The following is a 50,948-nucleotide window of genomic DNA, read 5'->3' on the forward strand; positions in this document are numbered from 1 at the left end:
GAAACTTCGCCGAAAGCGGCAGGCTTGCCGCGCCCAAAGCACGGGCGAGCGGCCCTGCCGTGCCCGCCAAAATCTTCGGCGGGGTCATGCCAGAGAGGTCGATCTTTTCAAGCTCTTCCTCAATCGCGGCAATCAAACGGGAACGCAGCGCTTCCGGTAGCCAGCCGTCAATCACCATCGCCTGCAGATCACACAAGCCCCCCGCAGAGGCTGCCACATGCGCCAGCGCCTTGGCGGCTTGGGCAATCCACGGGCCGACGATCTCTTCTTCCAATTCCCATTCAGGGGCAGATTCCCACAAGAACGCCCCGTCGCGACCACGCTCGACCAGCGCTTGCTCCAACGCACAAAGCGAGGCGAGTTCGACCAATTGCCGGGAACCGCCCGCACCATCTGGCACCGGCATCGATGCCAAGGCACCAGCATTGCCGCTGTGCCCCGCGAACATCGAGCCGCCAAGGACCAACCCGCCGCCCACGAAAAAGCCCAAGAAGGCATAAACAAAATCGCGCGGCAGTTTGTCTTTGCCAAAGATCAGTTCGGCATTGCAGGCCGCGGAAGCGTCATTTTCCAAAAGCACCGGCCAAGGCAGGTTTGCGCCCAGTTCCGCTCCAATATCGCGGTGACGCCAATCATCCATCGCCCCTGCGGGCAGGCCAAGCCGCTCGGCCCAATCCCAAAGCTGAAACGGCAGCCCAATCCCCAAACCTTGAATGCGGCTTTTCAGCGATGCGGGAAGCGGTTCTGTCAGTTCCGCAATCGACTCGCGCGCAAACAGCAACACACCGTCCGGGCTTGGGTAGTCGTGGCGCATCACAGTGGAGGCACGCACCTCTCCCAAAAAGTCGATGAGCACCATTTCTGTGCGCCGCCGCCCCACTTTGAGCCCCAAAAACAAAGCCCCATCGGGGGCAAGAGACATCGGCACCGTGGGTTGGCCCACCTTACCTCGCACCGGGGATTCGCGTTTCAGAAAACCGCCCGCTTCCAAGGCGCGCATGATCACGGAAACCGTCTGCGCCGAAAGCCCGGTGAGCCGTGCAATTTCAGATTTTGCGAGCGCGCCATGACGGCGAATCAAAGACAAAACAAGGCGTTCATTGCGGGCACGCATCGCCGAGTGATCGGTGCCGATCTTGTTGGCGGGAGCCACGCTCTCGCGCCCCGTTTCTTCTTTTGCCGAACCTTGCAAAATGGCCTCCTCCGCGCGACGCGGACAGAATGCTCCTGCGGCGTGATGCGGTCAAGAAATAAATAAATAACGCTGATTTATGCGCGATTCTACTAAATGCATGCCATAAAAGCAAAAACCCGCGCCTACAAGGCGCGGGTTAGAGCCAAAGACCAGGCGATTACGCCTTGGGGCCAGCCTCCAGCGCATCTTCAAAGGTACGCAGCCCCGTCGTGGGCGCTTGCACCAAAACCGCCATATTGCCGGGTTTGTGCTTGTTGCGCAGCATCTTGGTATGCGCTTGCGGGATCTCCGCCCACGGGAACACTTCGGACATGCAGGGGTCGATCCGGCGTTCCAGCATCATCCGGTTCGCCGCCGCCGCTTGCTTGAGGTGCGCGAAGTGCGAACCTTGCAGGCGCTTTTGGTGCATCCACATGTAGCGCACGTCAAAGGTGCAGTTAAAGCCCGAGGTGCCGGCGCAAATCACCACCATGCCGCCCTTTTTCACCACAAGGGTGGAAACGGGGAAGGTCGCTTCGCCGGGGTGCTCAAACACCATATCGACGTTGACGCCTTTGCCGGTGATCTCCCAGATCGCCTTGCCGAATTTGCGCGCCTCGCCGAGCCATTCTTTATATTCGGGGCTGTTCACCGTGGGCAGTTGCCCCCAGCATTTAAAGTCTTTCCGGTTGATCACGCCTTTGGCGCCAAGGCCCATAACGAAATCACGCTTGTCTTCATCCGAGATGACGCCAATAGCATTGGCACCCGCCGCGTTGATCAACTGAATGGCGAAGCTGCCAAGACCGCCCGAGGCCCCCCAAACGAGCACATTTTGCCCCGGTTGCAGGTCATGCGGCGCGTGGCCAAACAGCATCCGGTAGGCGGTGGCGAGCGTCAGGGTGTAGCAGGCGCTTTCTTCCCAAGTCAGGTGCTGCGGACGGCGCAGAAGTTGCTGCGCCTGCACACGGGTGAATTGCGAGAACGAGCCGTCATGCGTCTCATAGCCCCAAATCCGCTGGCTCGGCGAGAACATCGGGTCGCCGCCGTTGCACTCTTCATCGTCGCCATCGTCTTGGTTGCAGTGGATCACGACCTCGTCGCCCACTTTCCAGTTCTTCACCTTGTCGCCGACCTTCCAGACGATCCCAGACGCATCCGAACCAGCGATATGATAGGGCTGTTTGTGGCCATCGAACGGGCTCACCGGCACGCCAAGACCGGCCCAAATCCCGTTGTAGTTCACGCCTGCGGCCATCACCAGAACCAGCACTTCGTGGCTGTCGATCTCCCAAGTGGGGACGACCTCAACTTGGAAGCTTTGCTCCGGCTCGCCGTGGCGGTCACGACGGATCGCCCATGCGTACATGTTCTTCGGAACATACCCGAGCGGCGGCATCTCGCCGATCTCGTAGAGGTCTTTCTCGGGGGCTTCGTAAGGCGCAATGCCGGTATTCTGATCGAGGGCCATCAGCGTCTCCTGGGTTTCGCCGCGCCGCAGAATCGAGGCGCTGTCCGGAAGGAGTTAACTGCGCATGCGCAACAATGCAATGCCTGACGTTATGTTTTTGTAATTTTATGACCGCGCGACCGCAGCATTTCCGAGACAGGCGGCCACTTCGGGCGAAGTTGGCCGCCTATTTGAGCTATCGATAGGTGAAAGTGCCAATTTCGCAGACGTTTACACCTTCCTTGATCAGCTCATCGCCATCCTCGAAAACGGCCTTAAAGTCGAACTTACAATAGCCCGATGCATCATCGAAATTGATGACCACAGAGTCACCCGAGGGCAGGACGTCCCGGCCAAGGATATCTTCTTCCCAACTATCTGACCCGGTATTCGAGCCATAAAACCGGACCATCGTGTAGCCCGTGACGTTGACAATCTTTACGCGCCGATCCAGCGCCGCAGCCGGTACCGCGATAGAAGCAAGCATGCCCGCAAGAGCGGCCATCGTCACAAATCGTCTGGACACCATGTTTTCCCCCTCTGGGATAGACCCATGCTGACTCGGCGTAATTGCCGATGCGCTAGCGTTACACAGCCACGTGATCAGTCAATTGATTGCAGCCAATAACTTTAAAGAATTTCGCTGTTTCAAACTTTGCCGCGCCGCAGCGAATTGACAGCGACACATTGTTACGCGTATCAGCTTCATTGAATAACAATCTTGCGAACAAAGAATCGCCCGCGCCGGAGGCCGCCATGACCGACACGACGACACCCGCACCGCCCGCCAAGGACAAGCCTTGGCTGTTTCGCACCTATGCTGGGCATTCCACAGCAGAAAAATCGAATGCGCTTTATCGGATGAACCTTGCCAAGGGGCAGACGGGGCTTTCGGTTGCGTTCGATCTGCCGACGCAGACGGGCTATGACAGCGATCACGTGCTGAGCCGGGGCGAAGTGGGCAAGGTCGGTGTGCCAGTGTGCCATTTGGGCGATATGCGCGCGCTCTTTGACCAAATCCCGCTTGAGCAGATGAACACCTCGATGACGATCAACGCCACCGCGCCGTGGCTGTTGTCGCTTTATATCGCGGTGGCCGAAGAGCAAGGGGCCGATGTCTCCAAGCTGCAAGGCACTGTGCAAAATGATCTGGTGAAAGAGTACCTTTCGCGCGGCACCTATATTTGCCCGCCCAAGCCCAGCCTTGCGATGATCACCGATGTCGCGGCCTATACCCGCGAAAATCTGCCCAAATGGAACCCGATGAACGTCTGTTCCTACCATTTGCAAGAAGCAGGTGCGACGCCGGAACAGGAACTGGCCTTCGCGCTTGCCACGGGCATTGCGGTGCTCGATGATCTTAAGACCAAAGTCCCGGCGGAAGGCTTCCCGGCGATGGTCGGACGGATTTCCTTCTTTGTGAATGCGGGCATCCGGTTCGTGACCGAGATGTGCAAGATGCGCGCCTTCACGGAGCTGTGGGATGAGATTTGCCGCGAGCGTTACAGGATTGAAGAAGAGAAATACCGCCGCTTCCGCTATGGCGTGCAGGTGAACAGCCTTGGGCTGACCGAGCAGCAGCCGGAAAACAACGTCTACCGGATCTTGATCGAGATGCTGGCGGTGACACTTTCCAAGAACGCCCGCGCGCGTGCGGTGCAATTGCCCGCATGGAACGAGGCTTTGGGCCTGCCGCGCCCGTGGGATCAGCAATGGTCGCTGCGGATGCAGCAGATCATGGCCTATGAGACAGATTTGCTTGAATATGGCGATCTGTTCGATGGCAACCCGGCGGTGACTGCGAAGGTCGAAGAGCTGAAAGCCGGGGCGCGGCAAGAGCTTGAAACGCTCGACGCGATGGGCGGGGCGATTGCCGCCATCGAATATATGAAAGGCCGCTTGGTCGAAAGTAACGCCGCGCGCCTTGGCCGGATTGAGGCGAATGAAACCGTGGTTGTGGGCGTGAACCGCTGGACCGAGGGCGAGCCCTCGCCGCTTACGGCGGGCGATGGTGGCATCATGGTCGTCGCCCCGGCGGTAGAAGCCGACCAAATCTCCCGGTTGGAAGCATGGCGCGCGGCCCGAGATACAGCCGCTGTCGAGGCAGCCCTTGCGCAACTGCGCGCGGATGCGGCGGCGGGCAAAAACGTCATGCCCGCCTCAATTGCCGCCGCGAAAGCGGGTGTAACCACGGGCGAATGGGCGGGCGTCATGCGCGCAGTCCATGGCGAATACCGTGGGCCGACGGGCGTCTCGCGCAGCCCCTCGAACCGCACGGAAGGGCTGGAAGATATTCGCGCCGCCGTCGATGCCGTTTCCACGCAACTGGGCCGGCGGCTCAAGTTCTTGGTCGGCAAGCCGGGGCTTGATGGGCACTCCAACGGGGCCGAGCAAATTGCCTTCCGCGCGCGCGATTGCGGGATGGACATTTCCTATGAAGGCATCCGCCTGACACCCGAACAAATCGTGGCGCAAGCGCTGGACGAAGGCGCGCATGTGGTCGGCCTGTCGATCTTGTCGGGCTCTCACCTGCCGCTGATTGAGGAGTTGATGGATCGGATGCGTGCCGCTGGCCTGACCCATGTTCCGGTGGTTGTGGGCGGCATCATCCCCGATGAGGATGCGGTGAAACTTAAAGCCTTCGGCGTCGCGCGGATCTACACGCCCAAGGATTTTGAGCTGAACCGGATCATGATGGATATCGTCGCACTCGCCACCCCCAGCGAAGCGGCAGCCTAAAAACCAAATCCCTTTGAGATCGAAAGGCCGCGCCCGGGCGAACCGGACGCGGCCTTTTTCGTCGGCAAAACCTACATCCCCAAAAGGCCGGGTAGCGTCAGCGTGATCGCCGGCACATAGGTGATCAGAACGAGGAAGATCAGCATCGTCAGCAGCCACGGCCACGCTGGTTTTCCTTGTGGCGCAAGCAGATGCCACTCGCGCGCGGGCAAAACTTGCAACCGATGCGCTGTGGGTAGAACAGACACTCAGCTTTCAAATGTCGGTCGACGAAGATCAGCTAGTCCGGCTGGCCTTGGATGCGGCAGGCGGCACGGCGCAAAACCTCCTGAATGCGCGGGCGCGACTTCATATCACCTCGAACCCAGAAACTTTGGGTATTCGCTGGTATGGCGTTGATGGGCGGCTTGTGGCCGCGCAGCCCGAAAGCCCTGATCACGGTGAGGGGGCGCTAGCCGCGCAACTTTTGGCCTCTGGCGCGGTTACGGCGCGTCCGGTTTATAGCTCTGTGCGCAATGGGGTCGTGTCGCTTGCGCAGCGCATCTCGGCCAATGGCGGGGTGGTGGTCGCCTCCGTCTCTTTGCCGATGATGCTGGAGCGCCATATCCCTTGGTGGATTGCCGAACAATATGGCGTCCGGGTGACGGATGCCTCTGGCACTTTGGCGGAGCGCGCGCGCCGCCCTGTGGCTGAGGGCGCGCCGTATCATGGGATCAGTTTCGATCCGCCGCTTGCAGGCACCACGCTGGAGATCATGGCTTATGATGCGCCACCAGTGATTGGCCCCTCGGCGCTGATTGCCGCGATTGGGGCGCTTTCCGTCTTTGCCATTTTAGCGCTGGCTGCCCTCCATCGCAGCGCCACCCGCCGTCGCAGTGCGGAAGAACGGCTGCATGCCGAAATGGCCTTTCGTCGGGCAATGGAAGAAAGCCTGACGGTCGGCATGCGTGCCAAGGATTTGCAGGGCCGCATTCTTTATGTGAACGCCGCTTTTTGCAAATTGGTGGGCTACACGGCCGAGGAGTTGGTGGGCCGCGCCTCTCCGATGCCCTATTGGGCCTTTGACACAATGGAAGAAACGCTCGCCCGGCAGCGGCAGTTGACCGAAGGGCCGGCCGTGCCGCAAGCCTTTGAAACGCGTTTTCGGCGTGCCGACGGGGTTGAGATAGAGGTGCAGGTCTATGAAGCCCCGCTGATTGACGCGGGAGGTAAACATCGCGGGTGGATGGGCTCGATCATCGACATTACCGAGGCAAAGGGCGCCGCGCGGCGCGCCCGCGCCCAAGATGAAAGCCTGGCCCGCACCGGGCGCTTGGTAACGTTGGGCGAGATGGCCTCGACCCTGGCGCATGAGTTGAACCAGCCGCTTGCGGCCATTGCCTCTTATGCGGCGGGAGGGCTGAACCTTTTTGAACAGCCCGAGCCCGATATGGGGATGCTGCGCCAAGCGTTTGAAAAGATGGCGACCCAAGCGCGCCGCGCGGGGGAGATTATTCGCAGGGTGCAAGATTTTGTGCGCAAGCGCGCGCCGCAACTTGGCCCGCTTGATTTACCCGAGGTGGTGGCCGATGCCATCGCGATGATGGCGCCTTTGGCGCGCGAAAACCGGGTGAAGCTATCAAGCGTGATTGCGGGGCAGATCCCGCCCGTCAGCGCGGATCGGATCTTGATCGAACAGGTGTTGGTGAACCTAATCCGCAACGGCATTGAGGCAATGGCGGAGGGGCCACGCACCGGCCCAGAACTTGAGGTGCGGCTCACCCATGGCGAGGGCATGGTGTTCTTGGAGGTGGTGGACGCTGGGCCGGGGATTTCTGATACTGTGGCCGCCAGCCTGTTTGACCCCTTCACCTCCACCAAATCGGAAGGCATGGGGATGGGGCTGAACATCTGCCGGTCGATTGTGGAATTGCACCACGGGCGGCTCGTCTATCACCCCCGCCCCGAAGGCGGCACAAGCTTCACCTTCACCTTGCCGGTGCACAGCGAAGGAGGCCCCGCATGAGCGACACCGTCCATATCGTCGATGACGAGGAAGGTCTGCGCGACAGCCTGAGCTTTCTTTTCGCCTCGCGCGGGATTGCGGCGCAGGGCTGGCCCTCAGGGGAGGCGGTGCTGGCGGCATGGCCCTTGCCCGATTGTGGCTGCCTCATTCTTGATGTGCGGATGGAGGGGATCTCTGGTCCGCAACTGCTTGATGCGCTGCAAGCGCTGCCCGGCCAGCCGCTCATTCCGCCGGTGATCTTTTTAACCGGCCATGCTGATGTGCCGCTGGCGGTCGAGGCGCTGAAATCGGGTGCTTTTGACTTTGTCGAAAAGCCGTTCAACGACAACCACATCGTCGATATCGCGCTGTCTGCGATGGCAGCCCATGCCGGGCGCTTAGCTGAAGCGCAGGCCCGCGAAGCCGTCGAGGCGCGGCGGGCGAGCCTTTCCGCGCGGGAGGCAGAGGTGATGGAATTGATGCTGGAAGGGCTGATGAACAAGCAAATCGCCGACAGCCTTGGCATTGCCATGCGCACCGTTGAAGTGCACCGCTCGCGCGTGCTCGCCAAGATGGGTGCCCGCAACATTGCTGACCTTGCCCGAATGATTTCTTAATTTCGGAAAGTTGCAAAGCGGCTGTTAACGCTCATTTCTTCCCCGCTGAAAGCCAGCTCAGCTCTGCCGCAGTCGTCAGTTTCGGCACATAATCGGCGCTGATCCAGCCTTTAAATTTGTCTTTCGCCACCTGCTTGAAAAGCGCCTTAAGGTCCAGCCCATCGCTGCCGGGCATTGCCCGGTCTGGGGCCGCGGCAAGGCGGATCAGTTTTACCTGCGGCGCAAAGCGCTCCCAAAGCGCCATCGGCTCGGTTCCCAAGGCCACCGCTTCGCAAGTGTCGAGCACAAGGCCAAGATTGGGCTGCGCGACGGCGTCAAGCACCTCGGCCAGCTGATCATAACCCGTCAGAAAGTCGCCGCTCGCATAGGGGGCCATCGCGAACACGCGTTTGGGCGCGGCATCGCAGGCCCAGCGCAGGTTTTCGACCAAGGTTGCGAAATCCCCTTTCGGCCCCGCGCGCAACTCGACCGCGGCCGGTTTTAGCACATCGGCGTAGCGCGCCATGCGTTTGAAGTCGCGCTGAAACCGCTCCTGCCCTCCGGGAGCGGCGGCAAAGCCGGGCGGCACGCCGGTGTAGTTTGGCGGCGGTGCCTGCATAGAGGCAAAAACGAGCCCGTTCATCACCAGACGGTCGCGCAAATCCTGCACTGGCCCATCATAGGGGGCGGACAAGCTTATGCCACTAAACCCCGCCGCCTGCGCCGCGCCAAAGCGCGCGGGTTCGGGCAATTCCAAAAACAGCGTGGACAAATCCGCCGCCAAGCGCAGCCGCATTTACAAATCCGCCATCCGGGTGATCGGGAAGAACACACCGCCCGAGGTGAGGCCGAGCCAATCTTCGCCCTCATGCGGCACGGGCTGGGCGATATCCACCAGCCGATAGAAGGTTTTGCGGTCAATCCGCGCCTCAAGCCCGCGGCGCACATGCACATAGGGGCGCGGCTCGCCATCGCTTGCAAATCGGACCCGGATCGGGTTTTCCGGCCCCGCGGTGACCGTATCGCCCACATTGGTGGTAAAGGTCAGATCGCTGCCCTCGGCCACGCAATCCACCGCGATAAAGGGCGCATCCTCGACCCGGATACCCACCTTTTCCACTGGGGTGACAAGGAAATACCTGCCATCTTCCAGCTTCAAGATCGAAGCGAAAAGCTTCACCAAAGCCTCGCGCCCCATCGGCGTGCCTTGGTAAAACCACGTCCCATCTGTGCGGATTTCCATATCCAGATCACCGCAAAAGGGCGGGTTCCACAAATGCACGGGCGGCGGACCTTTTTTGCTAGCGGCACGGGCGGCTGCGGCCAGCCCATCGGCATTTGGTGCGGGCTTCACGGTGTTTTGTGTCTCAGATCTATCCGTCATCGGCTCTTTGCGGTTGGGGAAAGGGCAGTTACATGTTTTCCTGATCCTATCGCGCAATCGGAGCCCTGTCATGAGTGAGACCGAAACCCTCGTCGCCGACATTGACCACCTCGGCACGAAGCTGGCCATGGCCCGTGCCTCGGTCAACCGCCGTTTTATCGGGCAGGAACGGGTGGTGGAGCTGACGCTCGCCGCGATGCTGTCGGGCGGGCATGCGCTGCTGGTGGGCCTGCCGGGGCTGGGCAAAACCATGCTTGTGGATACGTTGGCCACCGTTATGGGCCTTGCGCCAAGCCGCATCCAATTCACGCCCGACCTGATGCCCGCCGATATTTTGGGCTCTGAAGTGCTTGAAACCGCCGCCGATGGCAGCCGGGCCTTTCGCTTTTTGGAAGGGCCGATCTTTTGCCAGCTTTTGATGGCGGATGAGATCAACCGTGCCAGCCCCCGCACGCAATCAGCCCTTTTGCAGGCGATGCAGGAACGCGAGGTGACGGTGGCCGGGGTGCATCGCCCACTGGGCCCGCCCTTCCACGTGCTCGCCACGCAAAACCCGATTGAACAAGAAGGCACCTATCCGCTGCCCGAGGCGCAGCTGGACCGGTTCTTGGTGCAGGTGGATGTCGAATATCCGACCCGCGCCACCGAGCGTGATATTTTGCTCGCCACCACAGGGGTGGAAAGCGCCGAAGCGGTGCAAGTCTTCACTGCCGAGGAGTTGATCGCCGCACAGGCTTTGGTGCGGCGGATGCCGGTGGGCGATACCGTCGTGGAAGCGATCCTTGATCTGGTGCGCGCTTGCCGCCCCGGGGAGCCAGAGGCCCGCACCATCGCCCGCGATGCCTTGGCTTGGGGGCCGGGGCCGCGCGCGGCACAGGCTCTGATGCTCACCGTGCGGGCGCGCGCGCTCCTGAATGGCCGTTTGGCTCCTTCGGTTGCCGATGTGGCGGCGCTGGCGCGGCCCGTGCTCAGCCACCGCATGGCGCTGACCTTTGCCGCCCGCGCGCGCGGCGAAACGCTGTCTGCCATCATCGCACGGATCGTCACCGAAGTGCTGGGCGATGCCGCCGAGGATGCTGCGTGAGCGACCCGGTGCAGGACGCGGCGGCGCGCGATCTGCGCCGTGCCGCCGAGACAGAGGCAGCCGCCCTGCCCGCCTTGCTGATTGCGGCAGAGCATTTGGCCAATACGGTGCAGATGGGCGGGCATGGCCGCCGCCGCGCGGGCGCGGGCGAGGAATTCTGGCAATATCGCCCCGCCCATTCGGGCGACGCCGCGCGGTTTGTGGATTGGCGTCGCTCGGCCCGGTCAGACACGCAATTCATCCGCGAGCGCGAAATGCAAAACGCGCAATCGCTGCATCTTTGGGTCGATCCGGCCAATTCGATGCGCTTCACCGGTGCAGCCACGGGCCGCGCTGCCCGGCCCGAAAAACGCGACCGGGCGCAGGTGTTGGCACTGGCACTCGGCATCTCGGCCTTGCGGGCTGGCGAACGCGTGGGGCTTGCGAGCCCCCTCGCCCCGCCGCGCCCCGGCAAGGCGCATTTGCTGACCTTGGCGCAAGCACTCACCGCACAGTCGAGTGAGGCGGATTACGGCACGCCTGATCTAAGTGCCGTCGCGCCGCAGTCTGAGGTGGTGCTGATTTCCGATTTTCTAGGTGATCCTTCCGCGGTTGAAGCGGCACTCACCGGTGTGGCCGAGCATGGGGTAAAAGGCGCGCTCTTGCAGGTTTTGGACCCGGCAGAGGAAGATTTCCCCTTTGACGGGCGCACGATCTTTACCTCTATGGTCGGCGCAGTGCGGTTTGAAACCCGCGAGGCGGCGGGGCTGCGCGCGCGCTACCGAGAACGCTTGGCCGAACGGCGCGACAGGTTGGAAACGCTTGCCGCCCGCGCGGGCTGGGCCTTTTCCACCCATCACACCGGCGCACCTGCGCAATCGGCGCTTTTGTGGCTGCATGGCGCGCTTGGGGGGGCTTGGCGATGATGGCGCTTGGCCCCTTAGGCTTCACCACCCCTTGGTTGCTTTTGGGCTTGGCCGCGCTGCCCGCGCTGTGGTGGCTGTTGCGCGCGGTGCCACCTGCGCCAATCAAGCGCCGCTTTCCCGGCGTGGTGCTGCTTTTGGGCCTGCCCGATGAAGAGACGCAGGCAGAGCGCACGCCGTGGTGGCTTTTGGCCTTGCGGATGCTTGCCTTAGCGGCGGCAATCATTGGCTTTGCGGGGCCAGTGCTCAACCCCGAGCCGGTGCAATCCGCCCGCGGCCCGCTTTTGATCTTAGTCGATGGCAGTTGGGCCTCTGCCCGCGATTGGCCGCGCCGGGTGGAGCGGATGACGCGCGCTTTGGATGAGGCGGCCGCTGCCGGGCGTCCGGTGGCTTTGGTGAACCTTTCCGACCCGCCGCCCGCGCCGCCCCCCTTTGCTGAGGCAGCGGATCTGCGCCGCAGCTTGGCCGGGGTGAAGCCGCAGCCTTGGGAACCCGCGATTGAAACCGCGCCGGAAAGCTTTTTGCCGGAGGGGGACTTTGACACGCTGTGGCTTTCTGACGGGCTGAACCGCATGGGCCGGGGGGCTTTGTTGCGCGCGGTTACGCAGCGCGGCATGGTCAAGGTCTGGCAACCCGGCACGCCGGTTTTGGCACTGGGCGCGGCGGCGGTGGAGGGCACGCAATTGCGCGTGCCGCTTTTGGCCAGCACGCCAATCACCCAACCGCTGGAAGTGGTGGCCTATGGCACCGACCCATCGGGGGCAGAGCGCGAGCTGGCGCGGGTTGACGTGGGTGTTCAGGCCGATGGCACAGGCGATGCGCTCTTTGATTTGCCGCCAGAATTGCGCAACCGCATCAGCCGGTTTGAGATTGCGGGCCAACGCAGCGCCGGGGCGGTGAGCCTCACCGACGATGCGCAAAAGCGCCGCAAGGTCGCGCTGATTTCCGGCTCTACCGCACGCGAGGGGCTCGAACTGCTCGCCCCCACCCATTACCTGCGCCAAGCCTTGGCCCCGAGCGCGGATCTGATCGAGGCGACGCTGTCAGACGCGCTTTTGACGAAACCCGATGTGATCATTTTCGCCGATATTGGCGATGTGGCCGAAGCGGATCGTGTCGCCGAGTGGTTGGAAGAGGGGGGGCTCTTGATCCGCTTTGCCGGGCCGCGCCTCGCAGCCTCGGATATCGCCAATAACCCGCTCTTGCCTGTCTCTCTGCGCCAGGGCGGGCGCTCCATCGGCGGCACCATGAGTTGGGGTGAGCCGCGCCGAATTGCCCCTTTTGCCGAGGGCTCCCCCTTTTCGGGGTTGGTTGTCCCCGAAGAGGTCACGGTGCGCGAACAGGTAATGGCAGAGCCCGGCCCCGACCTTGGCGCGCATACGATTGCCGCGCTCGCCGATGGCACGCCGCTGGTGACGCGTTCGGCCTTTGGGCAGGGCGAGATTGTTTTGTTCCACGTCACGGCCAATGCCGAATGGTCGAACCTCCCGCTTTCGGGCCTTTTTCCGCAAATGCTGGAGCGGCTTTCGGTGTTGGCGCGTCCGGTCGCCCCATCGGCAGAAGATTTGGCCGGGCAGATCTTTACGCCGCTCAAACGGCTTGATGGGTTTGGGGCGCTCTCCACCACCGAGGCGGCGGCGGGCGTGAAGGGCGAAGATTTGGCCGAGGGGCCACCCGGCCCTGACCTGCCGCCGGGGCTTTATGGGGCCGAGGGGCGGGTTTTGGCGCTAAACGCTTTGCCGCCGGGGCGCCAGCTTGCGCCCGCCACTTGGCCCGCAAATGTGGCGCTAGAGGCCGAGGGCACCGCACGCCAAACCGCGCTGCAAGCACCGCTTCTTCTGGCCGCGCTGCTCGCTTTGCTTCTTGATGTGATCGCCACGCTCTCCCTGTCTGGGCGGTTGCGCGGCGCGCGGGTGGCGGTGCTGGTTGCGCTGGCGCTTGGCTTTGCGCCGATAGACACCCACGCGCAGGAAGCGATGGACGAGGCCCGCGCGATTGCTGCCGCTGATAATGTTGTGCTGGCCTATATGCCCTCGGGCGATGCGCAGATGGATGACATCTCAAACGCTGGGCTGCGGGGCTTGAGCCAAATTCTGACCCGGCGCACTACGGTGGAACCCTCCGCCCCGATGGCGGTGGATTTGGAAAGTGATGATCTGGCGCTTTTCACGCTGATTTATTGGCCGATCAGCGCCACCTCGCCCAGCCCGTCGCCTGCGGGTTATGCCAAGCTGAACCGGTTCCTGCGCGGCGGCGGGATGATTTTGTTTGATACCCGCGACGCCGATCTTTCGGGCTTTGGCACGGCGACCGAAGCGGGGCAACGGTTGCAGGCTTTGGCCGCGCCGCTCGATATTCCGCCGCTTGCACCCTTGCCCTCCGATCATGTGCTGACGCGGGCGTTTTATCTGCTGCAAACCATGCCGGGGCGTTACGATGGGCCGATCTGGGTGGAGGCCGCACCGCTTGATGCCGAACAAGCCGAGGGCATGCCATTTCGAAACCTCAATGACGGGGTGACGCCTGTGGTGATTGGCGGAAATGACTGGGCGGCGGCTTGGGCCGTTGGCGAAACCGGGCAGCCGACCTTCCCGGTGGGGCGTGGCTCAGCGGGCGAGCGGCAGCGCGAGATAGCCTATCGTTTCGGGGTGAATTTGGTGATGCATGTGCTGACCGGCAATTACAAATCCGATCAGGTGCATGTGCCTGCGCTGCTAGAAAGGCTGGGGCAATGATGGGCGGCACACTCACCTTTGCGCCGCTGTTGCCTTGGCCCGTTTTGGCGGCGGTCGCCACGTGTTCAGCATTCCTACTGCTTTTTGCGCTGTGGCGGGGCTTGAATGGCTGGGCCTTGCGTGGGTTGGCGGTCTTGGCGCTTTTGGGCGCACTGGCACAACCCTCGATCCAGAGCGAGGAAAAGACGCCACTGTCCGATATTGTGCTTTTGGTCGATGATCGGTCAGCCTCACAAACGCTGCCGGGGCGTGAAGATCAAACCGATGCAGCCCTGCGCCGGATCGCGGCGGAAATTGCCGCGCTCCCCAATACTGAACTGCGCCGCGCCACCGTGCCCGATGATCTGGGCAATGCAGGCACGCTATTGGGCGCGACGCTGACGGAAGCGCTCGCCGCAGAGCCGCGCGGGCGCGTGGCGGGGGTGGTCGTGGTCTCGGATGGGCGGCTGCATGACCCCGAAGCGCTCCCCGATGTGCCTGCACCGCTGCATTTGCTGCGCACCGGGCGCGCGCGGGATTGGGACCGGCGGTTGGTCATTCAAACTGCGCCCGCCTTTGGCATCATTGGTGAGGAAACCACAATCCGGTTGCGGATCGAAGATAGTGGCGCGGTGCCTGCCTCGGTCGGGCAAATGGCAATGCTGACCATTGCCATCGATGGCGGGCAGTCGCGGCAATATACGGTTGAGGTGGGCCAAGATTTGGAATTGCCCTTGGTGTTGGAGCACGGCGGGCAGAATGTGGTGCAATTCACCTTGGCCGAAACGCCGGGCGAATTGACCACGCGCAACAATGCCGCCGTGGTGCAAATAAACGGGGTGCGGGACAGGTTGCGGGTGCTTTTGGTCTCGGGCCAGCCCCATGCGGGCGAGCGCACATGGCGCAACCTGCTGAAATCCGATGCCGGGGTGGATTTGGTGCATTTTACCATTTTGCGCCCGACCGAAAAACATGATGGCACGCCTGTCTCCGAACTTTCGCTGATCGCCTTCCCGACGCAGGAACTGTTTTTGGAAAAGATCGACCAGTTCGATCTGATCATCTTTGACCGCTATGCCGCGCGGGGCATTTTGCCAGCCGCCTATTTCGAAAATATCCGCGCTTATGTAGAGCGTGGCGGCGCGGTTCTGGTCTCTGCCGGGCCGGAATTTGCGACGGTGGAAAGCCTGTGGCAAACGCCGCTCGGCACGATTTTGCCCGCGCGGCCCACGGGGCGGGTGTTCTCCGAAGGGTTCTTGCCGCGCCCAACCGAAATTGGCCTGCGCCATCCGGTGACGGCAGGGCTTGAGGGGGCGCCGCCGGTTGAAGGCGACCAAGACGCCCCGCATTGGGGCCGCTGGCTGCGCCAGATCGCGCTGGCCCAACCCACCGGCGAGGTGGTGATGAAGGGGCTCAACGACATGCCGCTCTTGGTGCTGTCGCGCGCGGGCGAGGGGCGCGTGGCGCTTTTGGGCTCAGATCACGCATGGCTCTGGGATCGCGGTTTTGAAGGCGGGGGACCGCAACTCGAACTTCTGCGCAGGATTGCCCATTGGGCGATGAAGGAACCCGATCTGGAGGAAGAGGCGCTACAGGCCGAGGTGGAGCCGGGCACGCTGTCGCTTTCGATCACGCGCCGCACGATGCAAGACAGCATTGGCCCGCTGACGATTACGGGGCCGGATGGGGAAAGTGAAACCCTGACCTTGCCAGAGGTGGAGCCGGGCCGCTTTGCGATGCTTTGGGAGGCCCCAAGCGCCGGGCTTTATCGGTTGACCCAAGATGACCTTGAGCGCGTTGTGGCGCTTGGCCCCGCCAGCCCGAAGGAATTTGAAAACCCGGTGGCTTTGGGTGAAGACTTGGCGGCGGTTCTGGCCGCCACGGGCGGTGCAGAAAAGGCGGTGGAGGATGGCATTCCGGCCTTGCGGCGGGTGAATGCGGGGCGGCCTGCCTTTGGCCGCGACTGGATCGGCATCACCCCGCGCGAGGTGTATGACGTGACCGATATTCGCCGCGATGCCTTGTTGCCCGGTTGGGCGTGGCTCTTGCTTGCCGCGGGCTTCAGCGTCGCCGCATGGCTACTAGAAGGCCGCCGTAAACGTTTAGCCGCTTAACGCAGGCCGATCTCAGACAGCATGGTTTGCAATTCGCGAGGCAGGGGCTCTTCGCGCGCGGTGCTGGTGCGCAAATCTCGCGGCGCGTCCGTGCCCGGAAAATAGCGCCAGCCTTGGAACGGGCGGCGCGGCGCGGCCTCCGTGCGGATCACGTTTTTATCAAGCACAAAGGCGCAGCGCGTGACGCCATCGGCCCCGGTCACGGGTTGCAGATCCAAAATCTGCTGACGCGCCAGAATCACCCCTTTGATCACCCAGTAAAGCGAGCCCCCCGCCAGAACCTCGTCGGCGCGTTTGGGCCACATCCGCGTGACATGCACCGCAGAACCGGCGCCAAAATGCGCCTTTTGCCAGTTGATCAGGTCTTCAACGCTTTCTGCCCCAACACAGAGTTTGAGGATATGCAGCGCTCCGGTATGGTTTTCGGGCATTTCGTCTTTCCCCTTCGGACGATCCACAATATAGGGGCCCCTCGCCAAGGGCAACGCGTTGACCCACTTGGCCCCAAACTCTATCTTATCCGTTCCCCCAGCCGCCCCGAGGATGCCCCGATGAGCCGTTTTTCTGCCCCTATCGCTGAACAGATCTGGGACATGAAATATCGTTTGAAAGAGGCAGATGGCGCCCCCATCGATGCCTCTGTCGAAGATAGCTGGCGGCGTGTGGCGCGCGATTTGGCCTCGGTCGAGACCGATCCTTCCGCTTGGGAGCCGCGCTTCTACGCCGCGCTCGAAGATTTCAAATTCCTGCCTGCGGGGCGGATTTTGGCCGGCGCGGGCACCGGGCGCTCGGTCACGCTTTTCAACTGCTTCGTCATGGGCACGGTTCCCGACTCGATGGGCGGCATTTTTGACATGCTCAAAGAAGCCGCGCTGACGATGCAGCAAGGTGGCGGCATCGGCTATGACTTCTCTACCATCCGTCCGCGCGGGGCGGCGGTGCAGGGTGTTGCGGCGGATGCCTCTGGCCCGCTTTCGTTCATGGATGTCTGGGATGCGATGTGCCGCACCATCATGTCGGCGGGTTCGCGCCGTGGCGCGATGATGGCGACAATGCGCTGCGACCACCCCGATATTGAGAACTTCATCACCGCCAAGCAAGATTCGGCCCGGCTGCGGATGTTCAACCTCTCGGTGCTGATCACCGATGCCTTCATGGAAGCGGTCAAAGCCGATGGCCCTTGGGAACTGACCTTCGGCGGCAAGGTCTATCACACCATTCAGGCGCGCGATCTGTGGAACAAGATCATGCGCGCCACCTATGATTTCGCGGAACCCGGGGTGATTTTCATCGACCGGATCAACGCGATGAACAACCTCAACTATCTTGAGCAGATCTGCGCCACCAACCCCTGTGGCGAACAACCCCTGCCGCCCTACGGCGCCTGCCTTCTGGGCTCAATCAACCTTGCGCGGCTGGTGTCTGCGCCGTTCACCGAAGCCGCGGCTTTGGATGAAACCGCCCTTGATGAATTGGTCCGCACCGCAGTGCGGATGATGGACAATGTGGTGGATGCCTCGCGCTTCCCGCTGCCGCAACAAGCCGAAGAAGCGCGCAACAAGCGCCGCATTGGGCTTGGCGTGACAGGCCTTGCCGATGCGCTGTTGATGCTTGGCCTGCGTTACGGCTCCGATGAAGCTGCCGCGCAAACCGAGGCTTGGATGAAGCTGATCGCCCGCGCCTCTTACCTTGCCTCCGTCGATATGGCGAAAGAGAAGGGGGCCTTCCCGCTCTTTGACGCCGAGAAATACCTCGCCTCCGGCAATATGATGCAGATGGATGACGATGTGCGCGACGCCATCGCCACGCACGGTATTCGCAACGCGCTTTTGACCTCAATCGCGCCCACCGGCACGATCTCGCTTTACGCGGGCAATGTCTCGAGCGGGATTGAGCCAGTCTTCGCCTATGCCTACACCCGCAAGGTGCTGCAAAAAGACGGTTCGCGCACCGAAGAGGAAGTGGTCGATTACGCCGTGCAAATGTGGCGCGACCTGAAGGGCGATGCGCCGCTGCCCGATCACTTCGTCAACGCGCAGACGCTCGCGCCGATGGACCATGTGAAGATGCAGGCCGCCGCGCAGAAATGGATCGATTCGAGCATTTCGAAAACGATCAACTGCCCGGAAGACATTTCCTTTGATGCTTTCAAAGACGTTTATATGGCGGCCTTTGAAAGCGGCTGCAAAGGCTGCACCACCTACCGCCCGAATGATGTGACTGGCTCCGTTCTCACAGTTTCGGAAAACTCGGAAAAAGCGCCAGAGGCCGACAAAGGCGCCGAGGTGGTTTACCTGACCGAACCGCTGGGCCGGCCCGCCGCGCTGGAAGGCGCGACGTACAAGCTGAAATGGCCCGGCTCGGAGCATGCGATCTACATCACCGTGAACGACATTGTGCAAGGCGATCACCGTCGCCCGTTTGAGGTGTTTATCAACTCCAAAAACATGGAGCATTTCGCTTGGACCGTCGCGCTGACGCGGATGATCTCGGCGGTGTTCCGGCGTGGCGGTGATGTGAGCTTTGTCGTGGAAGAGCTGAAAGCCGTGTTTGACCCGCGCGGCGGGGCGTGGATGCAGGGGCAGTATATCCCCTCGATTTTGGCGGCCATTGGCGGCGTGATTGAGCGCCACCTCATCTCGACCGGCTTCATTGCCGGCGAGGGAATGGGGCTTAAAAGCGATCCGCGTGCTGAGATGATGACCATCGGCGAAGCCCCCCGCGGCCCCGCCTGCCCCTCTTGTGGGTCCTATGCGATGCGCAAAGTCGAAGGCTGCATGACCTGCGCCGATTGCGGCCATTCGAAGTGTGGGTGACGGTGGTCGGTCGGAAGAAGTTGTAGGACCCACTAAATCTTGGCCATTTCCGGGGTAATTTGTCCATTCTGGCACAGGATTAATGACCATCGGCTGCGCTGCAGTCGGTGGTTTCTTTTTATATCAATGACTTGCGTATTTGGTTGTTTTGCAGCGTTCGATGCATCGTCGTTGCGCCCCGCCTTGATGGGCGCCGTTGACGGCTAGCCGCGCTTTCGGCATCCCTCAGGGCCAATCCGGCCGGGTTCTTTCCAACTTCCCCCTCATGCAGAGCCTCTGCGCGAGGGCATGGCGCGCTGCGCCTGAAAGGACCTCCATGACGAAGATCAAGTTCATCAATGCTCGCTTCGCCGATCCCAACGAGGACGAACTCGCCATCAAGCGTCGCTTCGAATGGCACCTGCGCACGCTCCGTGCGCTTCGGAACGGCGTGTCTCCGAAGTTGCCGGGAGACTTTGAAGATGAGTTGCGCTGGAACGAAGACCTCTTCGCCATACCGCTCTCAGAAAATGACCGCAGCAAGGTGATGCGTCGCGCGCGCAGGGTAATACGCGCGCGCGCCAAGGTCTCCGGGCTTAGCCATCTCAGCTCGGATGACCAGCGCAGGCTTGAGGTGCTCCGCGACGGCGCGGATCTCGTCAGGATCGGGAGCGAACACCGCGCGGATGAGATCGCCGCCGCGATCCACGCTGAGATGCCCTGGATGGCGGCGGCAACCGACTTCCTCTGGAAAGCGATGCGCCGCTCGGTGCGGGTGGGAGAGCCCGGGTTCCGTCTGCCGCCCGTGCTGCTCGACGGGCCGCCTGGGATTGGGAAAAGCGTGTGGTCGCGCGAATTGGGCCACCATCTAGGCGTCCCGCGCTGCGGGATCGAAGGGACCGCCGAGCAGGCCTCCTTCGTGGTCAACGGCTCCCAACGGGGCTGGGGCACGGCCTTCCCGGGACGGCCTTTGCAAACGATCTTGCAGAGCCTCTGCGCGAATCCGATCGTGGTGATCGACGAGATCGAGAAGGCTGGGGCGCCGACCTCGACCAAGGGGCAGAGCTACGGCTTAACCGAGGGGCTTCTGCCGCTGCTGGAGCGGTCTTCCGCTGCCGCCTGGAAATGCCCCTACTATCAGGTTGGCTTCGACATGTCCTGGATCAGTTGGATACTGACCTCGAACAGCTTTAGGCCGCTTCCGGCTCCGTTCCTGAGCCGACTAGAGATCTTGCATCTTACCGCTCCCACCAAGAGTGACCTCATTTCCTTCGCGGAACGAGAGGGTGCGCGGCGTGGCCTATGCGACGTTTCCGTGGGCGTGATCTGCGAAGTGCTCGACCAAGTTGCTGGTGCGCATAAGCTCAACCTGCGCCACGTGTCGCGCATGCTGGCTAGGGCAGAGGCGATGGCAAGCAGCCCGCAGCCGCATTGAGTGGTGGATGCGAGCGCTCGCCCTCGAAGGGTCCGGGTTGCCGCGACATTTGGGCCGGGTGAGACAAATGGGAGGTGTCAGTCCGAAGCGGTGCCAGCCCGCGAGTCGTGATGACCTGCCCCCCTTTAGGAGCCGTGTGCTTTTTTCGCTCAACTCGACACGAAGGGCGGACAGCAGACCTTCGCTGCGTCGTGGACGAGCGTCTGCAGAACGCACGAGGCGGGATTTGCAAACTTGAGCGCAAACCTCCTCGTTGCTCTTGGCGCTTCGCTATTCGCGACTGTGATTGCTGGCACATTCGATAACTCTTATCGACTGCTTTACGAGGCGTTGACGGCTACTCTATCGCGGTGCGATGCTCATCTAGCTGCGGTGCAAAAAATCATTCGTTACATAGAGGCACTCTTGGGTACCATTCAGAAAGAAGTGCAAGATGGCCATCTTGCTCGCCATCCGGAAGAATTGCTTTGGCTGAGGAGCTTTCAGAGCGCGTTTGACATCACATGGGCAAGTGGCCGGAAAGCATATGGGTCAGATTATTCCGTGTATTTTATAAAGCCGACGGATGCCACTAAAGAAACCTTCGGTTTTGACCAAGAAATTATGCTGGTATACTCTAAGTACGACAAGCTCGAGGCCAGAACCCTTCAATCGATGGAACAGTTCATCAACGACGATCCGGCGCGGGGTCGAGTTGATCGGCTTTTTGCTGCGCTGGTTTCGGAGGCAACCGATCCGGGCGAATGGTTGGATAAGTATACTTCAACAAATGAAGCCCGAACGATCGCAGTTTTTTCAGCCAGCGAGCTCAGGGCCGCTGCAGGTAACGCATGGTATGTTCGCAATGTGATAGCATCCCAAGTATTTACAAGAGACCTGTTCGATTTCCGCTTACCTCTTGAGCGCGATACATATTTCTTTGGAAGGACGGCCCTACTTCACAAGTTCAAAGACGGCGTGGAAAGAGGAGAGAACAGAGGTCTTTTCGGCCTAAGGAAAACGGGAAAAACCTCTTTTCTTTACAAACTGCGACGAGAACTATCTGAAGATGGCAACACTATCTCTCTTTTTTATGACTGCAAAAGCCCTTCAGTGAGGCAGAGGACATGGCGCGAACTTCTGGCAAAGATAATAATAGATCTGTCAAAAGAATCCGACATATCCACTGAGCTTCCCAAAGATATTCGTTTCTTGTCCGAAGCTCTCAGTGAATTGATTGTGAGGATACCTCACCACAAGAAAGTCTTAATTATTTTTGACGAGGTGGAATACATTTCTTACTTTTCAAAAACTGATAAACATTGGAGAGATGATTATCTGCCGTTTTGGCAAAGCATTTGGGCGGCGCAGAGTGAAACTCGGAAGCTTTCAGCGATACTTGCGGGGGTAAGCCCGCAACTCGTAGAAGTGGACAAGATACAAAAGATCCAAAATCCTCTATTCGGAATAGTGCCGTATGATTATCTTACCGGGCTAAGTCAAGATGAAGTAAGGAGGATGCTTCTGACGCTTGGGCGTCGAATGGGCATCAATTTTCATCCGCAGGTTGCCGACAATTTCATGTCAGAGTATGGTGGACATCCGCTGCTTTGCCGTTTAGCAGCTAGCTTCACCTACCAACAGTTTATTCTTGAGGGGAAAAAGCTCCCAATAAAGGTAAGCACAGCTGAAATGGAAAGGCTGAAGTCCATCCGGGATGAGGGATTAGTTTTTTATTGTGGGCATGTTATTTCCGAGCTACGCGACTTTTACCCAGATGAGTATCAGGTATTTGAGCTTTTGGCATGTGGAGAAGTCGCAAATTACTTGGACTTTACGGCGCTTCCAGAATACAAGACTCACTTGGAGTCCTATGGACTGGTAGCAACGATAGATCACTCGCCGAATGTAGCGATACCGGTTGTTGGCACACATGTGGCGCTAGAGGTTGCCAGACGTGAAGGGCGAAAAACAATTCAAAAACTCATTCCGGCACCAGATCGTCTAAACTGGATCAAGAAGCGAACCCAAGATATAAATGCTGCGTTTTCCGATTTGCAGCGTACGGGGAAATCGGTCGGGGCTCCTCTTCTTTTTGGTCCGAACAATTATCCGGAGAGCCACAAGTTTATGAATGTCACAGTAGTAAAGGACTTGGATGCGCTGCAGACATTCTTAAACATTTGCAATCGTTGCTTTGTCGAATCCATCGAGATTTACGGAAAGTCAATTGGAATGGATGGTTACTTTTGGACGGAGATTAAGAGTGCCTACCCTAGACTGCATCATTCACTTCACCGCATCAAAGTATATCGACATAATGAATTTCACCTAGAACTGAATGATTCCGTCGATGCTGCTTATCGGCAATTTCTTCGTCAGGACTTGGAAAATCGAGAACCCGCAAATGTATCAGAATTAGCTTTCACACTCCAGCAAGCAGTTCTAGATTCGCTTTGGAACAACCTGCAAGTCGAGTTAAGTCGATACGGACGCTGAAGTTGCTCCTCTAATTACGCTACCAGCTCGACCGACAGCTCAGGGCTATGGACCGGACATCTGCCGCGCCGGTCATGAAAGACCGGTGTGGGCCGAGCACGTAGGGTCTGACCTTGCGGCTCTACCTCGTCGCACGCCGCAGCGCCGCATGACCAGTTTGAGCCCATTCACGACATTCATTTCGCAAAACCTTTTGCGAATGCAGCGCCGCCTCCCACTTTCCCCTCTTCCCAGAGTGTCGCGGCAGCAGGTGTGCCCTCGCAAGAAGGAACAATCGCGCGCACAGCGCTGCAGGTGGCGCTCAACGTAGTCGCTCGTCTTTCACGATCCGACCGTCCTCGAGCGTCACGATCCGGTCGGCCAGTTCCAGGACCCGGTTGTCGTGTGTCACCATGACAGTGGTGGTTCCCCGGCGCTGTCCGAGCTCCTTCAGCATGCGCACGATCGGGATTGCTGTCTCCTTGTCGAGCGCCGCAGTCGGCTCATCGGCGAAAATGACGTCGGGGTTCGAGACCAGCGCGCGTGCGATCGCAACACGCTGCTTCTGGCCGCCCGACAGGTTGCCAGGCAGATAGTCGATCCGGTCCGCCAGGCCGACAAGGCCAAGCATGTGCTCTACCGCTGCTGCCTGACGGGCAGGATTACCCCGGCCGTGGACCTGCAAGCTGGTCAATACGTTTTGCCTCGCCGTCAGGCTCTCATGGAGATTGTGGGCCTGGAAAATGAAGCCGAGGCGGCGACGCATGGCCTCCAGCACCGACATTCCCGCCCCATGCAGCTCGGTCCCGAGCAGACGAACCGAGCCGTCCTGCACATCACGCAGGCAGCCCATCAGGGTCAGAAGGGTTGTCTTCCCGGAACCCGAAGGCCCAACAAGAATGGTGAGACTCCCTTGGTCGATGGTCAGGTTGACGTCGAAGATCGCCTGCTTTCGCGCTTCGCCTTCTCCGAACCAATGGTTCAGGGCCGTCACTTCGATTGGATACATCAGAATAGCTCCGCTGGGTCCGCCGTCCGCAGGCGCCGCGCCGCGAGCGAGCCGGAGGCTGCGCAGGCGATGATCGTGCCGATGAAAACCATGATGCCCCGTGCGGCCGTCATAGCGATCGGCAGGCCGGTGAGAGCGGCAACACCTTGATAGAGCCCAAGGGCGACAAGAAGCCCCGGGAGGAACCCGAGTGCGCCCAGAATGAACGACTCCTCGAGCACGATGCTCAGGAAGAACCGGTGCGGGTATCCCATCGCCTTGAATGTGGCATATTCCGCGAGGTGGTCCGCCACGTCGGTCGAAAGGACCTGATACACGATCACCAGGCCGATCACGACGGCCATGGCCACGCTGAACCCGAAGATCACGCCCGTTGGACGCTGCGTGGTCTGATAGGTCAGATCATCGGCCTTGGCCGCCGCGAGCGACCTCACCTGGACAGGTTCGGACGCCAGCCGCTCGGTCAGGCGGGCGACGACCTCCGCCGGATCGGCGCCTGGCGCCACATCGACGAGAATATGCGAGGGTGTCCCGGAAATCCGGTTTGGGAACAGCCTCAGGAAGGTCTGATCCGACACTGCCAAGGACCCGTCGGCGTTGAAGCTGCCCCCTAACGCGAAATTTCCCGTGGCGGTCACCGTCCGGCCATTGGCTTCGAACTGGAGCGGCGTGTCCGGTGAAACTTGCGCCAGCGCCTCAGCATCTGCGCCGCGCGTGCCCCGGTCAATGAGCGCGGTATCGGGCACCGACAGCGTGGGCAGTGCATCGCGGATGAGCGGCCCGGCGAAACGTTGCGCCTCCACGGGCATCCCATAGACGGTCATCTCGGCGATTGAGCCGTCCTGACGTGTCCATTCCACATTGCCGAGGTAGAGCGGTGCCGCTGCCGCGACCTGCGGATCGGACAGCGCCTGATAGAGCACCCGTCTGGCCAGCGGCGATCCGTCGGTCAAGGTGTTTGCATCCGAGGCCGAGATGAAGATGTCGCCCTGAAACGGCGCGTAGGCCACCGCGATGGTGCCATTGAGGGCCCCAAGGATCCCGAGCTGCACCAACACAAGGACATTGGCGAACGCCACCCCAGCCAAGGCCGCAGCCATACGCCCCCGGTTATGCGTCAGCTGCAGCCAGCCGATCGGCAGTCGCCTCAGCAGGAGGGTCAGAAGATGGGTCACTGCTTGGTCCCCGACTCGATCCGACCCGTGACTTCGAGACCGCTCAGGGCCGCCGCGCGCGCCGAAGAGGCTGCATCGAGTGCGACCGTCACGCGGACGATGCGGGCATCGGTGTTCGCGGCCGGATCGGCGGAGAGCACCGTCTGCCGCTCGACTTCATAGCCGATCCTGATGACCGAACCGGTGAGGGGCTCCGCCAGTGCCGCGCTGTTCAGCGTGACAGGCTGGCCGGGCGACACGCGGCGGATGTCGGTCTGGTAGACCTCGAGCTCGGCTTCCATTCGGTCCGTGGCGCCAAGCGACACGATGCCGTCAGCATCGGGCTGCTCACCGACCCGAACGTGCAGCGCGATGATCCGGCCGTCCTTGGGCGCAACCACCTGACCGCGAGCAAGGTTGGCTTCTGCCTGGATCAGCTCCACCCGCGCAACATCGAGCTGGCGAGCCGCCAGAGCCACGTCCGGCTGATCCTCACCCCCCTGTTGCCGAGCCAAAAGTGCCTCTGCGCGCGCAAGTTCACTTGCAGCTTGCAGAGCCAGGGCGGTCGCTCGCTCAAGAGCCGCGCGCGACGTAGCGCCACGTTCGGAGAGGCTCTTTTCGCGGTCCGCCTCGTCGGCAGCAAGCTTCGCGGCGAAGGCGGCACGATCCCGGTTCGCCTGCGCCTCTGCGAGCGCTGTCGCCACCGAGGCACGTGCCTGTGTCAGGGCGGCTTGCCGCGCGGCCACATTCGCCTCTGCCGCGGTCACGGCCATGCGGTATTGTGAAAGGCTGTCCAGCTCGGCAATCACCTCGCCTTCGCTCACCACCTGGCCGACGCTGACCATGATACGCTCGATGCGGGCATCTCCCGCCCCGTAGGGCACGGACACGCGCACGATATCGCCTTCGGGGATCAATCTGCCCAGGGCGGTGATGGACGGCGGAAGAGGTTTAGGCGGCGCGACCGGGGTTGGCGCGGGGACCGCGATCGGCGTGCCGCTGCCCGCGCCCGGCTCCAACCCGGTGAGTGCGAAGAAGCTGCGCAGGAGGGGCGGCTGGAAGTACATTCCCGCAACGGCCCCGCTGAACAGGAACAGGACGAGCAGCGGCACCCGCCACAGCTTGAACCTGCGATAGATGCCCTGTCGCGCCGACTTGGCACGGGTCTCCTTCTTGGGAGCCGCCTTGCCGTCATCCGTGAGCGGAAGTTTTGCGTCATCCAGCATTTTGCCGATCTTCCAAATTTGAATATGATACGCGAAGTTCCGTGCCGAATCGCTCAGAAGATGTTCCCGGCTGGGCGAATGCGGCGTCAGGCTGCGCCCGATCTAAAGGCATGCTGATCACTCCCCGACGTCGGCGCGTTCACGGGGGAAGAGCCGAACGTCTCCCTCCCGCATGATAACAAAGCGCTCGGCATGGGCCGGGTCTTCGGCGAGCGCCCTCGCGAGGTCCTCGACCGGTTCCTGGAATTCCTCGGACGCCAGCTGGAACGTGCCGAAGTGCATGCCGATGCTGTAGCCGGCCCGCAGGTCGCGGTGGGCCATGAGCGCTTCTACAGGATTCATGTGCAGCGGCTTCATGAACCAGCGTGGCTCGTAGGCGCCCATGCCCAGCAGTGCGACCTCCGGTGCTCCCAGCGTCTCCCGGATTTCGGTAAACTGCGATGAATATCCCGAATCTCCGCCGAAGAAGAGACTGCGGGAGCCACGCGTGATGTAATAGCTCCCCCAGAGACTGCGATCCCTGTCCCGCAGCCCGCGCCCGGACGAATGCTGCGCCGGGGTCAGCACGATGCGCACGCCCGATGCGGCAACGACATCCTGCCACCAGTCCAGCTCCGTCACCGCCATGATGCCCGCCTCATGAAGCAAGGTGCGGTTCCCCAAGGGCACGTAAAATTGCGGCGAGAAGCGTGCGTTCAGCTTCCGGAGCGTCGGCAGGTCGAGGTGATCGTAGTGATTGTGGCTGATCAACACGACGTCCACTTCGGGAAGCGCATCGAAATCGATCCCCGGCGCGCGCACCCGCTTGGGCCCGAACCAGGACACCGGACTGACACGGTCGGACCAGACTGGGTCAGTCAGGATGGTTAGGCCCGGCAACTGGATCAGGAAAGTCGCATGATTGACGAAGGTCACGGCCATGCCGTTCACGCCGAGATCGTGGTCGAGCCGCGGGGTGGCGGTGTTGGCTACTTTGTCCGGCCACGACGGTCGACCCTCGGAGATCATGCCAAATACATCCCGAAGGCCGGGTCTCACCTGGTCTTCCAGCGTCGGGTTGATGAACCGTTCGCCATCGAAGTGATCTGAGAGCTGGAACACCGTTTCTTCTCCGTCATTACCTGTTTGCTGCCCTTCAGCTTCCTGCTCGCACCCGGCGACCATCAGCGTCATGAGCATTGTGCCCACGAGGCGCCGGTAGGAGCGGCCTGCAAGGAAAGTCATCTTGAGATCGGACTGATGAGCAGCGGAGTCTTCCCGATGAACTCGGGGGACTTCGCCTGTGCCAGGATGAACTCTGCCACATCAGCACGGGAGATCTTGTTGCCCGTCACCCCACGCAGGTCGGTCACGGCACGGATCTTGCCCGTGCGCGGACCGTTGGTCAGGAAGCCAGGCCGCACGATGATCCAGCGCGCCACCCTGTTGCGGATGATGGCCTCCTGCCGGTCCTTGTCGGCATACATCCGGCGCAGAACCAAGGGCATGAAGACCTTGTCGTAAAGAAACCCCCCGTGACCTTTGCTGTCACCGGTGCCGATCCCAGTGACCGTGATCAGAAGCTGGTCGGGTTGCAGAGCCGCAGCGAGCTTCTCGGCGGCGTTCGAGAAGAGCCGTACCTCTCCCGTCACGTTCCGCGTCCCGAGCGTGTCGCAGACGACATCCTGGCCCTCGACGACATTTGCGACGGCGGTCGCATCCTCGGCGGAGCCTTTGACGATGCGAAGACGAGGGCTCTTCTCGGCCATGGACGCGGGATCACGAACGAGCGCCGTCACTTCGTGACCGTAGGCAAGCGCTGCCCGAACGAGTTCAAGCCCAATACCACGGGTGGCGCCAATAACTGCTACTTTCATGGGAGTTTCGTCCTGAAGTCGGGGTTGTAATGGGGAGGTCAGGCACCGGCCATGTGAAGTTCACTCCACGCCGAGACTGCCGAGGAGAAGTGCAACGTTCTGCTTATGCAGCTGGCGAGCATCCGGCGCCCCCACCCCGGGGAAGACGGTTCCCCAGAGCGACAGCATCATAGCGGGCGCCATCACCAGCCGCGGATCAAACTCTGCGGCCTCAGATTTCAACTCGCCGCGCGCAACGCCGCGCAAAAGCAGCCGCCTCACCGCGTCGAAACCCCGACGCAAGACCGTGGCTTCGTAGCGCTCGACGAGTTCCGGAAACCGGTGACCTTCAGAGAGTAGCACCTTCAGGAAGATGAACGAGCCGCCTTCGACCATTTCCCGGCGCACCTTCTCAAAGAAGGTCAGGAGCGCTTCTTCCGTCGTGCCCTCGAAGAGGTCCGCTGACTGGTTGGCCTGGTCCACACTCCGGACGATCCTCGCCTCGACCGCGGCCTCGAAAAGCGCCTCTTTCGAGGAAAAATAGCGGTAGATCGTGCCCTTTGCGACGCCAGCTCCAATCGCGACATCTTCAAGTCGCGTGGCTGCAAAACCTCGCACCTTCCATAGCTCTATCGCTGCCGCGATGATCTCGTCAGGGCGCGCCTCCTTGCGACGCTCACGCTTTTTCGGGCCCTTCTTAGTGGTGTCGTCCATACCAGCTCTGCCTGTGGAAATTAATGACTCGCAGGTCATTACTTTCTTTACTGACTTTCTAGTCACTAATCAAGGCCTCATGGCGCCCTCCACATGGATCAAAATCAGCAACTGGAAATTGAGCGCTTGGCGCGCGGCGGACCGCGCCGTCTTGAATCTGCGCCAGTGATATGCAATTAGTGACTCAATAGTCATTAATTCATCGGGCCCGCATTCTGATCAGCAGGACGAGGCGGGAGCAAATAGAGAGATCATGGCACGTCATCTGATCACGTCGGCGATCCCCTACATCAATGGGATTAAGCACCTCGGCAATCTCGTGGGCAGCCAGCTTCCGGCCGACCTCTTCGCGCGCTACCAGCGGGCGCGCGGCAACGAGGTGCTGTTCCTCTGCGCGACCGACGAGCACGGCACCCCCGCCGAGCTCGCCGCCGCCAAGGCAGGCAAGCCGGTGGCCGAATATTGCGCCGAGATGCATGAGACGCAGTCGAAGATCGCCGACGGCTTCCGCCTCAGCTTCGATCACTTCGGCCGCTCCTCGAGCCCTCAGAACCACAGGCTCACCCAGCATTTCGCCGGGGTGCTGGCTGAGCGTGGCCTCATCCGCGAGGTGTCGGAGACGCAGATGTACTCGCCCACCGACGGGCGGTACCTGCCGGACCGCTACATCGAGGGAACCTGCCCGAACTGCGGCTTCGAGGATGCGCGCGGCGACCAGTGCGACAACTGCACCAAGCAGCTCGACCCGGTCGATCTCATCAACCCGCACTCGGTGATCTCGGGCGCCACCGACCTCGAGATGCGCGAGACCAAGCACCTCTACCTCTGCCAGAGTCTGATCAAGGACGAAATCGAGGCATGGATCGACAGTAAGACCGACTGGCCGGTGCTGACCACGTCGATCGCCAGGAAATGGCTGCACGACGGTGACGGCCTGCAGGACCGCGGCATCACCCGCGACCTCGACTGGGGCATCCCCGTGAAGAAGGGCGAGGAAGAGTGGCCCGGCATGGAGGGCAAGGTCTTCTACGTCTGGTTCGACGCGCCTATCGAGTACATCGCCTGCGCGCAGGAATGGGTCGATGCTGGCAAGGGCGACGACTGGGAGCGCTGGTGGCGCACCGACAAGGGTGCCGACGACGTGACCTACACCCAGTTCATGGGCAAGGACAACGTGCCCTTCCACACGCTGACCTTCCCTGCCACGATCCTCGGGTCAGGCGAGCCGTGGAAGCGGGTCGACTACATCAAATCGTTCAACTACCTCAACTATGACGGAGGCCAGTTCTCGACATCGCGCGGGCGCGGCGTCTTCATGGATCAGGCGCTGGAGATTCTCCCGGCGGACTACTGGCGCTGGTGGCTGCTGAGCCACGCGCCGGAAAGCTCGGACGCCGAATTCACCTGGGAGAACTTCCAGTCCTCGGTGAACAAGGACCTCGCCGACGTGCTGGGCAACTTCGCCTCGCGCGTCACCAAGTTCTGCCGCTCGAAGTTCGGCGAAGTGGTGCCTGAGGGCGGCGCCATGGGCGCGCTCGAGGCCAAGCTGATTGCCGATCTGGCGGAGAAAATCCGCGAGTACGAGGCGCAGATGGAGGCGCATGAGGTCCGCAAGGCCGCGGGTGCCCTGCGCGCCGCATGGGTTCTCGGCAACGAGTACCTGCAGGAGGCCGCGCCGTGGTCAACCTTAAAGGCCGACCCCGAAGCCGCGGCGATGCAGATCCGCCTCGCGCTGAACATGATCCGTCTCTACGCGGTGATCTCCGCGCCCTTCATCCCCGACGCCTCGGCGCAGCTGCTGGCGGCGCTAAAGACCCAGGATGACGGCTGGCCGGGCGATCTGGGTGCGGCGCTGAGCGTCCTGCCCGTAGGCCACGCCTTCGAGGTGCCTGAGGTGACCTTCCGCAAGATCACCGACGCCGAGCGAGAAGAGTGGCAGGAGCGGTTCGCCGGTGAGCGCTAAGGCTTAGGCACCCTTCGTGAGTGACCTATTTCGCCCGTGCAGCGAAAGTCGGGAAAGTCCGCATCAGCGACATTCGTCTCCGGATTTTTCTGCGACGGGGCACGAATGGCCGGTTCGGTGAAAATCATTGCAGCGTAGACCGGCCCGATGAATGTCCGGAGAGGGCCGACCATGTCTGCGAGGCCAAGACCAACGTGAGGGGCGGGGAGCGGCCTGTGAGGTTGCGGCATCGCATTCGCGGCAAATCGGCGATAGCGGTCATTCACGCCTTGCTCAGAAAGCAACGCAAAGCGTATAAAGGGGCAATTGTAACGTCATGGGATCGGGTTGCTCTGATCGGTAAGCTGGGCCCCGAGCTGCCTTTCGACCGTCCGGCCATTCCCACCGGAGCAGCCGTTTGAACGCTCCGTGTTGGAGAACCGATCAGCACATTTCTTGATCATGCCCAGGCAGCTTCCAAGAATGAAATACAGGGCCCTATTCCCGCCCTCTCGAAGAAATTCGCGCGCAGGACTTCTCTTCCGACCGTCAGAATTGGGCACTTGGGGGCTCGGTTGAAAACACGATGCCCCGACGGCACTCGTTCCGACCGATGCGCAGATTATTCGAAGCGGTCGCGTCAGAGCCCGCCCGCTTCCGCCAGCAAGCTTCGAACCCAACGCGCGGCAAGAACACTGGCGTGAAGACCCAGCGGCAGTGCCCAAAGCAGTGCCGCGGTTGGAGAAAGCGCCGCAAAGCCAAGTGATTGCCCCATGAGGCCGAGCATGAACAGGTTGATCCCCACTGCCGCCGTGACGAACGGATAGAGCAGCAGCCCAAGGCGCGAGAGACGCGGCAACCGATCTGAAAGCTCTGTCGCCTCGGGGCGGGCGCCGCCGGATGTGGGGGATGATGCCGTCATGCAGGCCTCCATTGCCTTTCCCGTTTTCGTGATGCCCCGCAGCGCAGTCTCGATCCTTGACTTTCATCAAGGGGTCCGGGGCGCTTTGCAGCAAGCTGGGGCATGATCGCGAAAGGACCTGTCATGACTGCCCTCAAACGCCTTTTCTCGGAAGGCTTCCGTGTGTTTTTTCTGCTTGCCGGGCTTTGGACCACGGTCGCGATGCTCGTTTGGGGGCTTTGGTTGGCCGTGCATGGCTTGGGCGGAATGATGGATCTGCCCGCCGATCTGCCCCCACAGTGGTGGCACGGCCATGAGATGATCTTTGGTTTCGGCACCGCCGCCGCAGCGGGCTTCCTGCTGACGGCGGTACCGAACTGGACCGGCGCGCCTGCGGCCGGGCCGCGGTTCCTGATCACAGCGGCGGCGCTGTGGTTGGCAGGGCGGCTTGGCCTGTGGCTATGGGGGACCCTGCCTGCGCCGCTGGCCGCCATGCTGGCCTTGTCGTTCCTGCCGTTCCTTGCCGGACGGATCTGGCTGATGCTGCGGCGCGCGCCGAAACCGGCCAATCTGATGGTTCTGACATTGATAGGCCTGATCTGGAGCGCCGATCTGCGGGTCATGCTTGATGCGCTGGGCTGGGCAGGGGGCGATGCCATTGCCGGGCTGCATGGCGCGCTGGCGACGCTGATTGCGCTGATCGTCATCGTCGGCGGGCGCATCACCCCGGCCTTCACCCGCAATGCTCTTGCGCGCCGGGCGATGATGGCGGGCGCCGCCCCCGATCTGGGCAAGGCCGGCCTGTCCGTCAGCCTGGCCGTCGCCGACAAGATCGCCATCGGCGCGGCGATCGCTTCCGCTCTGGCGATCACCCTTGGCCTGCCCGCTGCGGTGATCGGCGGGACCGAGTTGACCCTGGGCGCCGCGCAGTTGATCCGGATCTCGCGCTGGCAGGGCTGGGCGGTACGGGGGGAACCTATTCTGGCCGTGCTGCATGGTGCCATGGCGCTTGTGGGCGTCGGCGCGCTCTTGCAAGGCTTGGCCGCGTTCGGCATCGGATCTCAGATCGGCGCGATGCATTTTTCCGCCGTCGGCGGCATCGGCACGATGGTGATGGCGGTGATGAGCCGTGCCACGCTTGGCCATACCGGCCGATCACTCGTCGCACCTTTCCCCGTCGCGCTCGCCTATGTGCTGCTGCCGGTGGCCGCGCTGATCCGCTGGGCCGCCGCCGTCGGGCCGCTGGCGCTTTATTACCCCGGCACGATCCTCGCCGCGACGCTCTGGGCATTGGCCTTTGTGCTGTTCCTGATTGCGCTTGCCCCCGCCCTTCTGGGGCCGCGCGCGAATTCTTGAGTGATTGACTTTCGTTAAGGCGAGTCACCCCTCCGGCTGGCTTGGTGAAGACACCCAAGAAACCTCCGAAGGGACGGCGCAATGCGCGAAACCATGACCAAGAGCATGGCCCGCAACATATTTTATGGCGGATCACTGTTCTTCATCGCGATCTTTCTGGGCCTTTCGGCCCAGAGCCACCGCTACATCACCACCACCTCCACCCATGCCGAAACGCTGACGCCCTCGGTCGTCGCGGGCAAGCGGATCTGGGAACAGAAAGCCTGCATCGACTGCCACACGATCATCGGCGAGGGCGCCTATTTCGCGCCGGAGCTGTCGAACGTGATGACGCGCTGGGGCATCGAGCCGGGCGATCACGCAGGCGCGAAAGATGCGCTGGCGGCCTGGATGGGCGCGATGCCCTCGGGCGTCGAGGGGCGCCGACAAATGCCGCACTTCAACCTGACGGATGAGCAATATCAAAACCTCGCCGATTTCCTGCTTTGGGTCGACACGATCGACACCCAGGGCTGGCCGCCGAATGACGCGGGCTGAGGGGGAAAGACCATGAAATACCAAACCCAGAAAATCGCGCTGGCTTACATGGGCACGGCGCTTGGCCTGTTTGCCATTCAGGTGCTGATGGGCCTGATCATCGGCTGGATCTATGTGCAGCCGAATTTCCTGTCGGAGCTCTTGCCCTTCAACATCGGCCGGATGCTGCACACCAATGCGCTCATTGTCTGGCTGATCCTCGGCTTCTTCGGCGCCGCCTATTTCCTGATCCCAGAGGAAAGCGAACGCGAGATCCACTCGCCCTTCCTTGCCTATCTGCAACTGGCGATCCTTGTGGTGGGCACCTTGGGCGCGGTCGTGACCTACACGTTCAACCTGTTTGAAGGAAACATCCTTCTGGGCAAGGACGGGCGCGAGTTTCTGGAACAGCCGCTTTGGGTCAAGGGCGGCATCGTCGTCGCGGCGCTGATTTTCCTTTTCAACGTCTCGATGACGGTGCTGAAGGGGCGCAAGACCGCGATCACCAATATCCTGCTGCTCGGCCTCTGGGGTCTGGCGCTGTTGTTCCTGTTCGCCTTTTACAACCCCGGCAATCTCGCGCTGGACAAGCAATACTGGTGGTATGTCGTCCATCTCTGGGTCGAAGGCGTGTGGGAACTGATCATGGCCGCGATCCTTGCTTACCTGATGCTCAAACTGACCGGCGTCGACCGCGAAGTGGTGGAAAAGTGGCTCTACGTCATCGTGGCCCTGTCGCTGTTCTCGGGCATTCTGGGCACCGGGCACCATTACTACTGGATCGGCACGCCGGGCTATTGGCAGTGGATCGGCTCGATCTTCTCCTCGCTCGAGGTGATCCCGTTCTTTGCGATGATGGCTTTCGCCTTCGTCATGGTCTGGAAGGGCCGCCGCGATCACCCGAACAAGGCGGCACTGCTGTGGTCGCTGGGCTGCGCCACGCTTGCCTTTTTCGGCGCCGGGGTCTGGGGTTTCCTGCACACGCTGCACGGGGTGAACTTTTACACCCACGGCACGCAGATCACCGCCGCGCATGGCCACCTTGCCTTCTTCGGCGCCTATGTCTCGCTGAATTTGGCGATCATGTCCTATGCCTTCCCGATGCTGCGCGGCCGTGACCCCTATAATCAGGTGCTCAACATGGCCTCGTTCTGGCTGATGTCGGGCGGGATGGTGTTCATGACCTTCACGCTGACCTTTGCGGGCACGGTGCAGACCCATCTGCAACGGGTGATGGGCATGAGCTACATGGAGGTGCAGGATCAGGTCTGGATCTTCTACGTCATGCGCTTCGGCTCTGGCGTGGCGGTGGTGCTGGGCGCTGGGCTTTTCATCTACGCGCTGGCGATGCCGCGCCGTGAAGTTGTCGCCCGTGCCGTGGCCGCGGAGTGATGCCGATGAACGCACATGTCACAGACTTGGAGGGGGCGGCTTCGGCCCCCTTCTACCTCGCCCAAGGCGATGAATGCACGGTCTTTGCCGCCGCCGCGACGGCTGATCTGCCGGTGCTGCTGAAAGGCCCGACCGGCGTCGGCAAGACCCGCTTCGTCGCCCATATGGCGGCGCGGCTGAACCGCCCGCTTTATACCGTCGCCTGTCACGACGACCTGTCCGCCGCCGATCTGATCGGGCGTTATCTTCTGAAAGGCGGGGAAACCGTCTGGGTCGATGGCCCGCTGACCCGTGCCGTGCGCGAAGGGGCGATCTGTTACCTTGACGAGGTGGTCGAGGCCCGCAAGGACGTGACCGTGGTGCTGCACCCGCTGACCGACGATCGCCGCATCCTGCCCATCGACCGAACCGGCGAGGAGTTACAGGCTGCCCCGGGCTTCATGCTGGTGGCGTCTTACAACCCCGGCTATCAGAACGTGCTGAAAACGCTGAAACCTTCGACCCGGCAACGGTTCGTGGCGCTCGATTTCGACTTTCCGGCCCCGGCTCTGGAAACCCGCATCGTGGCACAGGAATCCGGCCTGCCCGAGGATCGCTGCGCCGGTTTGGTCCGTCTTGCGGGCAAGCTGCGCGGGCTCAAGGGGCAGGATCTTGAGGAAGGTGTTTCGACCCGGTTGGTCGTCTATGCGGCCACGCTGATCGTGCAAGGAATGGGGGTCGATCGCGCCATCGAGGTGGCGATGATCGAGCCTTTGTCGGATGATGCGGATGTGAAACGCGGGCTGCGCGACCTTGTGGCTGCAGTGTTCGGGTAACGCCATGACCCGGATCGAGTTTGAACCCTGGGAGCCCGAGGAAAGCATCGGCAAGCTCTGGCACCGCTTCGCCTCGGGGCTGGATGCGCCCGTTTCGCATGACGCGGCGCGGGTCGATCTGGCCGAGGTCGCGGGGCGGCTTGCGGTGTTGTATCGCGGCCTTGGCGGCGCGCCCTCCACCGAGATCCGCCCGGTGGCCGCGGAAACCAGCCGCCACCGGCTGTCCTTTCGCCGCCGTCTGGGGATCGAGGCCGAAGCGATCCCCAGAGCTTCGTTCGATGGCGAGGCATTGAGGCTTCCGGCCTCGCTTGCCCTTTTTCCCGCGCGAGAAGCCAACGCCGCCACTTACCTTTGGCTCGCCGCTTGCGCCGCCCTTGCCCCTGCGCCGCAAACGCCGCCCGAAGACCCGCTGGCCGCCGATCTGGCCCGGATCGCCACGGCCCGCGCCATGGTCGCGGCGACGCTTTCCGAAGCCCCGGGCCTTGCGCCCCTTTACGCCGATCTCTGCGCCGCCACCTTGGCCACGCGACCCCGCCCCGCGCTGCCGCCCGTTGAAGCCGCGGTGGAAGCCCTGATCCGCGCGGAACTGGGCGACACGTCCAACCTGCCCGCTCGCGCCCAGGATCTGCCCGCAACAGCCCCCCGCGGTTACCGCCCGGCCCGCCCGGTCACGCTTTGGCCCGATCTGCGACCCCTGACCCTGTCGGACGGTTCCGGCGTCGAAACCCGCGATGCCGCCCCGGCTGATGAGGCGACAAGCGGAGAGGGAAAAACCCACCGCGCGCGGCGCCACAAATCCGATCAGGTGGAACGCAACGACAGTTTCATCCTGCACAAGTTCGAAGCGATCCTGTCTTGGGCGGAATTTCTCAACCTCAACCGCCGGGTCGAGGATGACGAAAACGACGACGCGAAAAAGGCCGCTGACGATCAAGAGGAACTGGGGCTTGGCCAGATTTCGAAAGCCCCAGCCACGCGGTTGAAGCTGCATCTGGACCTTGCCCCCGAGGATGCCGCGCGCGAACGGCTTTCGGGGCGCCATCTTTACCCGGAATGGGAGGCGCGTTCGGGCCGATATCTGCCCGATCATTGCGTCGTGCTGGCAAGCATGGCCGCGGAAAGCCCGGAACCGCCCGCCTTTCGCACCGACCCGGCAAGCGCGCGCCGCATCCGCGCCGTGCGCGCGCAGTTCGAGGCGCTGCGGCCCGGGCGTGTCTTCACCACCGGGCATCTTGATGGCGACGAGATCGACCTTGAGGCCACCGTCCGCGCCGCCACCGATCTGCGCGCGACGGGCACGGCATCGGCGCGGCTGTGGAAGCAATCGCGGCCGCAAAGGCGCGATCTGGCGGTGTCGATCCTGCTTGACGTGTCCCGTTCCACCGAAAGTGCTGTGGCGGGCCGCGCGGTGATCGATATCGAACGCGAGGCCTTGGCAGCGCTGGCTTGGGGCTTGGACGCGACGGGCGATGATGTGGCGATCAACGCCTTTTCCTCGCTCAAGCGCGACCGGGTTTTCCTGCTCACCTGCAAGGACTTCGGCGAGAAGATGGGGCCTGCGGTCGAAGCGCGCATCGCCGGTCTGCGCCCCGGTTTCTATACCCGTCTGGGCGCCGCGGTCCGCCATGCCTCGGCGGGCCTCGCCCAACAGGGGCGCAAACGGCGATTGCTCTTGATCATCACCGACGGCAAGCCGAACGACCTTGACCATTACGAGGGCCGCCACGGGCTGGAGGACAGCCGCATGGCGGTGCGCGAGGCGCGAATGGCCGGGCAATCGGTCTTTGGCATCACCGTCGAGCGCGAGGCGAAGGCGTCCTTTGCCCGCATCTTTGGCCAAGGCGGCTTTGCGGTGATCCCCCATGCCGATCACCTGACGGCAGCGCTGCCCGAGATCTGGCGCCATCTGGTGGGCGCATGAACGCGGATTCGTCGATCGACGATCTGCCGGGCGATCTGATGATCTGGGTGCTGATCGTCTCGGAACTGCTGGTCTTCGGCGCGGGGATGCTCGCCTTTCTGGCCGTGCGCCTGACCGATCCGGCAGGTTTTGCCGAAGCCCAAAGCCACCTGCACCGCACCGGCGCCGGGGTGAACACGCTTGTGCTCGTCACTTCGGGATGGCTCGCGGCGCTTGGCGTGCAGGCGGCCGAGGCCGGGCGGGTGATCCGGTTGCGGCTATGCCTTGCGGCGGCCTCGGCGTTGGGGGGGATCTTTCTTGTCCTCAAGGCTTCGGAATACAAAGATCTTTTCGCCCAAGGCATCGGCACCGAAACGCATCCGTTCTTTACTTTCCATCTGCTGCTTACGGGCTTTCACGCGGCCCATGTCGCGGCGGGCATACTTGTGCTGGCGCCGGTAGCCACGGCTGCTCGCCCCCGCGCCGTCGAAACCGGGGTCGCGTTCTGGCACATGGTCGATCTGGTCTGGGTGCTGCTGTTCCCGGTGATCTACCTGCTATGAACCTGACCCGCACCTGGATTGCGCTGATCGCGCTGTCAGCCGGATCGACGGCACTGGCGGCCTCGGGCCTGACGGGCCGGGCCTTCGCGCTGGCCGTGCTGGCTCTGGCCTGGGTCAAGGCCGAACTGATCCTGCGCCGCTATCTGCACCTTGCCCGCGTGCCCGCCATCGCACGCGGCTTCAGCCTTGGGCTGGCAATTTTCCTGATGCTTGCGGCAGGTCTTGCGCTGATCCCGGCCTAGCGCGACCAAGACAGGCCGGGGTCTTCCTCGACATAGTCGCGCAGCACCGCGACCTCCTCGATTTCCGCCACCGACTGACGCACCTGAACCCCTTTTTCGCGCAGCCGGGCAAAGGCGCGGCTCAGGCTTTCCGGCTTCATACCGAGACGCCCGGCAATCAGCACCTTGTCATAGGGCAGCACGACGGCACAGGGGCCGTGCTCCTCGGTTGCATGTTCCAGCAGGAATTCCGCCACGCGCTGCGCCCCCGAGCGTGCCTTCAGCTGCTCGATCTGCCCCACCAGCCGGTGCAGATGCGCGAAAGTTGCGGCCAGAAGCGACACCGCCAATCCGGGCTGCCGTTCGATCAGGCGCAGGATTTCCGCCGTCTCGATCCGCACCAGCACGACATCGGTCGCGGCTTCGGCGGAAACCGGATAGCTGCCGCCGGTGAAGGCCACCGCCTCGCCAAAACTGTCGCCGCGGGTAAAGACGCTCACCACCGCCTCCGAGCCGTTCGGCGCGACGCGGTAAAGCTTCACCCAGCCTTCGACCACGACATAGACCGAGTTCGCCTCCTCGCCCTGCAGAAAGATTGTCGCCCCGCGTTCGAACATGCGTTCGCGCGCTGTGGCAAGGATCAGATCCTGCGCCGGTTTCGGCACATTGCCCAGAAGCAGGGATTTTCGGGCGATCCGGTCGGCATCGGGTTTCATCGGCAGCACTCTCCTTGACCGGGTTATCGCATGACCACTTGGCGAGCGGAAGTCAGAGGTGGCGAAAGACGCGGCCCGCCTAACCAAAGTCAAGGCAGCAGATCACCGAAGCGTGATGATGCGGGCAAGCGCAACGAGGTCGCAATGACACCGGGTTTGACCCCATCCCCTTCGACACTGGGCCCGCAGGCGGGGGCGTTCAGCCGTCGCAACCTGCTGCGGGGCCGGATGCGGGCGGAAACTCTGCCGCGCCCGACGGGGGCCGGGGTGACTTTCGTGCGCGACTGCACGCAATGCGGAGACTGTGCCCGCGCCTGCCCGCCGGGGATCATCCTGCGCGATGGCGAAGGCTTTCCGGTTCTGGACCTGCGGATTGGCGGCTGCACGTTTTGCGGCGCCTGCACCACATCCTGCGCCCCCGGGGCGTTGCAGCCGGGGTTTCCCTTCCCCTGGCGCGTCGCGGTGGGCGCGGGGTGCCTGTCAAGCGCGGGCACCGGCTGCCGGATCTGCGAGGACCAGTGTGACGCCGCCGCGATCCGCTTCCGCCCCGCCCCGCCCTTGGCGGGCGTGCGACGCCGACCATCGATCCCGCCGCCTGCACCGGCTGCGGCGCCTGTATCGCGCCCTGCCCAGCAGGGGCGCTTGCCCTTTCCCCCATCCCCACAGCGGAGCCTGCATCATGCACAACATCTGCGGCTGTCTGATCCAGACCGCCCCCGCCCTTGCCCCCGCCGCCTGGGTCGCAATTGCCGCCACCGCGGGCTGCGAGGTCCATGCCGAAGATCGCGGCCGCCTTGTCGTGACAGTCGAGGATACGCCCGAGCGCCGCGCCGCCGACATCATCATGGACCTGCACCAGATCCCCGGCGTGCTCGGCGTGACCCTGCCTGAGCCGTTCCTGTCGCGCTGCCAGATCGTCGAGGTCCACGACATCACCCCGGCGCAGCTGCACGACTTCGCCGTGCGGCGCGGGCTGGAGATGAAGCTGTCGCAGGAGGCGCTGGAGGCCGTCTGCGAGGTTCTTGTGATGGCGCCCCGGATGACGGGGCGCCGAATGAGCCTGCGGGACGTGGTGCGGATGCTGGAGCGTGCGGAGACCCTGGAAGGGCGGCCGCGGCTGCAGTGAACTGTTGATGAAATGAGAAAATCATATGTGCTGCAAGGCTTTAAGTTGTGCCCATGGTCATCCTGAACTGAAAAAAACTGCAGAAAGTGAGATTTTCTTGCATTCAGCTTGCGTGGGTGCTAAATACTGAATCAGCAGCAGACAGCGGGGCTTCCTAACGGACGCTGTTGCATGTGTACCTCTAGTAGGTCGGCACGCCACGGTAAAGCACACCCGCATGAAGACAAAGAGGCCTCCGGGCCTCTTTTTTCATTTTGGTACCTTAACTTGCTTGAAGTGGCAGGTCTTGATCATCTGTTGAGGTCTTGATCATCTGTTGAACGTTAAAGCGTCGCTTGATGTGATTGAAATTGACAAAACGATCATAGGCGCTTTTTACAACGAGTACATCTTCCCATGCCAGTTTCCCATCCCGGTATAGACGCAGGGACGATATCAGTCCTTGTGCGGCGCGCTTGGCCTTTCCATACCCCACCAGCTCATCCAAGGGCACAACGGGCTCATCCACATCCGGAGTAAATGCTTCAGGAGCTTCAGGAGCTTCAGGAGCTTCAGGAGCTTCAGCTTTGGGAGGCTGCGTTTTCTGGATCAAGCTGTCGATCGCATCGGCAAAATCCTTGCCTGCGCATGCGCAGAGCGCTTCGTCCGCGGTCAACCCCCTTGAGGGTTGGATGGAGGACAAGCGTCCCAATTCGTGAGCGAAGAGATCAGGACTGGTTTCTGGGAAGGTCATTGCCAGCAACGGGCCCAGAATGTCGGTGTCGATGTCGCACAGCCGAAGCAGGTTAAATGGCACTGGCAGGGTCTCATCGAGATCATCAAATTCCAAGTCGCACCGGAAAATCATGCACTCGCCTCTCGAGACGATGTTGGCGATCTCCTCGATGTCAAGCGACGTCAGCCCAATTTGAGGGATGGTCCGGAGATGCACTGCCTTGTGGAGCATTTTTCTGGACATCGGGTCGTGCTTCTTCATCACCATGTGGGTTTCGGGGCAAATCGCTTCGATTGCCCGCGCCAGGTAATCCGAACGCAGCGAAGACTGGATGACCGTCACAGCTCGGCGACGGAAGAGGTTGGCCGACGCCCCCTCCAGTGCGCGACACAGCAAAAGAATGCCCAGTACGTCGCCAAGCGTACCCTCGGTGGCGATCCTCGGTTTCAACCGCTTGCTCACGCTCCCACGCCGGCAGGCGCTCGACGGCTGGATTCGCGACTGGCTGCGGGTCGCCGCCAAATCGGGACTTGAATCCGCCGCACGCAACCTTGCTTTTTCGTTGATGATCCTGCGCATGATGAACCAGATCGATGAGGCGGGGTTGTTCTGGGTGGCCAATAGCTTCATCTGGGGCTGGCTGTTGCTGCCCGTGTTGACGCTCGGCACGCTGGTGCGGCAGGATGCCGGAAACCACGGAGGGCAATTGCAAGGCCGTCTTGTCGGCTATCTCTGGCTAGTCGGTGGAATAATTGTCCTTTGGATCCTGACGATTCCAGGCTGGACGTGGTTCGTCGCCACCGCGATGGCTTCGCCTGAGCCTGCGCGGATCGTAGCGCTTGTTCTGCTGATGCTGGGCTTCTACATGGTCTTCGCGCTCAACCATATCCTCGACAGCTTCCTTTATGGCATGGGACGGACCGATCTACTGCTCTATCAGTCGCTGTTCGTCAGTATTTTCTATTACGGAGCGGCCTTCGGCGCCTATCTGACAGGGGTTTTCGAGCCCAACCTGCAAGCCATCGCGCTGCTATTCGGCGGTGGCATCGTTGTCGACAGCGCCCTGACTCTATGGCAGGTTCGGAGGGCTGGGTATTTCCGGCTGGCGGGCTGAAGGCATAAACAGGCCATCCTAATCCCAAGGCGCCAACGTGACATGTCGACCAAACGCCTCTTCGACGGCATGCTTCAAATGCCAGACGTCGTCGCCGTCGTGAGGGGCGGATTCCGGACTTTCTCTGCGAGTGCGAAGCTGCGAGCCGAGTTTTCGAAGAGCGGCCATTCAGGGTAAGGGACATCCTCCGGAGCCGAGTATGCCATATGCACCAGCCAGTCAGCGCTCTCGCGTTTCGGCCAACCGCCCGTCGCGCAGGTGGATGAGGCGGTCGAAACGGTCGAAGATCTTTTCGTCATGGGTAACGGTAACGATGCAGGCGTCCTGTTCGGCAGCCAGCTTGCGCAGCAGGTCCATGACAAGCTGAGCCCGCTTGCTGTCAAGCGCTGCGGTGGGTTCATCGGCCAGGATGATCCGGGGGCGATTGGCAAGAGCGCGGGCAATGGCGATCCGCTGCGCCTCGCCGCCCGACAGGTGCGCGGGTTTTACCGGGGCGCGATGCCCGACCTCGAGATAGTCGAGCAAGGCAAGGGCCCGCTCCCGCGCCTCTTCCCGAGGATGGCCCGCCAGCTCCAGAACAAGCGAGACGTTCTCTTCGGCGGTCAGAAACGGCAGGAGGTTGTGAGCCTGGAAAATGAAGCCGATCTTGTCCAGCCGGAGCCGCCGGAGATCGCGCCGCAGCCATGTGCCATCGAAAACGGGCTCCCCGTTCAGGACCAACCGCCCCGCGGAAGGGGCAAGAATACATCCTATGATGTTCAGAAGCGTGGTCTTGCCCGACCCCGAGGGGCCGAGAAGGGCGATGACCTCACCGGTCTTCACTTGGAGGTCGACAGAGCGCAGGGCATCGACACGTGTCTCTGCCGTTCCGAAGTGTTTCGCGACGCCCTGAATGTCTATGAGAATGTCACCGCTCATGATCAGCTTCCCAGGGCGGTGGCCGGGTCCACCTTCATCGCGGCGCGTACGCCCAGTGCGCTTGCGGCGAGACAGACGATCACGATGATGCCCGCAAGCACCACGACATTGAAGGGCTCCAGCACCACCCGTCGGGGAAAGTCGTCCTTGACCAGCAGGATCAGGCCCACACCGATGCCCCAACCCGCGGCCCCCAGGATCAGGGCTTGCTGCACGATGAGACCGATGATGGTCCGGTCCGGCGCACCGATCAGTTTCAGCGTGGCAATCTGTTTCAGTTTCTCCATGGTCATCGTGTAGATGATGAGCGCGATCACCACGGCGCTGACGGTCAGCAAAATCCCGAGGAAAAGCCCTATCTGCCGCCTTGCCTTGTCCACGACGGACACCAGAAGCACCTTTTCCTGGTCGGCTTGGGTGAGAGCGCCGAGATGTTTCCATTCGCGGATCGTGGCCGTCAGCAGATCGACGTCGGCGTTCGGGGTGGTGCGGACGAGGATCGCGGCGACGGAGGCGGACTTCACGGGCTGGCCGCCCCGGGCCGCCTGGACGCGCATCGCTGCAGGGGCAAGCTCGGTCTGCAGATCGAGGGCATCGGTGAGAGTAACATAGACCGCAGGATCACCGCCGGAGTTCATTGCGCCCTCGACCAGCCCGACCACGGAATACCGCGTACGGCCCAGCCGGATCGTATCGCCGGGAACAAGGCCTGTCTTGCGGTCGGCCACGAGTTCGAAATGGCTGGCGCCGATGCCCCGGCCTGCGACGATCCGGTCCGGCCCGCCGGGGTGCCCCGTCTCGTATCCGATCACGTAAAGGCGCAGGGGTTCTCCAGCATGCGCAGTCTCAACCGTCTGGTAGGCAATGGCGCCGGCCTCTGCGACCCCGGGCATCCGGGCAACCGCATCCCGTGTGTCCGCGGGAATGCTGGATGCTTCGGCAAAGGGCCCTCTCGTGCCGGATTCGACCACCCAGAGATCGGCACGGGGCGCCTTCACGGCCGCCAGCGCATCGGCCACTAGGCCGTTATAGATGCCGATCATGGCCAGCACGACGGTCATCAGGAGGCCCAGGCCGAAACAGGTCAGCACGAAACGGAAGAGACCATGCCGGATATCTTTCAGGGCGAGCGTCATGGGGCCTCCACGATCCGGGCACGGCCACCGGCGACAAGCGTGCTGGCCGGGCGCGCCACGATGCGGACGCCGTTTGGCACCGCGCTGGTGACCTCGACCCGGCCCTTATCGTCGCGGGCACCGAAGGTCATCTCCAAGGTGTCGAAGCGTCCCTCGCGGACGACCCATACCGTGCCGCGATGCCCGTCGAAGCCGGCAATCGCCAGTTCTGGCACCATCAGGGCGCGGTCCCGGGTGCCGGTCAGGATACGAACCTCGGCCTGTTCGCCCAGATACATGGTCTCGGGGCAGTCCGTACAGCTCAGCCAGACCCGCCGTTCTTCGTTAGCGCGGTCGCTTTCGAGGCCGATCCGGGCAACCCTGCCGTGAAACGTGGCCTGGGGCATGGAGCGCAAGCGGATCGTGCCCGGCTGATCTAGGGCGATCTGCCCGGCCCGTTCTTCGTCCACATAGGCCTGGATCCAGACAGAGGCGGGGTCGAACAGGGTGAAGATCGGATCGCCGGCCTTGACCACTTCGCCGGGTTCGGCGTGCCGGGTCGCAATCACCGCGTCGTAGGGGGCGTGCAGGCGATACTGTGCAAGGAGCGTCTCCTCCAGCGCCAGCGCGGCCTCCGTATCCGCGCCCTGCGCCGCAATCACCGCGAGATCGGCCCGGGCGACATCGAGCTCGGCCCGCGCCACGTCTTCATCCCGCTGGGCTTCCTCGGCGCGCTGGATCGACGTGACATCCTTGCGGGCGAGATCCTTCTGGCGGTGATTGGCGGCGCGGCGCTGGTCCAGAACGGCCTGCGCCCGGGCGATCGTGGCTTCGGCCCTGACCCGGCTTGCCCGGTTCGCCGCGACGGCGGCGCTGGCCCGGGCCACGCGGGCCGCCTGTTCCGCATGCTGCAAAGCGGCCAGTTCCCGGCCCTGCTCGACGCGGTCGCCCGCATCGGCAGTCAGGGATACCACGCTCGCGCCGACCTCGAACCCCACCTGGCTGAGCACGCGGGCCTCCACGGTTCCAAGGCCATAGAGCCGCAGCGGCACATCGCGCTCAGGGGACACCACGGTCACCGGGAGCGATCTCGCGTTAAGCGCGAGGATACCGCCCCCGATAAGGATGGCCATTACGAGGCCATAGGCCCACACCTTGCGCATCGTCAGTTCTCCCTCCTGTCGAGAAGCCGGAGTTGAACGGCGAGCAGTCGGCACCCCTCGCCTTCAAGATCGAAATCGCGCGCCCCGAGGACCCAGCGGATGGCCATGCCCTGCACAAGCGAGGTCAGCAGCATCGCCGCATCTCCCGGGACCACGTCCTCGCGAAGCCAGCCCGTCTCCTGGCCCTGGCGGACAGCCTCGGCCAGATGGGTGTGATAGGCAGCCAGGCGATCCTTGAAGGCGGTCCGCAACTCCGCGTTCTCGACGTTCAACTCACGGGAAAAGAGCAGCATGGGCAGAGCAGGGGTGGCCGCGATCTGCCGAAGCTGGGCCGCGACCAGGGCCCGGACACGTCCCTCGGGGGTGGGATTGTCTTCAAGGGCGTCCACCCAGGCTCGGGTCAGAAGTTCGGATACATGCTCGGCAACGGCCTGCCACAGGGCCGCCTTGGTCGGGAAATGGCGAAACAGCGCACCATGGCTGACCCCGACCTCCGCAGCCACGGCTGCGGTCGTGACGCGATCCGGTCCGATCCGATCGGCCAGATCAAGCAGGACATCGATGATCTCCGCCCGGCGCAGGTTGGATGGTTTCCGCATGCCCCACCATAATAAGTATGCACTCACTTACATGTATGTCGCTTGAGTTCCGGGGTCAAGGCCGTTCCCCTTCGCATCTGTTATGGCGTGCATCCCTGTTCGGCGATGGTGTCATGTTCGCCCGATTCCAGCATTCGCTTCCATTGGAAGGCGCGCGTCAGCGCCTTGACCAGCGTGCTGTCGGCGCGTCGCGGCTGCGCGGCGCCATCCCCTGGATGAGCGGGCGTGATCAACGTGACTGCGCGGGTGCAGCGAACGGCAGGTCCGACGGGCCGCACAGCAGCGGAGCGAGGCGTGGGTCAATGGCCGGTATGGGCCGTCGTTGCCTCAGCTATCTGAGCGCATGCCCGAGAGCAGCCCCTCTAAATATAGTATTTGAATGGTTGCGGTCCGCCCTCCCGCGCCGAACCCATCACAAGGATGTCGCCGACCATCTTCGCGAAGCGAACCGTTACCGGTAGCCCGTCGTTGAAGTTACACGAGTTGTAGTTAATCTTTGTCAGTCCCATGATGTCAGCAAGAACCGTCCGCATCTCTGGTTGACGATGCTTTGAGCGCAAGATCGTCACCATAAGCGGGTTGGGTGTTTCAGGCCCGATATACGTATCCAGCTGTGGGACGTAGCCGCTCGTCCAAAGGTAGGCGTTCTTCTCGTCTAAGTTTAGGCCCGTTCCCCTGATCACAGGGTAGTCGCCAGCACGGAAGAGCTTTGCGTCACCACCCGTTGACTTGATCCGAACGCCGACGACATTCGTCCCCTTCGGCGCCGCGCGACAGAAGGCATTCCACTCCTCGTCGTTGAATGACGCCTGCCCATGGATGAAGAGCTCCTTGGGCGGTTCGGAATGCAGCTCCCGATACGCTTCGATCACAGTCCCTAGAAGCTCTTCCGCGGCGTGAGCGTTTAGATGGTACTCGTACTCGCCTGTCTTCCAAGGGCCATTCGCGCCGCGGAACACCACACCATCGCCCTCACTCAGAAACATCTGCGCCGCGCAGCAGACGTGGTTGTCGCGGTTGTTCGGGAGGTTTTTGTAGACCATCCCGATGTAGCATACCCCTTCGCGCACGTTCGACAGCCTCCAGGGCGGTCGGTCCTGAGTCTTGTAGTAAAGCCCCGTCGCGATGTTCCACGCCACCGTCGCCGGGTCTTGGGTGGTTCGCTTGGGATAGCCCGCACAGTTGGTGAACGCTGTCGGCTCGAGGGTCGACTCGCGCAGGATCTGAGATGGCGCGATCGAGAGCAAGGTCGCCTTAATGTGCCTACGGAAGTCGGGAATGTCGTCAAACACGTCCTCGATGCGCGGATCAAACCGTTCGTCCATGAAAAGGAACGACTGGGCTGACCTTGCGCGCTGCTTCTTGGGCGTTTTCCCGGCGACGAGGGTCAAACCGGTCCGCCTCGATTCCGGACGGCATCGCTCGTACACTATCTCGGGCACGACGAATATCCATATGTCGATCGATCCTTCTTCGTTGCGCCTGAATTTGTGGACGCGCTCAGTGTAGATACGGGCGACCGCATCGACGGCCTCGTGCATGTTCTGCACTCTCGTCGCGCGCTCGATGGCGTCGAACTCGACCGTCAGGGCCCTGAGCCGATCTGGATCGAACGTAACGCCGAATGTCTCTTCGAGCCCGGCGAAGTCCGCGAGATGAAGACGCTCCTTCTTCTCCGTCGGCCCGGGAGGCGGCACCGGTATCCCCGAAAGCAGCCGTCGGCTCCAAGAGCGGAAGTGGCTGATCCCATCCGACGTTCCGACAACCCCAATTCGAACCTCTCTAGGCGTCCGTGGGCCGTCATGCGGTCCATAGAGAAACAGGCCATCCTTTGGGTGGTGGCTCCTCTGGTCATGGCGGAAGTCGAGTTCTGGCTCGTCCAAGTGATCTACGATCAAGCTTGCCTCGGGAAACCTCATTTACCGTCTCCTTCGGGCTCGGCATCTTCGCCGTCAGCCGCGGGCCGCCCGAGCGTGCTTTCGTCCTGCTCCTCAGCATCTGGGTCGGCCACGTCAGGAAGAGCTGTACTAACCGGCGACGTGAAGAGAAGGGGCTCAGAGGAAAGAAGCATGTCTTGGCCCGGAGCAAGCGAAACCCGAATGTAGGCTGAGTCGCCCGACATGATCTGAAGGAATGCCAGAAGCCGCCCATGCCATTGCTTGTTGCGCCAACCCTTGCAGACCGATCTGCGAAGGCGGTGCATCTTCTTCGGGTCATCTATGCGTTCGCCCTGCTCCGTATCGTTGTCCTCCGCGAAGAGGACGCGCGCCTTCAGGCGGAAGTGCCAGAAAGGCCAGTTCCGAGGAATCGCTGTTACACCATATGACCAGACATGCTTTCGGGCGATGTTGCGCAGCATCGACGACCTGCGCTCGCCTTGCCGGCCCCAAGGTACCCGTTCACCAATCCCAACTTGAGTCGGGGACACATGGAAACCATCGCCGTTGGAATACGCGTAGGCGACCATTCCGATCTTCCTGCAGTGCCGTTCCCATCCATCGCGCAGCAGGCCCGTGAGCATGTTCGACAAATCACGCCCCGCGACACCGATCTCGGGCATTCCGTTATCCACCGCATCCACAACCGGCACAGATGTCCGCAGGCGCAACTTCGCCACTCCTCCGAAGCTTTCCTCAACATCTGGCGGCGCTGCGAAAGTAATCACGCCTCGCTCATAAGCGACGGCGGGAAACGACAGCCCTTGCACCCGTCTCTTGAGGACGCCGGTTTGGACCGCTCCCTTCGCCTCGTAAAAGTGTAGTTCATCGGGCATTTCCAAGATCTGAATCCAATTCGAGACCAAGGATTCTGGCTCGCGCACCAGCGGAACAGCACCACGCTTTCGGAAGCTGTCCCATTGGGCTGCGACAGCGATGCTCTCACGACGGCACGTCACTTGTTGGCGGCGCAGTGTCTCGAGAAGCTTCGAAAGCCCTTCCGCCCAGCCGCTCGTGAAATCGGCAGGCGTCGCATCGCGGAGACCATCAATCTTGGCCCCCTCCTCGATCCGTAGCGGGATTATCAAGCGAGCGTCACCAAGACTTGCGGCAAGCGTCTTCGCCCTGTCGATTAGATCCATAGCGTCTTCGTTGGCGCGAGTGGCCGCGCCCGACACCGCCAGCACCTTCACAGCGCGGTGCTCCAGCGCCACTCCAATCTCCTTGTGCCATCTGTCTCCAGGCTCGAGGGTCAGGATCTCGGAAAAAACGCGATACCCGTGCGCTTCGAGCTTTGGGCCGAGCCATAAAATGAACTGATCGTGGTCGGGGCGTGCTCCGACGAGGAACAGAGTATCCCTTTGCGCTTCCGCCTCCGACTCCACCTTGCTGCCGCCCCCTGGCTTTGGAAGCAAAGCTTGAAGGACCGAAGGTGGCGGCAAGCGGCCTTCGCGCTCATCCAGCGTTTCATTCAGCATCCGCTTCAGCGTACGCCCGCTCGCGGGGGTCCATAACTTGGGATGAGCTTCTTCGATGTCAGGATGAGCGCGTAGCAGCGCCTCAAGATCCTCGCGCCCGAAGATGTTTCCCGGAGATCGGATGGCGGGGCCGCAAATCTCTACGAGGTCCTGCTTTCGTTGTGGCGTCATCGCTACAGACGTCGACAGGATGTAGCGATCGGGCGCCAACTGATCGATCTTCGCCCGCTCCTTCGACATTTCACGCTTCAAAGCTGAGATAGCAGATTTCTCGTATCTCTTAGCTTGTAGGATCGTTAGGCCTTGCGCCTCCGGCGCGTGACGTCCATCTATCCCACCATCGGCTCCTTCGCCGAATTGCTCGAAGCGGATGCCAAGAGCACGACCGATCAGGTCGGCTGAAAGCGCCTCGAACTCAGAGGGCGATAAGGCAGAGAAGTCGGTATGCATAACTTCTATATATCGACATTCAGCCCGGTTTGCACTCAAGATTTACTACACAGACATGCTAACTTAATATCCCAACAGTGAATCTAGGGTACCTGTTGGATACGATCGCATGACCGGTCCTCAACCATCCGACGGCAAGAACAACCGATATCCATACGTTTTGTCACCGGGCGGAAACAGCCGCTTTTTACTTAGCGGGCTTCGTCACAGCAAACTTTGGCGCAGCCGCAGCGAAAACTCACTTCGTCCCGCGTCGCTGGCACCGACCAGTCGAAATTGCTGCGTGCGGCACGAATGACCGGTCTGGGGAATGCCGCAGGGCGGCACAGCGCCCTGTCAAATGGCGGCAGAGGGGCAGGTTGCAGATTGGCGGCTTTCGGACATGTAAATCGGAAGAGCTGTCCATTCTGGCACAGGATTAATGACCATCGGCTGCGCTGCAGTCGGTGGTTTCTTTTTATATCAATGGCTTGCGTATTTGGCTGTTTTGCAGCGTTCGATGCATCGTCGTTGCGCCCCGCCTTGGTGGGCGCCGTTGACGGCTAGCCCTGCTTTCGGCATCCCTCAGGGCCAATCCGGCCGGGTTCTTTCCAACTTCCCCCTCATGCAGAGCCTCTGCGCGAGGGCCTGGCGCGCTGCGCCTGAAAGGACCTCCATGACGAAGATCAAGTTCATCAATGCCCGCTTCGCCGATCCAAACGAGGACGAACTCGCCATCAAGCGTCGCTTCGAATGGCACCTGCGTACGCTCCGTGCGCTTCGGAACGCCGACCTCGACCAAGGGGCAGAGCTACGGCTTAACCGAGGGGCTTCTGCCGCTGCTGGAGCGGTCTTCCGCTGCGGTCTGGAAATGCCCCTATTATCAGGTTGGCTTCGACATGTCCTGGATCAGTTGGATCCTGACCTCGAACAGCTTTAGGCCGCTTCCGGCTCCGTTCCTGAGCCGGCTAGAGATCTTGCATCTTACCGCTCCCACCAAGAGTGACCTCATTTCCTTCGCGGAACGAGAGGGGGCGCGGCGTGGCCTACAATCGGCTGATCGCTGCAGACCGGATCGGTCCCGGCATCCAACTCGCGCATTGCTGGGCCCATGCGCGCCGCAAACTGATCGAGAGCAGCCGCACCGGACCCGCGCCTATTGCCGAAGAAGGTGTGACCCTCATCCGCGATCTCTACGCCATTGAGGCCGAGATCCGCGGCGGCGATCCCGCAACGCGATTGGCTGCCCGACAAGACCGCTCCGCC

At 62.0% G+C, this 50,948-nt stretch carries 46 protein-coding genes and 2 pseudogenes (1 of these 48 only partly in view); 24 read left to right on the forward strand and 24 right to left on the reverse strand.

The annotated features are described in order from the left end of the window. From CRO18_RS15260 to CRO18_RS19010, 4 genes are all read right to left on the reverse strand, one after another. A protein-coding gene (locus tag CRO18_RS15260) for an ROK family transcriptional regulator (protein ID WP_349290225.1) crosses the window boundary here: on the reverse strand, positions 1-1,192 show its 5' portion. Its footprint begins 47 nt before the window's first position; 1,192 of the gene's 1,239 nt are visible here — the first part of the coding sequence; the start codon lies at positions 1,190-1,192; its stop codon lies off the left edge, out of view. Between the two features lie 160 nt (positions 1,193-1,352). Next, positions 1,353-2,645, reverse strand: a complete 1,293-nt coding sequence (ccrA, locus tag CRO18_RS15265; protein ID WP_076486379.1) for a crotonyl-CoA carboxylase/reductase — start codon at positions 2,643-2,645, stop codon at positions 1,353-1,355. Between the two features lie 175 nt (positions 2,646-2,820). Beyond that, positions 2,821-3,153, reverse strand: a complete 333-nt coding sequence (locus CRO18_RS15270) for a hypothetical protein (protein ID WP_076486380.1) — start codon at positions 3,151-3,153, stop codon at positions 2,821-2,823. Between the two features lie 58 nt (positions 3,154-3,211). Next, positions 3,212-3,391: a hypothetical protein gene (locus tag CRO18_RS19010; RefSeq protein WP_212710153.1), complete on the reverse strand. Its 180-nt coding sequence runs from the start codon at positions 3,389-3,391 to the stop codon at positions 3,212-3,214. Between CRO18_RS19010 and CRO18_RS15275 the strand changes: the two genes are divergently transcribed. Further along, entirely contained in the window at positions 3,381-5,363 is a 1,983-nt protein-coding gene (locus tag CRO18_RS15275) for a protein meaA (RefSeq protein ID WP_097082807.1), read from the forward strand. The genes CRO18_RS19010 and CRO18_RS15275 overlap by 11 nt on opposite strands. 71 nt (positions 5,364-5,434) lie before the next feature. Here the strand turns inward: CRO18_RS15275 and CRO18_RS18900 are convergent, their stop codons facing one another. Beyond that, positions 5,435-5,611: a hypothetical protein gene (locus tag CRO18_RS18900; protein ID WP_170952696.1), complete on the reverse strand. Its 177-nt coding sequence runs from the start codon at positions 5,609-5,611 to the stop codon at positions 5,435-5,437. 11 nt (positions 5,612-5,622) lie between these two features. Here CRO18_RS18900 and CRO18_RS15280 point away from each other — a divergent pair, with 11 nt between their 5' ends. Beyond that, positions 5,623-7,368, forward strand: coding sequence for a sensor histidine kinase (locus CRO18_RS15280; RefSeq protein WP_097082778.1), 1,746 nt, complete (start codon positions 5,623-5,625; stop codon positions 7,366-7,368). After that, positions 7,365-7,964 carry a response regulator transcription factor gene (locus tag CRO18_RS15285; RefSeq protein ID WP_097082779.1) on the forward strand — a complete coding sequence of 200 codons (600 nt, stop codon included), beginning with the start codon at positions 7,365-7,367 and terminating at the stop codon, positions 7,962-7,964. The genes CRO18_RS15280 and CRO18_RS15285 overlap by 4 nt, the downstream gene beginning before the upstream one ends. Positions 7,965-7,995: 31 nt before the next feature. Here the strand turns inward: CRO18_RS15285 and CRO18_RS15290 are convergent, their stop codons facing one another. After that, positions 7,996-8,739, reverse strand: a complete 744-nt coding sequence (locus tag CRO18_RS15290; protein WP_097082780.1) for a TIM barrel protein — start codon at positions 8,737-8,739, stop codon at positions 7,996-7,998. Further along, positions 8,740-9,327, reverse strand: coding sequence for a DUF1285 domain-containing protein (locus CRO18_RS15295; protein WP_394341455.1), 588 nt, complete (start codon positions 9,325-9,327; stop codon positions 8,740-8,742). Between the two features lie 70 nt (positions 9,328-9,397). Between CRO18_RS15295 and CRO18_RS15300 the strand changes: the two genes are divergently transcribed. From CRO18_RS15300 to CRO18_RS15315, 4 genes are read left to right on the forward strand one after another with little or no spacing between them, the layout of a single operon-like run. Further along, the gene (locus tag CRO18_RS15300) at positions 9,398-10,411 is read left to right on the forward strand and encodes a MoxR family ATPase (RefSeq protein WP_076486390.1); all 1,014 of its coding nucleotides are present in this window, start codon (positions 9,398-9,400) and stop codon (positions 10,409-10,411) included. Then, on the forward strand, positions 10,408-11,316 hold the full coding sequence (locus CRO18_RS15305; RefSeq protein ID WP_097082781.1) for a DUF58 domain-containing protein: 909 nt from the start codon (positions 10,408-10,410) through the stop codon (positions 11,314-11,316). The genes CRO18_RS15300 and CRO18_RS15305 overlap by 4 nt, the downstream gene beginning before the upstream one ends. Next, positions 11,313-14,048, forward strand: a complete 2,736-nt coding sequence (locus tag CRO18_RS15310; protein WP_097082782.1) for a DUF4159 domain-containing protein — start codon at positions 11,313-11,315, stop codon at positions 14,046-14,048. The genes CRO18_RS15305 and CRO18_RS15310 overlap by 4 nt, the downstream gene beginning before the upstream one ends. Next, the gene (locus CRO18_RS15315; protein WP_097082809.1) at positions 14,048-16,141 is read left to right on the forward strand and encodes a hypothetical protein; all 2,094 of its coding nucleotides are present in this window, start codon (positions 14,048-14,050) and stop codon (positions 16,139-16,141) included. Before CRO18_RS15310 ends, CRO18_RS15315 begins: the two co-directional genes overlap by 1 nt. Here the strand turns inward: CRO18_RS15315 and CRO18_RS15320 are convergent. Beyond that, positions 16,138-16,572, reverse strand: a complete 435-nt coding sequence (locus CRO18_RS15320) for a DUF1489 family protein (RefSeq protein ID WP_097082783.1) — start codon at positions 16,570-16,572, stop codon at positions 16,138-16,140. The two genes, CRO18_RS15315 and CRO18_RS15320, sit on opposite strands and share 4 nt — an antisense overlap. A gap of 120 nt (positions 16,573-16,692) precedes the next feature. On the opposite strand from CRO18_RS15320, the gene CRO18_RS15325 reads away from it, so the two are divergent. The 3 genes from CRO18_RS15325 to CRO18_RS15335 all read left to right on the forward strand — a co-directional run bounded on the left by CRO18_RS15325 (position 16,693) and on the right by CRO18_RS15335 (position 22,849). Then, positions 16,693-18,957, forward strand: coding sequence for an adenosylcobalamin-dependent ribonucleoside-diphosphate reductase (locus tag CRO18_RS15325; protein WP_097082784.1), 2,265 nt, complete (start codon positions 16,693-16,695; stop codon positions 18,955-18,957). Between the two features lie 316 nt (positions 18,958-19,273). Further along, positions 19,274-20,371 carry an AAA family ATPase gene (locus CRO18_RS15330; protein ID WP_097082785.1) on the forward strand — a complete coding sequence of 366 codons (1,098 nt, stop codon included), beginning with the start codon at positions 19,274-19,276 and terminating at the stop codon, positions 20,369-20,371. A 234-nt stretch (positions 20,372-20,605) separates the two neighbouring features. Continuing rightward, positions 20,606-22,849 (forward strand): AAA family ATPase, encoded by a 2,244-nt coding sequence (locus tag CRO18_RS15335; protein WP_097082786.1) that lies wholly within the window; start codon positions 20,606-20,608, stop codon positions 22,847-22,849. 301 nt (positions 22,850-23,150) lie between these two features. On the opposite strand, the gene CRO18_RS15340 is transcribed toward CRO18_RS15335, so the two are convergent. The 6 genes from CRO18_RS15340 to CRO18_RS15365 form a co-directional block, all read right to left on the reverse strand. Then, the gene (locus CRO18_RS15340; protein ID WP_097082787.1) at positions 23,151-23,837 is read right to left on the reverse strand and encodes an ATP-binding cassette domain-containing protein; all 687 of its coding nucleotides are present in this window, start codon (positions 23,835-23,837) and stop codon (positions 23,151-23,153) included. Then, positions 23,837-25,012 (reverse strand): ABC transporter permease DevC, encoded by a 1,176-nt coding sequence (gene devC, locus CRO18_RS15345; RefSeq protein WP_097082788.1) that lies wholly within the window; start codon positions 25,010-25,012, stop codon positions 23,837-23,839. Before devC ends, CRO18_RS15340 begins: the two co-directional genes overlap by 1 nt. Continuing rightward, positions 25,009-26,217, reverse strand: coding sequence for an HlyD family efflux transporter periplasmic adaptor subunit (locus CRO18_RS15350; protein WP_097082789.1), 1,209 nt, complete (start codon positions 26,215-26,217; stop codon positions 25,009-25,011). Before CRO18_RS15350 ends, devC begins: the two co-directional genes overlap by 4 nt. Positions 26,218-26,334: 117 nt before the next feature. Next, positions 26,335-27,390 carry an MBL fold metallo-hydrolase gene (locus CRO18_RS15355; RefSeq protein WP_212710154.1) on the reverse strand — a complete coding sequence of 352 codons (1,056 nt, stop codon included), beginning with the start codon at positions 27,388-27,390 and terminating at the stop codon, positions 26,335-26,337. A 47-nt stretch (positions 27,391-27,437) separates the two neighbouring features. Further along, a complete protein-coding gene (locus CRO18_RS15360) occupies positions 27,438-28,073 on the reverse strand; it encodes an NAD(P)-dependent oxidoreductase (protein ID WP_097082790.1) in 636 nt (211 codons plus the stop codon). 60 nt (positions 28,074-28,133) lie between these two features. Then, positions 28,134-28,766 carry a TetR/AcrR family transcriptional regulator gene (locus tag CRO18_RS15365; protein ID WP_170952704.1) on the reverse strand — a complete coding sequence of 211 codons (633 nt, stop codon included), beginning with the start codon at positions 28,764-28,766 and terminating at the stop codon, positions 28,134-28,136. Positions 28,767-29,019: 253 nt separating this feature from the next. Between CRO18_RS15365 and metG the strand changes: the two genes are divergently transcribed. Beyond that, positions 29,020-30,729 carry a methionine--tRNA ligase gene (gene metG, locus CRO18_RS15370; RefSeq protein ID WP_097082792.1) on the forward strand — a complete coding sequence of 570 codons (1,710 nt, stop codon included), beginning with the start codon at positions 29,020-29,022 and terminating at the stop codon, positions 30,727-30,729. Between the two features lie 619 nt (positions 30,730-31,348). On the opposite strand, the gene CRO18_RS15375 is transcribed toward metG, so the two are convergent. Beyond that, positions 31,349-31,630: a hypothetical protein gene (locus CRO18_RS15375; RefSeq protein ID WP_076367702.1), complete on the reverse strand. Its 282-nt coding sequence runs from the start codon at positions 31,628-31,630 to the stop codon at positions 31,349-31,351. 123 nt (positions 31,631-31,753) lie between these two features. Here CRO18_RS15375 and CRO18_RS15380 point away from each other — a divergent pair, with 123 nt between their 5' ends. The 7 genes from CRO18_RS15380 (at position 31,754) to CRO18_RS15410 (ending at position 38,393) form a co-directional block, all read left to right on the forward strand. Continuing rightward, positions 31,754-32,965, forward strand: coding sequence for an NnrS family protein (locus CRO18_RS15380; RefSeq protein WP_097082793.1), 1,212 nt, complete (start codon positions 31,754-31,756; stop codon positions 32,963-32,965). An 81-nt stretch (positions 32,966-33,046) separates the two neighbouring features. Further along, a complete protein-coding gene (locus CRO18_RS15385; protein WP_076367660.1) occupies positions 33,047-33,502 on the forward strand; it encodes a c-type cytochrome in 456 nt (151 codons plus the stop codon). 12 nt (positions 33,503-33,514) lie between these two features. Next, a complete protein-coding gene (locus tag CRO18_RS15390) occupies positions 33,515-34,873 on the forward strand; it encodes a cbb3-type cytochrome c oxidase subunit I (protein ID WP_076367658.1) in 1,359 nt (452 codons plus the stop codon). Positions 34,874-34,878: 5 nt separating this feature from the next. Next, positions 34,879-35,688 carry a CbbQ/NirQ/NorQ/GpvN family protein gene (locus CRO18_RS15395; protein ID WP_097082811.1) on the forward strand — a complete coding sequence of 270 codons (810 nt, stop codon included), beginning with the start codon at positions 34,879-34,881 and terminating at the stop codon, positions 35,686-35,688. Between the two features lie 4 nt (positions 35,689-35,692). After that, positions 35,693-37,609 (forward strand): nitric oxide reductase activation protein NorD, encoded by a 1,917-nt coding sequence (locus CRO18_RS15400; RefSeq protein WP_076367654.1) that lies wholly within the window; start codon positions 35,693-35,695, stop codon positions 37,607-37,609. After that, positions 37,606-38,151: a copper oxidase gene (locus CRO18_RS15405; protein ID WP_076367652.1), complete on the forward strand. Its 546-nt coding sequence runs from the start codon at positions 37,606-37,608 to the stop codon at positions 38,149-38,151. The genes CRO18_RS15400 and CRO18_RS15405 overlap by 4 nt, the downstream gene beginning before the upstream one ends. Further along, the gene (locus CRO18_RS15410) at positions 38,148-38,393 is read left to right on the forward strand and encodes a cytochrome C oxidase subunit IV family protein (RefSeq protein WP_076367650.1); all 246 of its coding nucleotides are present in this window, start codon (positions 38,148-38,150) and stop codon (positions 38,391-38,393) included. Before CRO18_RS15405 ends, CRO18_RS15410 begins: the two co-directional genes overlap by 4 nt. Here the strand turns inward: CRO18_RS15410 and CRO18_RS15415 are convergent. Further along, complete coding sequence (locus CRO18_RS15415) at positions 38,390-39,088, reverse strand: Crp/Fnr family transcriptional regulator (RefSeq protein ID WP_076367648.1); 699 nt, start codon at positions 39,086-39,088, stop codon at positions 38,390-38,392. The genes CRO18_RS15410 and CRO18_RS15415 overlap by 4 nt on opposite strands. Positions 39,089-39,316: 228 nt before the next feature. Here CRO18_RS15415 and CRO18_RS19245 point away from each other — a divergent pair. From CRO18_RS19245 to CRO18_RS19025, 3 genes and pseudogenes are all read left to right on the forward strand, one after another. Further along, a pseudogene (locus CRO18_RS19245) lies at positions 39,317-39,454 on the forward strand (4Fe-4S binding protein); the annotation flags it as partial. A gap of 215 nt (positions 39,455-39,669) precedes the next feature. Beyond that, positions 39,670-39,792, forward strand: coding sequence for a 4Fe-4S binding protein (locus CRO18_RS19250; RefSeq protein WP_200805149.1), 123 nt, complete (start codon positions 39,670-39,672; stop codon positions 39,790-39,792). Beyond that, a complete protein-coding gene (locus CRO18_RS19025; RefSeq protein WP_076367646.1) occupies positions 39,768-40,214 on the forward strand; it encodes a chaperone NapD in 447 nt (148 codons plus the stop codon). Before CRO18_RS19250 ends, CRO18_RS19025 begins: the two co-directional genes overlap by 25 nt. Positions 40,215-40,476: 262 nt before the next feature. Here the strand turns inward: CRO18_RS19025 and CRO18_RS15430 are convergent, their stop codons facing one another. Further along, complete coding sequence (locus tag CRO18_RS15430) at positions 40,477-41,391, reverse strand: hypothetical protein (protein ID WP_143128658.1); 915 nt, start codon at positions 41,389-41,391, stop codon at positions 40,477-40,479. On the opposite strand from CRO18_RS15430, the gene CRO18_RS15435 reads away from it, so the two are divergent. Continuing rightward, complete coding sequence (locus tag CRO18_RS15435) at positions 41,360-42,043, forward strand: hypothetical protein (protein WP_076367642.1); 684 nt, start codon at positions 41,360-41,362, stop codon at positions 42,041-42,043. The two genes, CRO18_RS15430 and CRO18_RS15435, sit on opposite strands and share 32 nt — an antisense overlap. 219 nt (positions 42,044-42,262) lie before the next feature. On the opposite strand, the gene CRO18_RS15440 is transcribed toward CRO18_RS15435, so the two are convergent. The 7 genes from CRO18_RS15440 to CRO18_RS15465 all read right to left on the reverse strand — a co-directional run bounded on the left by CRO18_RS15440 (position 42,263) and on the right by CRO18_RS15465 (position 49,703). Then, complete coding sequence (locus CRO18_RS15440; RefSeq protein ID WP_076367640.1) at positions 42,263-42,961, reverse strand: ABC transporter ATP-binding protein; 699 nt, start codon at positions 42,959-42,961, stop codon at positions 42,263-42,265. A 2-nt stretch (positions 42,962-42,963) separates the two neighbouring features. Further along, positions 42,964-44,097, reverse strand: coding sequence for an FtsX-like permease family protein (locus CRO18_RS15445; RefSeq protein ID WP_076367638.1), 1,134 nt, complete (start codon positions 44,095-44,097; stop codon positions 42,964-42,966). Next, on the reverse strand, positions 44,094-45,239 hold the full coding sequence (locus CRO18_RS15450) for an efflux RND transporter periplasmic adaptor subunit (RefSeq protein WP_076367636.1): 1,146 nt from the start codon (positions 45,237-45,239) through the stop codon (positions 44,094-44,096). Before CRO18_RS15450 ends, CRO18_RS15445 begins: the two co-directional genes overlap by 4 nt. A gap of 2 nt (positions 45,240-45,241) precedes the next feature. Beyond that, a complete protein-coding gene (locus CRO18_RS15455; protein WP_076367634.1) occupies positions 45,242-45,838 on the reverse strand; it encodes a TetR/AcrR family transcriptional regulator in 597 nt (198 codons plus the stop codon). Between the two features lie 80 nt (positions 45,839-45,918). Continuing rightward, a complete protein-coding gene (locus CRO18_RS18905) occupies positions 45,919-46,071 on the reverse strand; it encodes a hypothetical protein (protein ID WP_170952697.1) in 153 nt (50 codons plus the stop codon). A gap of 129 nt (positions 46,072-46,200) precedes the next feature. Continuing rightward, positions 46,201-47,757 (reverse strand): hypothetical protein, encoded by a 1,557-nt coding sequence (locus tag CRO18_RS15460; RefSeq protein ID WP_097082795.1) that lies wholly within the window; start codon positions 47,755-47,757, stop codon positions 46,201-46,203. After that, positions 47,754-49,703: a TIR domain-containing protein gene (locus tag CRO18_RS15465; protein WP_097082796.1), complete on the reverse strand. Its 1,950-nt coding sequence runs from the start codon at positions 49,701-49,703 to the stop codon at positions 47,754-47,756. The genes CRO18_RS15460 and CRO18_RS15465 overlap by 4 nt, the downstream gene beginning before the upstream one ends. Positions 49,704-50,358: 655 nt before the next feature. On the opposite strand from CRO18_RS15465, the gene CRO18_RS18665 reads away from it, so the two are divergent. Further along, positions 50,359-50,622, forward strand: a complete 264-nt coding sequence (locus CRO18_RS18665; protein ID WP_143128659.1) for a hypothetical protein — start codon at positions 50,359-50,361, stop codon at positions 50,620-50,622. A gap of 107 nt (positions 50,623-50,729) precedes the next feature. Then, a pseudogene (locus CRO18_RS15475) lies at positions 50,730-50,948 on the forward strand (transposase); the annotation flags it as partial.

The organism is Rhodobacter sp. JA431, from assembly GCF_900217725.1.
In the GTDB taxonomy this organism is placed as follows: domain Bacteria; phylum Pseudomonadota; class Alphaproteobacteria; order Rhodobacterales; family Rhodobacteraceae; genus Rhodobacter; species Rhodobacter aestuarii.

What these genes read in the sequence shown, in the direction of transcription:
- ccrA (WP_076486379.1), bottom strand. Translation starts at nt 2,645, where the DNA reads ATGGCCCTCGATCAGAATACCGGCATTGCGCCTTACGAAGCCCCCGAG.
- CRO18_RS19025 (WP_076367646.1), top strand. Translation starts at nt 39,768, where the DNA reads ATGCACAACATCTGCGGCTGTCTGATCCAGACCGCCCCCGCCCTTGCC.
- CRO18_RS15460 (WP_097082795.1), bottom strand. Translation starts at nt 47,757, where the DNA reads ATGAGGTTTCCCGAGGCAAGCTTGATCGTAGATCACTTGGACGAGCCA.
- CRO18_RS15455 (WP_076367634.1), bottom strand. Translation starts at nt 45,838, where the DNA reads ATGCGGAAACCATCCAACCTGCGCCGGGCGGAGATCATCGATGTCCTG.
- CRO18_RS15395 (WP_097082811.1), top strand. Translation starts at nt 34,879, where the DNA reads ATGAACGCACATGTCACAGACTTGGAGGGGGCGGCTTCGGCCCCCTTC.
- CRO18_RS15450 (WP_076367636.1), bottom strand. Translation starts at nt 45,239, where the DNA reads ATGCGCAAGGTGTGGGCCTATGGCCTCGTAATGGCCATCCTTATCGGG.
- CRO18_RS15380 (WP_097082793.1), top strand. Translation starts at nt 31,754, where the DNA reads ATGACTGCCCTCAAACGCCTTTTCTCGGAAGGCTTCCGTGTGTTTTTT.
- CRO18_RS15360 (WP_097082790.1), bottom strand. Translation starts at nt 28,073, where the DNA reads ATGAAAGTAGCAGTTATTGGCGCCACCCGTGGTATTGGGCTTGAACTC.
- CRO18_RS15355 (WP_212710154.1), bottom strand. Translation starts at nt 27,390, where the DNA reads ATGACGCTGATGGTCGCCGGGTGCGAGCAGGAAGCTGAAGGGCAGCAA.
- CRO18_RS15325 (WP_097082784.1), top strand. Translation starts at nt 16,693, where the DNA reads ATGAGCCGTTTTTCTGCCCCTATCGCTGAACAGATCTGGGACATGAAA.
- CRO18_RS15290 (WP_097082780.1), bottom strand. Translation starts at nt 8,739, where the DNA reads ATGCGGCTGCGCTTGGCGGCGGATTTGTCCACGCTGTTTTTGGAATTG.
- CRO18_RS15285 (WP_097082779.1), top strand. Translation starts at nt 7,365, where the DNA reads ATGAGCGACACCGTCCATATCGTCGATGACGAGGAAGGTCTGCGCGAC.
- CRO18_RS15320 (WP_097082783.1), bottom strand. Translation starts at nt 16,572, where the DNA reads ATGCCCGAAAACCATACCGGAGCGCTGCATATCCTCAAACTCTGTGTT.
- CRO18_RS15300 (WP_076486390.1), top strand. Translation starts at nt 9,398, where the DNA reads ATGAGTGAGACCGAAACCCTCGTCGCCGACATTGACCACCTCGGCACG.
- CRO18_RS15270 (WP_076486380.1), bottom strand. Translation starts at nt 3,153, where the DNA reads ATGGTGTCCAGACGATTTGTGACGATGGCCGCTCTTGCGGGCATGCTT.
- CRO18_RS15295 (WP_394341455.1), bottom strand. Translation starts at nt 9,327, where the DNA reads ATGACGGATAGATCTGAGACACAAAACACCGTGAAGCCCGCACCAAAT.
- CRO18_RS15415 (WP_076367648.1), bottom strand. Translation starts at nt 39,088, where the DNA reads ATGAAACCCGATGCCGACCGGATCGCCCGAAAATCCCTGCTTCTGGGC.
- CRO18_RS15385 (WP_076367660.1), top strand. Translation starts at nt 33,047, where the DNA reads ATGCGCGAAACCATGACCAAGAGCATGGCCCGCAACATATTTTATGGC.
- CRO18_RS15400 (WP_076367654.1), top strand. Translation starts at nt 35,693, where the DNA reads ATGACCCGGATCGAGTTTGAACCCTGGGAGCCCGAGGAAAGCATCGGC.
- CRO18_RS15350 (WP_097082789.1), bottom strand. Translation starts at nt 26,217, where the DNA reads ATGCTGGATGACGCAAAACTTCCGCTCACGGATGACGGCAAGGCGGCT.
- CRO18_RS15280 (WP_097082778.1), top strand. Translation starts at nt 5,623, where the DNA reads ATGTCGGTCGACGAAGATCAGCTAGTCCGGCTGGCCTTGGATGCGGCA.
- CRO18_RS15410 (WP_076367650.1), top strand. Translation starts at nt 38,148, where the DNA reads ATGAACCTGACCCGCACCTGGATTGCGCTGATCGCGCTGTCAGCCGGA.
- CRO18_RS15275 (WP_097082807.1), top strand. Translation starts at nt 3,381, where the DNA reads ATGACCGACACGACGACACCCGCACCGCCCGCCAAGGACAAGCCTTGG.
- CRO18_RS18665 (WP_143128659.1), top strand. Translation starts at nt 50,359, where the DNA reads ATGACGAAGATCAAGTTCATCAATGCCCGCTTCGCCGATCCAAACGAG.
- CRO18_RS15315 (WP_097082809.1), top strand. Translation starts at nt 14,048, where the DNA reads ATGGGCGGCACACTCACCTTTGCGCCGCTGTTGCCTTGGCCCGTTTTG.
- CRO18_RS15465 (WP_097082796.1), bottom strand. Translation starts at nt 49,703, where the DNA reads ATGCATACCGACTTCTCTGCCTTATCGCCCTCTGAGTTCGAGGCGCTT.
- CRO18_RS15340 (WP_097082787.1), bottom strand. Translation starts at nt 23,837, where the DNA reads ATGTATCCAATCGAAGTGACGGCCCTGAACCATTGGTTCGGAGAAGGC.
- CRO18_RS15405 (WP_076367652.1), top strand. Translation starts at nt 37,606, where the DNA reads ATGAACGCGGATTCGTCGATCGACGATCTGCCGGGCGATCTGATGATC.
- CRO18_RS15440 (WP_076367640.1), bottom strand. Translation starts at nt 42,961, where the DNA reads ATGAGCGGTGACATTCTCATAGACATTCAGGGCGTCGCGAAACACTTC.
- CRO18_RS15375 (WP_076367702.1), bottom strand. Translation starts at nt 31,630, where the DNA reads ATGACGGCATCATCCCCCACATCCGGCGGCGCCCGCCCCGAGGCGACA.
- CRO18_RS15330 (WP_097082785.1), top strand. Translation starts at nt 19,274, where the DNA reads ATGACGAAGATCAAGTTCATCAATGCTCGCTTCGCCGATCCCAACGAG.
- metG (WP_097082792.1), top strand. Translation starts at nt 29,020, where the DNA reads ATGGCACGTCATCTGATCACGTCGGCGATCCCCTACATCAATGGGATT.
- CRO18_RS15390 (WP_076367658.1), top strand. Translation starts at nt 33,515, where the DNA reads ATGAAATACCAAACCCAGAAAATCGCGCTGGCTTACATGGGCACGGCG.
- CRO18_RS15310 (WP_097082782.1), top strand. Translation starts at nt 11,313, where the DNA reads ATGATGGCGCTTGGCCCCTTAGGCTTCACCACCCCTTGGTTGCTTTTG.
- CRO18_RS15445 (WP_076367638.1), bottom strand. Translation starts at nt 44,097, where the DNA reads ATGACGCTCGCCCTGAAAGATATCCGGCATGGTCTCTTCCGTTTCGTG.
- CRO18_RS15365 (WP_170952704.1), bottom strand. Translation starts at nt 28,766, where the DNA reads ATGGACGACACCACTAAGAAGGGCCCGAAAAAGCGTGAGCGTCGCAAG.